Below are 56,460 nucleotides of genomic sequence, written 5' to 3'. Positions count from 1 at the left end.
CCTCGAGGAGGGCGATACGGATTTCCCGGGCCGCTGCGTCGATGTCAGCCTCGGACAGCCGGCCTTTGCCGCGCAGGCCCTTGAAAGTATTCGCCAAGCGGTCGGAGAGCGTATCGAACACGGTGGTCGCGATTCCTCGGGTCGGGGGCGTTGTGGTCGTCCCCCAGGGTATCCGCCCGCGCCGTCCGTCCGGCCCGGCGGGCGGGTTTCCCTCGTACGGCGGGGGTCCGGGAGGTGTTGCGGACCCCCGCCGCCTCAGGACAGGGCGGCGGTCACCGAGGCCGCCAGGGCGGCCGCCGCCGGGGGGTCAAGGGGCTTTCCCTCCGGGGTGGTCACGTACAGCGTGTCCACCGCGTTGGCGCCCAGGGTGGAGACGTGGGCGCTGCGCACCCTGACGCCCGCCGACTCCAGGGCACGGCCGATCCGGTGCAGCAGGCCGACGGCGTCGGGCGCCCGCACCTCCAGCACCGTGGCCAGCGAGGAGACGTCCGGGACGACCGTGACCCGGGGCGGCGGCGGGACGACCCCGCGGCGGCGCGGGTAGGCCGCCTCGCGGTCGGCCAGCTTCGCCGGGACGTCCAGCGAGCCGTCCAGGGCGCGCACCAGGTCGGTGCGCAGCCGGGCGGCCTCGGGCAGCGCCCCGTACTCGGCCGCCACCCGCCAGCGCAGCACCAGGACCTCGCCGAGGCGGTCCGGAAGCTCCACGGAGCGCAGGTCGGCGGCCCGTACGGTGAGCCGGTGCAGGGCCAGCACCCCGGCGGCGGCGGGCAGGACCCCCGGCTGGTCGGGCACCGCCAGCACCAGTTCCACGCCGACCGCGTCCTCCTCCTGGCGGGCCTGGAGCGCCAGCACCGGCTCGCGGGTGCGCAGTGCCTCCACCGCCAGGCGTTCCTGCTCGGCGCTCGGGATCTCCGGTTCCCGCTCGGCGGGGGCGGCGCCGCGCAGGACGGCGGCGACGCGTGCGACGAGGTCGGCGACGAGGGAGCCGCGCCACGCGCTCCACGCGGCGGGCCCGGTGGCCAGGGCGTCCGCCTCGGTCAGGGCGTGCAGTATCTCCAGCGTGCCGACCGAGCCGACGGCCTCGGCGACCGATCGGACGGTGGCCGGGTCGTCCAGGTCGCGCCGGGTCGCGGTGTCGATCAGCAGCAGGTGGTGTCGTACGAGCGCGCCCAGCACGGCGACGTCCCGGGCGTCGAAGCCCACGCGTACGGCGACGTCCCGGGCGATGGTCTCCCCGGCCACCGAGTGGTCGCCCGGCCAGCCCTTGCCGATGTCGTGCAGCAGTGCGGCCATCAGCAGCAGGTCGGGGCGGCCCACACGGCGGGTGAGGGCCGCGGCCCGTACGGCCGTCTCGATCAGGTGCCGGTCGACGGTCCAGGTGTGGACGGGGTTGCGCTGCGGGCGGCAGCGCACCCGCTCCCAGTCGGGCAGCAGCCGGGTGATCAGCCCTTCGGCCTCCATGGCCTCCCAGACGGGCACGGTCGGCTCCCCCGCGCCCAGGAGCGTGAGCAGCTGTTCCCGGGCCTCGGCCGGCCAGGGCACCGGCAGCGCCTTCCCCTGCTGCGAGAGCCGGCGCACGGCGTGCGGCGAGACGGGCAGTCCCGCCTGCGCGGCGGCGGCGGCCAGCCGCAGGGCCAGTACGGGGTCCCGGTCCGGGCGGGCGGCCAGCGCCAGGACGGCCTCCCCGTCGGACTCGACGACGCCTTCTGCCAGGGGGGCCCGGGTGGCGGCGGGGGCGCCTCGGCCGCCCAGCAGCCCGCGCAGCCTGGGCCGGGCGGCGCGGGCCCGCAGGACCCGCCCGACCTCCCGCCAGGTCACGTCGCCGGCGTACGCGACCACGCGCGCGGCCTCGTAGACCTCGCGCAGCAGGGCGTCGGCGTCGAGCAGCCCGAGCCGCGCCGCGACCTGGTCCTGCTCCTGGAGCGAGAGCCGGTCGGTGGCCCGGCCGGTGACCAGGTGGAGGGCGTCACGCGCGTCCAGGAGCCGCCGCCGGGCGTCGGCGAGGCCTTCGCGCGGGGCGTCCGCCAGCCAGGAGGCGGCGACCGCGCGCAGCGCGGTGGCGTCCCGGAGGCCGCCTCGGGCCTCCTTGAGGTCGGGTTCGAGCAGGAAGCGGAGTTCCCCGGCCCGCTCGGCCCGCTCGCGGCACAGGGAGTGCAGCTCGGGCAGCCGTTTCGGCGCCTGGTTGCGCCAGTCGGCCAGTACGGAGGTCCGCAGGCCGGCGAGGAGCCCCGCGTCACCCGCGACGGTCCTGGCGTCCAGCAGGCCCAGGTGCACCTTCAGGTCCTCGGCGGCCGTCCTGCGGGCCTCGCCGGGGGTGCGTACCGAGTGGTCGAGGGCCACGCCGAGGTCCCACACCGGGTACCAGAGGCGGTCGGCCAGCGCGCCGAGCGCCCGGGGCTCGGCCTTGCCGTCGTGCAGCAGCAGGAGGTCGAGGTCGCTGCGGGGGGAGAGTTCGGCCCTGCCGTAGCCGCCCACGGCGACGAGGGTGGCGCCGCGGACGCCCGTCTCCCGTGCGGCGGTGGCGAAGAGGGCGTTCAGCCATTCGTCGGTCAGCCCGGCCAGGGCGGAACGCCGCGAGGGCCCGGACCGCGACTCCTCCTGGAGGAGTCGCAGCCGGGCCGCGGCGTATCCGCTGGGTCCCGAGTCGGCCGTGTGGTCCGTGGTGTGTTCGACGCTCGTCACCCAGGAGCTCCCGTCGCTAGAGCGCGTCCGCGCCGCGTTCGCCGGTGCGGACCCGGACGACCGAGTCCACGGGGACGCTCCACACCTTGCCGTCGCCGATCTTGCCCGTGGACGCCGCGCTGACGACGACCCGGATGAGCTCCTCGGCGTCGGAGTCCTCGACCAGCACCTCGATGCGGATCTTGGGAACGAGGTCGACCTGGTACTCGGCTCCCCGGTAGACCTCGGTGTGGCCGCGCTGGCGGCCGTAGCCGCTGGCCTCGCTGACCGTGAGGCCCTGCACTCCGAAGGCCTGGAGTGCTTCCTTGATCTCGTCCAGCTTGTGCGGCTTGACGATCGCGGTGATCAGCTTCATGCGTCAACCTTCTTGCTCGCGGCGGAGGGGGTCGGGGCGGCGGTGTTCCGCGCGGCGGCTCCGCCACCGGCTCCGCTGAAGTCGTATGCGGTCTCGGCGTGTTCGATCTGGTCGATGCCGGCGACCTCGTCGTCCTCGGGGACCCGCATCCCGATGGTCTTGTCGAGGAGGAAGGCGAGCACCGCGGATGCCACCAGAGAGTAGGCCAGGACGGAGAAGACGCCGATCGCCTGCTTGCCGAGCTGCTCCAGGCCGCCGCCGTAGAAGAGGCCTGCGACGTCGGACTGGACCCCGCCGGTGGCGAAGAGGCCGACCAGCAGGGAGCCGGCGACACCGCCGACGAGGTGGACGCCGACGACGTCGAGGGAGTCGTCGTAGCCGAACTTGTACTTGAGGCCCACCGCCATGGCGCACAGCAGACCGGCGATGGCTCCGACGGCGATCGCACCGAGGGGGCTGACGGCACCGCCCGCAGGGGTGATGGCGACGAGGCCGGCGACCGCGCCGGAGGCGGCGCCGAGCGTGGTGAAGGAGCCGTGGCGCAGCTTCTCGTAGGCGAGCCAGGCCAGCATGGCGGCGGCGGTGGCGACCTGGGTGTTGACGAACATGACCGCGCCGACGCCGTCGTCGTTGCCGAGCCAGGAGCCCGCGTTGAATCCGAACCACCCGAACCAGAGGAGACCGGCGCCGAGCATCACGAGGGGGAGGCTGTGGGGGCGCATCGGGTCCTTCTTGAAGCCGACGCGCTTGCCGATGACCAGGATCACGCCGAGGGCGGCGGCGCCCGCGTTGATGTGGACGGCGGTGCCGCCGGCGAAGTCGATGACGCCCATCTCGAAGAGCCAGCCGCCTGCGCCCCAGACCCAGTGGGCGACGGGGAAGTAGACGACGGTGACCCACAGTGCGGTGAACAGCACCCAGGCGCTGAACTTCACTCGGTCGGCGAGGGCGCCGCTGATCAGGGCCGGGGTGATGACGGCGAACATCAGCTGGAAGACTGCGAAGACGTATACCGGGATGGTGTAGCCGTCCCAGAGCTCCGTGATCCCGATGCCGCTGAGACCCACGTAGTCGGAGTTCCAGCCGATGAGGGACCCGGAGTCGGTGCCGAAGGCGAGGCTGAAGCCGTAGAGGACCCAGAGGATCGTGACGATCCCGAGGCTGATGAAGCTCATCATCAGCATGTTGAGACTGCTCTTGACGCGGACCATGCCTCCGTAGAAGAAGGCGAGTCCCGGGGTCATCAGCATGACCAGGGCGGAGCAGATGAGCATGAACCCGGTGTTCGCGGCAGACAGCGTCGGGGCGTCTGCAGCGAGGGTCGTGATGGCTGATGCCATCGGCGTCTCCTCGTCGTCGGTACGTTCGCGTGCGGGCGATCGTGAAAACCTGAGCGGCGGCAGAAGGAACTGGCCGGTTATTGGCCATGAGATTCGCGCAGGCCGGTTTCCGGCGGCGCCGCCCGATGTTTCGCGGCCGTGACGAAGAGGTCTGTGCTGTTACGCAGCGATGAACACGGCAACCGTCCATTCAGCCACCACGACGGCGAGCAACCCCTTCCGCGGGAGCGGCGCCGCTTCGGGCGCAAAGGGTGTGACCGGCCGCGGCGGTGACCCGGACGTCCTGGCTGGGGGAGCCTGATCGGGCTTCACGGGGTGACTGCCGCGGCCGGAGCCTGGGGGCCGCTCGGGCCGTCAGACGGCCTCCGCCGCTTCGGGGAGCCGTGAGGCGAGGTGGTCGGTGAGCCGGACCACCTCGGCGACGTCGCCGTATTCACGGGCGGCGCTGTCGACGGTCTTGCGCAGGCGCGTGTTCACCCGTTCGGAGCGCACCCTTCCCGCCACGTCGAGGGCCTGGTCGACGAAGGAGGCGGCCTGCTCGGGCTCGCGCTGGAGCAGGTGGACGGTGGCCATGCCGATGAGGTTGAGGGCGTAGGAGCGCTGGTGCTCCTGGTCCTTCTCGAAGAGCTCGACGGCCCTTTCCATGACGGGTTCGGCGAGGGAGGCGTACATGGGGCTGCGTCCGGCGACGTAGGCCAGGTCCCGGTAGGAGTGGGAGTTCTCGCCGTTCAGCTCGGCCTCGGAGAAGAAGCGGATCCAGTCGGGTTCCGGCTCGTCCGCGAAGCCGACGTCGCCGAAGGTGTCCTCGGCCATCCGCACGGCCCGCTTGCAGCGGCTGGGCTGGCCCATGTTGGCGTACGCGCGGGCCTCCATCGCATACAGCATGGCCTGGGTGCGCGGGCCGGCGCAGTCGCGGCTGCCGTACTGCGCCAGGTGGATGAGTTCGAGGGCGTCCTCGGGCCGGCCCAGGTGGATCATCTGGCGGCTCATCCCGGAGAGGATGTACGAGCCGAGCGGCTTGTCCCCGGCTTCCTTCGCTGCGTGCAGCGCGAGGACGAAGTACTTCTGCGCGGTCGGGTGCAGGCCGATGTCGTAGCTCATCCAGCCGGCCAGCTCGGCCAGCTCCGCGGCGACCTTGAAGAGGCGCTTCATGACCGGGGCGGGGTGGTTCTCCTGGAGCAGGTCGGTGACCTCGTGGAGCTGGCCCACGACGGCCTTGCGGCGCAGGCCGCCGCCGCACTGGGCGTCCCACTGCCGGAACATGACGGTGGTGGCGTCGAGGAGGTCGAGCTCCGGCTCGGAGAGCCGGGGCGGGCGGTGGCCGCCGAGGGCCCCCGTCGGCCCCGCCCCGCGCGGCCCCGGGTCGGCGGCCGGGGCCGGGACGAGCCAGCGCTGCATGGGCTCGATGAGGGCGGGGCCGGCGGAGAGCGCGAGGGAGGTCCCGAGGAAGCCCCGGCGGGCCAGCATCAGGTCGCTGCGGGAGAACTCGCCGAGCAGTTCGACGGTCTGCGGGCCCGCCCAGGGCAGATCGACCCCGGAGACGGAGGGGGTCTGGTGGGCGGTGCGCAGGCCGAGCTGCTCGATGGCGACGACGGAGCCGAAGCGCTCGGAGAACAGCTCGGACAGGATGCGCGGAACGGGCTCGCGGGGCTGTTCGCCGTCCAGCCAGCGGCGCACCCGTGAGGTGTCCGTGCTGATGTGGTGGGCGCCCATCTGCCGGGCCCGGCGGTTGACCTGGCGGGCGAGCTCGCCCTTCGACCAGCCGCTGCGGACGAACCACGACGTCAGCTGGTCGTTGCGCGCAGCAGCACCGTCCATCGTTCCGCTTGCGCCATTGCCGCTCACTGGAACGCCCCCATCCGCTCAGCCTCTTCCTTACGAAACCCTGGCCGGGACGCCGAGCGTCACCACGGACCTTCACAGGTCCTTCACGCATTGCCTCCGGCATACCCACGCACGGGTCCGCCTCAGGGTTCGTGTACCGAAAGTAATCCTACGATCACCCCTGCGGCGAGGTCGTTTCCAGAAACGCCACCATTCGCCACCCCTTCGAATGAACGCGCCACCGGCCAGGCGCGATTCACTTGACACGAAGGTGAAACGGACTGGTCGGACTGGAGTGCGCCCGGGGCGCGCGCGGCGAGGAGTGCGCCGGGCGGGCGGCCTGGGGCACTCCCCCGGCGGCCGCGGCGGACGTCCTCGCGGCCCCGCGGCGGTCTCCGGCGGCGTCCTCACCACCGGCGTCGTAACCACCGGCGCGTCCGACCCGTTGGAGGGGGCATGGGCATGGGCATGGGCTTCACGATCGGCGGCAGCCGCGGCACCAAGGAGTTCCGTTCCGGTACCCGGCGCCGCGGCCGGACCTCGGAGTGCACGACGGTGGCGGAGTACACCGGGTTGTGGGGCTGGGACGTGGTCCCCGGGGCGCGCGCCGCAGCGCCCTCCCGCGACTGCTCCTGCGGGGACGGCCGGTGCGCCGCAGCCGGGGCGCACCCTCTGGCCTTCGCGCCCACGGTCCCGGCCGGCGCCACCCTGGACGAGGTCACCGAGGCCTGGGGGGACTACCCCGGCGCGGCGGTCCTGCTCCCGGTGGGCCGCGCCTTCGACGTCATCGAGGTCTCCGAGGAGGCCGGGCGCCGCGCGCTGGTGCGGCTGGAGCGGATGGGCCTGCCGCTCGGCCCGGTCATCGTCACCGGCGAGGGCCGGGCGCAGTTCTTCGTGGCCCCCGGCGCGGCGGCGGAGCTGCCGCAGCTGCTGTACCGGATGGGCTGGGACGACGCCGACCTGGACCTGCGCGCCCTGGGCCCCGGGGCCTTCGTGACGGCCCCGCCCTCCGACCGGGCCGGCCTCGGCCAGGCCTGCTGGCTGCGCCCGCCCGCCCTCGACTCGGCCGGGGGTCCGCCGCAGGCGCGGCTGCTGCTGGGCACCCTGGCGTACATCTGCCACCGGTTCCGCCGCTGAGGGTCCCCGGACGCGCCGGTGCCCCCGCGTTCCGGACGGAAGGCGGGGGCACCGGTGTGCGCGCGGGAGCCGGGGCTCAGTCGCCGATCAGGGCGTCCACGAACGCCTCGGGCTCGAACGGGGCCAGGTCGTCCGCGCCCTCGCCGAGGCCGACGAGCTTGACCGGGACGCCCAGCTCGCGCTGGACTGCGACGACGATGCCGCCCTTGGCCGTGCCGTCGAGCTTGGTCAGCACGATGCCGGTGATGTCCACGACCTCGGCGAAGACGCGCGCCTGGGTCAGGCCGTTCTGCCCGGTGGTGGCGTCCAGGACCAGCAGGATCTCGTCCAGCGGGCCGTGCTTCTCGACGACGCGCTTGACCTTGCCGAGTTCGTCCATGAGGCCGGTCTTGGTGTGCAGCCGGCCGGCGGTGTCGATGAGCACGACATCGGCGCCCTCGGCGATGCCCTCCTTGACGGCGTCGTAGGCGATCGACGCCGGGTCGCCGCCCTCGGGGCCGCGCACGGTGCGGGCGCCGACGCGCTCGCCCCAGGTCTGCAGCTGGTCGGCGGCGGCGGCGCGGAAGGTGTCGGCCGCGCCGAGCACCACGCTGCGGCCGTCGGCCACGAGCACCCGGGCGAGCTTGCCGGTGGTGGTCGTCTTGCCGGTGCCGTTGACCCCGACAACCATGATCACGCCGGGGGTGTCCTCGCCGCTCTCCGTCTTCACAGCGCGGTCGAAGTCGGTGCCGACCAGGGTCAGCAGCTCCTCCTTGAGCAGGGCGCGCAGGTCCGCCGGGGTGCGGGTGCCGAGGACCTTGACCCGCTCGCGGAGCCGCTCGACGAGCTCCTGGGTGGGCACGACGCCGACGTCGGCGATGAGGAGGGTCTCCTCGATCTCCTCCCAGGTGTCCTCGTCGAGGTGCTCGCGCGAGAGCAGTGTGAGCAGCCCCTTGCCGAGGGAGTTCTGCGACCGGGCGAGGCGGGCGCGCAGCCGGACCAGGCGGCCGGCGGTGGGCTCGGGCACCTCGATCTCGGGCGCGGCCGGGGCCTCCGGCTCGGCTGCCGGCGCTTCGACGGGAGCCTCGGCCTCCGGGAGTCCGACCTCCTCGATCGTGCGGCGCGGCTCTTCCGCCGTCTCTACGGCGTCCTCCCCCACCTGCGGCTCGGCAGGCGGGGCAGTGATGGTCGGCGTGCTCGGCGGTGCCGGGGGAGGCAGCTGCTTCTTCTTGCGGCTGCTGACCACGAGCCCGCTGATCGCGCCGACCGCGACCAGGGCGATGACTACAGCAAGGATGAGGATGTCCATAACCCCACCAGTATCGGCCACGGCCACCTCGGAGCCGGGAACCCGGGCGCTCGGACCGGGATGCAAGCCTCTGTTTGTCGTTTTAACAGCACATCTACGATGATGGGCGACTTCCTCTCACACCTCCCAGGGAGCACCCGCATGCCTGCCGAGCCCGCCGACGGCGGAAACGAAACCGCGCTGGAGACCCGCGGTCTGGAGCCCGTCCCGGACGGCGAGCGCGGCGGCCGGGTCCGCGAGCTGGTCCCCACCTGGGTCGCCGCCAACATCAGCGTGCTGCTGCTGACCATGGGCGCGGGTCTGGTGATCTTCAACCGGCTCAACATCTGGCAGGTGCTCGTCGTCGCCGTGGCGGCGCCGGTCGTGTCGTACGGGATCGTGGGCCTGATCTCGATCGCGGGCAAGCGCGGCGGGGCGCCCGGCATGGCCCTCTCGCGGGCCGTCTTCGGACAGCGCGGCAACCTCTTCCCGGGCGCCCTGATCTGGGTGGCCCGCTGGGGCTGGGAGACCATCAACGCGGTGAGCGGCGCCTACGCCGTGCTGACCGTGCTGGACCTGCTCTTCGGGATCGAGAGCAGCACGCTTCTCATCGTGGTCACCCTGCTGTTCTTCGTGGGCTGCACCTTCGTGGTCTCGGGCCTCGGCATCAGCGCCCTGCGGGTGTGCTCGAAGTGGTCGACGTACCTCTTCGGCGCCTTCAGCGTGCTCGTCCTCGGCCACCTGATCTTCACCACCGACTGGTCGGCCGTGCTCGGCAAGCCGGCCGGCTCCACCGCGATGATGGTCGCGGGCATCGGCACCATCGCGGCCGGCGGCATCAGCTGGGTGCCCTCGGCCCCCGACTTCACCCGCTATCTGCCGCGCACCGCCTCCTCCAAGGGCATGGTCGGCGCGACGATCGGCGGCGCCGGCATCGTCGTGCTCCCGATGGTGCTGATGGGCGCGGTCATGGCCGTCGGCACCCCGGACCTGGCCACCGCCCAGGACCCGGTCTCCTTCATCGGCGAGCTGCTGCCCACCTGGATCGCGGTGCCGTACCTGCTGATCGCGCTCGTCGGGATGCTGCTGATCAACTCGATGTCCATGTACTCGGCCGGTTTCACCGCGCAGACCCTCGGCATCAAGGTCCCGCGCGCCTGGGCGGTCAGCGTCAACGCGGCCATCAGCCTGGTCTTCGGTTTCCTGCTGATGGTGGTCGCCACCAGCTTCTTCGGCTCGTTCATCTCCTTCCTGACCCTGCTGGCCGTGGCCTTCTCGGCGTGGATCGGCGTCTTCGGCGTGGACATGCTGCGCCGCACGAGCTACGACGGACCCGCACTGCTGGACACCACGCGGACCAGCGCCTACTGGTACACGGGCGGCTTCGCCTGGCAGGCCATGACGGCGTGGGCGGTCGCCCTGGTGGCGGGCCTGCTGTTCACCGAGGTGGACTGGTTCGGCGGGCCGCTCGCCACCACCTGGATCGGGCGGAACGGCCTCGGCTGGGTGGTCGGCATCGCGACGTCCGGCGTGCTGTACGCCGTACTGCCGCGCACGGTGCCCGCCGCTGCGGCCCCCGCGCAGGAGCGGGAGCCCGAGCCCGCCGGATCCCTGTCCAACTGACGCCACGTCAGCTAACGTCCCCCTTCGCCAGCCCGCCCCATCCGGCGAAGGGGGACTTCTCCATGCCCATCACCGTGGCCCGGTTCAATCTCGTCGACCCGGACGGCACGCCCGAGTCCCTCTCCGCCCGCTACAAGGCGGCGCTGGAGATGGCCCGCTACGCGGACGACCGCGGGATCGACACCGTCCAGACGGAGGAGCACCACGGCACGGACAACAACTGGCTGCCCTCCCCCTTCGCCTTCGCGGGCGCGGTCTTCGGCGCGACCCGCAGGATCGCCGTCACCGTCTCGGCGATCATCGGCCCGCTGTACGACCCGCTGAAGGCAGCCGAGGACATCGCCGTCCTGGACCTGCTGAGCGGCGGGCGCCTGGTCACCGTCGCAGGGATCGGCTACCGGCCCGAGGAGTACGAGCAGCACGGCGTGGAGTGGGGCCGGCGCGGCCGGCTCCAGGACGAGCTGCTGGAGACCCTGCTGAAGGCCTGGACCGGCGAGCCGTTCGAGTTCCGCGGCCGCACGGTGCGGGTCACCCCGACACCCTTCACCCGGCCGCACCCGCTGCTGCTGGTGGGCGGCAGCTCGGAGGCGGCCGCACGGCGCGCCGCCCGGCTCGGGCTGCCCTTCTTCCCGAGCGCGCACCTGCCGGAGCTGGAGGCGTACTACACGGCGCGGCTGGCGGAGTACGGCACGGAGGGCTTCTGCATGATGCCGGCGGCCGAGACCCCGCTGCTGCACATCGCGGAGGACCCGGACCGGGTGTGGGCCGAGCACGGTGGGCACTTCCTGCACGAGGCGGGCACGTACGCGTCCTGGCAGTCCAAGGACATCCGCAGCGCCGTACGGTCGTCCGCCCGCTCGGTGGCGGAGCTGCGCGAGGAGGGCGTCTACCGGGTCCTGACCCCGGACGAGGCGGTCGCGTACGGCCGGGGCGCGGGCGAGGCGGGGAACCTGGTGCTGCACCCGCTGTGCGGCGGGATGCCGCTGGACGAGGGCTGGCGCAGCCTGCACCTGCTGTGCGAACAGGTACTGCCCCGGCTCAAGGGCTGAGCCGGGGCAGTACCGAGGAGAAGGGGTGGTGGCGGGGGATGGTCACCCCATCTCCTCCAGCGCCTTGCCCTTGGTCTCCGGCACCCACTTGAGGACGAACGGGATCGAGAGCAGTGCGAAGACGGTGTAGATCACGTAGGCACCGGACAGGCTCCAGTCCGAGAGCGACGGGAACGAGACGGTGATGACCCAGTTGGCGATCCACTGGGCCGAGGCGGCGACGCCGAGCGCCGCGGCACGGATGCGGTTGGGGAACATCTCGCCGAGCAGCACCCAGACCACCACGCCCCAGGACAGGGCGAAGAAGAGCACGAAGGTGTGCGCGGCGACCAGGGCCACCGCGGCCTGGGCGTCGGGCAGGGTGATGTCGTCGCCGGTGCCGGAGGTGAAGGAGAAAGCCCACGCGCAGAGGCCGAGGGAGATGGCCATGCCCGCCGAGCCGATGAGGGCGAGCGGCTTGCGGCCGATCCGGTCGACGAAGATCATCGCGATTACGGTGCCGACGATGTTGATGATCGACGTGGTGAAGGAGTAGAGGAACGAGCTGGACGGGTCGATGCCCACGGACTGCCACAGCGAGGAGCTGTAATAGAAGATCACGTTGATGCCGACGAGCTGCTGGAAGACCGAGAGGCCGATGCCGATCCAGACGATGGGCAGGAAGCCGAAGCGCCCGCCGAGCAGGTCCTTGAAGGTGGACTTGTGCTCGGAGTGCATCGCGTGCTCGATCTCGCGGACGCGCCCGTCCAGGTCGATCTTGGAGCCCTCGACCTCGGCCAGCACCTTCTTGGCCTCGGCGGTGCGGCCGACGGACACCAGGAAGCGCGGGGACTCCGGGATGACGAAGGAAAGCAGCCCGTAGAGCACGGCCGGGACGACCATGACGCCCAGCATCCACTGCCAGGCCTCCAGACCGCCGATCTCGCCGCGCTGGTCTCCGTCGGCGAGGTTGAGGATGCCCCAGTTCACGAGCTGGGAGACGGCGATGCCGATGACGATGGCGGCCTGCTGGAAGGAGGCGAGCCGGCCGCGGTAGGCCGGCGGGGACACCTCGGCGATGTAGGCGGGACCGATGACGGAGGCCATGCCGATGCCGAAGCCGCCGATCACGCGCCACATGGCGAGGTCCCAGAGGGCGAAGGGCAGGGCCGAGCCGATGGCGCTGGCGGTGAAGAGGACGGCCGCGATCTGCATGCAGCGGATTCGGCCGATCCGGTCGGCGAGCCGACCCGCGGTGGCGGCGCCGATGGCGCAGCCGATCAGCGCGGCGGCGATCACCTGGGCGAGTGCCTCCGAACCGACGTCGAAGCGCTCGCGGATGGCGACGACGGCGCCGTTGATGACGGAGCTGTCGTACCCGAAGAGGAAGCCGCCCATGGCAGCGGCCGCGGTGATGAAGATGACGTGGCCGAGGTGGTCGGGCTGGGGCGAGGATCCGCCGCCGGACGCCGGGGTCTGCGCAGTGCTGCTGGTCAAGGTGTGCTCCGTGGGGGTGTTTCGTCCGTCCTTACAGTGGCGCACAGGTCAAGATCGGGCACCACCCGAAGGCGGGGGACAGCGGAGCGAGCCTATGCGTTCAGTTTCTGAAGTCAATACCTGGGATGAAGTCCGCGTGAGGCGCAGAGCGGACTCAGTGGATTCACTTCTTGAACTACATGGGCGTCAGCGCAGCCGCTGACTGATGACCTTGGAGACCCCGTCGCCCTGCATGGAGACGCCGTAGAGCGCGTCCGCGACCTCCATCGTCCGCTTCTGGTGGGTGATCACGATCAGCTGTGAGCTCTCCTGGAGTTCCTCCATGATCCGGATCAGCCGCTGCAGGTTGGTGTCGTCGAGCGCGGCCTCGACCTCGTCCATCACGTAGAACGGGCTGGGGCGCGCCTTGAAGATCGACACCAGCAGTGCCACGGCCGTCAGCGAGCGCTCGCCGCCGGAGAGCAACGACAGGCGCTTGACCTTCTTGCCCGGTGGGCGGGCCTCCACGTCCACCCCGGTCGTCAGCATGTTGTCCGGGTCCGTCAGGACCAACCTGCCCTCGCCACCCGGGAACAAGCGCGAGAACACTCCCTCGAATTCTCGGGCGGTGTCCCGGTAGGCCTCGGTGAACACCTGCTCGACGCGCTCGTCGACCTCCTTCACCACTTGAAGGAGGTCGGCCCTGGTCTTGCGGAGATCCTCCAGCTGCTCGCTGAGGAACTTGTGGCGCTCTTCCAGCGCCGCGAACTCCTCCAGGGCCAGCGGATTGACCTTGCCGAGCTGCTGGTACGCCCGTTCGGCCGCCTTGAACCGCTTCTCCTGCTGGGCCCGGACGAAGGGGCCCGGCCGGTTGCGCGGGTGCTCGGGGTCCTGCGGGAGCTCCTCGCCCTCGGCCGCCGGGGACGGGGGCACCGGCTGGTCGGGGCCGTACTCGGCCACGAGCGCGCGGGGCTCCGTGCCGAACTCCTCCAGCGCCCTGGCTTCCAGGGCCTCGATGCGCAGCCGCTGCTCGGCGCCGAGCACCTCGCCGCGGTGGACGGAGTCGGTGAGCTTGTCGAGCTCGCCCTTCAGGTCGCGGCCGTTGTTTCGCGCGTCGGCGAGTTCACGCTCGCGCAGCCCCTTGGCCCGCTCGGCCAGGGTGCGTTCCTCGTCGGCCCTGCGGAGGGAGACCTCCACGTGGGCGAGGAGCTGACGGGCCCCGTCGGCCACCGCGCGGGCCACTTCCGCCTCGTGGCGCCGGCGTGCGCGGCGGCGTTCGGCGCGGGCCCGGGCCTCCCGCTCCGCACGGGCCGCCCGGTCGAGGGAATCGGCCCGTCCGGCCAGCCCCCTGACCCGCTCCTCGTGGGTGCGCAGCTGGAGCCGGGCCTCCATCTCGGTCTGGCGGGCGTTGGCCCCGTCGGCCGCCAGCCGGTCCCGGCGGGAGCTGTCCGGTTCCTCCTCCACCGGCATCTCCTCGGCGACGGCGAGCCGCTCCGCGCACTCCTCCACCTCGGCCAGCGCCTGTTCCAGGGCGTCCTGGGCCCTGGCCGCGGCGGCGGCGCCGCGCTCGGCCTCGCCGGCCGCGCCCTTCGCCTGCCCGGCGAGCCGTCCGAGCTGCTGGGCGACCCCGGCCCGGGCCTGCTCTGCGGTGCGCCGCCGCTCGGCGAGCTCCTCGACCAGGGCGGCCGCGTCCTGGCGCCGGGACTGCGCGGCGGCCAGCGCGGCGGCGAGCTCCTCGCACCGCACGCCCAACCGGGTCAGCTCCGCGGCTGCCTCGTCGACGGCGGCCTGCACCTCGATCAGGCTGGGCGCACCGGCGGAACCGCCCTGCGCGAGGTGCGCGCCGAGGACGTCGCCCTCGACGGTCACGGCAACGGCGTCGGGGCGCTGCGCGACGAGCGCCTCGGCCTCGTCGAGCGTGCCGACGACGACGTGGTCGCGCAGCACCCACGCCAACGCCCGCCGCACCTCGTCGTCCCCGGACACCAGTGCCGCAGCCGGGACGGGCAGGGCCGGCCCGTCCGGGGCGGGGGCCGGGTGGGGCACGCCTGCCCCCGCCCCGCCGTGCCCGGTGGACGCGACACCCGGCGCGTCCACGGCAGCCGCTGCCCGGCCCGCGAGGTCGGTACCGGCCGAGGCGGCGGGCGCGGGTCCCGCGCTGCCGCCGGGCAGGACCACACCCGTCGAAACGGCCCCGGGCCCGGTACCGTCGCCCGGCAGGCCGGGACCCGCAGGGCCCGGCGAGGCGCCGGGCCCGGCGGTGCGAGCCCGGTGGGGGAGCTCCACGGCAGGGACCGACGCCGCAGCCCGGCCCGTGCGGGCTGCCTCCGTCCGGGCGGCCGCACCCCCTTGCTGCGCGATCCGGGCGGACGGGGCAGCGTCCGTCGCCGGCTCCGGGCCCGAGCCCCGGCCCGGCCCGGCATCGTCCGCCGCAGCGGCCCCGGGCGCCCGCCTCGGAACCGCGTCCGCGGCGCGCCCCTCCACCACCGCGTCCGGCACGGGCGCCGACCCGTCGGCAGGGCCCGGCCGGAGCGGCACGGCCTGGACGCCCTCGGCCCCGGCCCCGGCCCCGGCATCCTGGCCCGGCAGGGGCGCCGGCCCGCCCGGACCGGGGAGAGCGCCGCGGGCGGGGGCCGCGGGCCCGGGGGCCCCGACCTGGCCCGGCAGCACAGCCGCACCGACCGCCTCCGCTCTCCCGCCCGGAAGGGCTGTCGGCGGGGTGATCAGGAGCGTGGCGCGGCCCGCGTCCGCGTCGCGCAGGTGGCGGATGGCCCCCGCCGCCGCCGACGGGGAGGCCACCGCCAGCGCGTCCGCCGCCGAGCCGAGCGCAGCGGCCACGGCGGCCTCGTACCCGGGCGTCACCGACAGCCGCTCCGCCGCCGGGCCGAGTACGCCCGCCAGCCGCTCGCGGGCCGCGAGCAGCGCCCCCGTACCGTCCTTGCGGCGCAGCCCCAGCGCCAGCGCGTCCCGGCGGGCCGACACCGCCGCCCGCGAGCGCTCCGCCGTCGCCAGCGCCTCCCGCGCGCTGCCGAGCGCGGCCTCGGCCTCCTTCAGCTCCGCCCGCGCGGCCTCGTGGTCCGTCTGCGCCGACAGGTCGTCGAGCCCGCCGACCTCCTCCGCCAGCGCCTCGTACTCCGCCTGCGCGGCCTCGGCCCGGCTCCGGGCCTGGTCCCGCGCCAGGGCGAGCCGGTCGATCTCGGCCTGGGCCGCTCCGGCCCGGGATCGGGCCGCGCCGAGCCGCCCGGTCAGCCGGGCCAGCCCCTCGCGGCGATCGGCGATGGCCCGTGCCGCGTCCCGCAGGCGCCGTTCCTCCTCGGCCAGCTCCCGCTCCAGCTCCGCACGGTGCCCGGTGGTGTCCTCCAGGGCCCGCGAGGCGGCCTCCAGCGCGGCCGTCAGCTCCGCCTCCTGTTCGCGGATCCGCTCGGCCTCCCGCTCCATGTCCTCGGGGTCGCGGCCCCTGCGCTCCTCCTCGACGGGCGCCGTGGCGCTCTTGACCCGCGCGTCGGCCAGGGACGCGGTGCCCCGGACCCGTTCGGCGAGCTGCGACAGCTCGTACCAGGTCTGCTGCGCCCGCCGGAGCCGCGGGGTGAGCTCCCGCACCGCCTCCTCCAGCTCGGCCTCGCGCCGCAGCGCGCCGGCCAGCTGGGCCTCGGCGGCCTCCTTGCGCTCCTTGAGCGCGGCCTCGTCCGCGATCTCCGCGTCGAGCGCGCGCCGCAGGGCGACCAGGTCGTCGGCGAGCAGGCGCAGGCGGGCGTCGCGCAGGTCGGCCTGGATCACGGCCGCCCGCCGGGCGACGGCCGCCTGGCGCCCCAGGGGCTTGAGCTGTCTGCGCAGTTCGTCGCCGAGGTCCTGCACGCGGGCGAGGTTGGCCTGCATCGCGTCGAGCTTCCGCAGCGCCTTCTCCTTGCGCTTGCGGTGCTTCAGTACGCCGGCCGCCTCCTCGATGAAGGCGCGCCGGCCCATGGGGTCGGCGTGCAGGACGGAGTCCAGCTGGCCCTGCCCGACGATGACGTGCATCTCACGGCCGATGCCGGAGTCGGAGAGCAGCTCCTGGATGTCGAGCAGACGGCAGGTGTCACCGTTGATCTGGTACTCGCTGCTGCCGCCGCGGAACATGATCCGGGTGATGGTGACTTCGGCGTAGTCGATGGGCAGGGCGCCGTCGGAGTTGTCGATCGTCAGGGAGACCTCGGCGCGCCCGAGCGGCGGGCGGCCGGTGGTCCCGGCGAAGATGACGTCCTCCATCTTCCCGCCGCGCAGGGACTTTGCCCCCTGTTCGCCCATGACCCAGGACAGCGCGTCGACGACGTTGGACTTGCCGGAGCCGTTCGGACCCACGACGCAGGTGATGCCGGGTTCGAAGCGCAGGGTGGTGGCGGAGGCGAAGGACTTGAAGCCACGCAGGGTCAGGGACTTGAGGTGCACGCCGCCGGACTCTACCTTTCACGTTCGGTTTCACCCATGAAGGTGCTGGGCACGACTGACGTCAAAGGCATCAGGACCCCCACCCGGCCCTGTGGTCCCTGATGCGGAGTCCAAAGCAAGAAGGGACGCCGGAGCGTCCCTTGCAGATCATGCGGGCTGGATTCGAGCGACGAGTGAGCGGGATCAGGTGAGCGCAGGCTCCGCCTGGGGTACGTCGATGTCGATGCTGTCCAGCAGCGAGTCTCCGTCGTGCTGAGCGGCGGCCGCGTTCAGCGCGTCATTTTCGGACTGAATCCGTACGAGCTCGGACTCGAGGTCCTGGACGCGCTGCTGAAGCCGTCGCATCTCGGCGAGGAGTCGCGGGTCGGAGCCGCCGACGTAACCGAGAAGCGCCTTTGCCATGATGGATGGTCCTCCACATTGAGTGACCGACCGAAGCGGTGTGGGTCGTGAGGGAATCGCACCCGCGGATGTCCGGCAGCGACTGTCAGTCACTGCGCTTACTACTGCCAGCACTGCCAAACAGCTCAGGTGCGCGGGGCTTCCAGCGTCTCACCAAAAAGTTTGACGGTCAACACGATCACGCCCCGTATCGGCGGGCAGCCCGGCCCTCGCAAGGGGCGTGGAGATCATCCTCATCTCCGAGCCTTCCACGGATCGTCCGCGGCGGCAACGCGTCGACGACGAATGCCCAGTTCCGACCGGGTCCGGACCCTCGGAGATGTGATGAGTGCATGATCAGTCGATCGCTCACCGCATCCCGAAACCGTCGTAGCCACCGCGCGGTGTGCCCCAGATCTCTGTCACACCGTCCACCCGGCCGGGCGTGTCGGAGGACCGCAGCCAGTCCAGCAGCCGGTGGCAATTCTCACGTTGACCTTCGGCCACGACCTGCACCCGCCCGTCGTCGAGGTTGAGCGCGAAGCCGACCATCCCGCCGATCTCCATGGCGTTCTCCCTGGTGAACCAGCGGAAGCCCACTCCCTGCACACGACCGCGCACCCAGGCGGTCAGACGGACGTCTTCGTTCATGCGTGAACGCTAACCGGGCGCGAACTTTCCGGTCACATCGCCCCAGGGCCCCATGGCGTACAGTCGCGCACCGATGAACTCACCCATTTGGGTGAGTAAGGGACGATCTTGATCCGGTCAGGAAGGCACGCCACCGATGGGACGCCACGGACTCCACGCCGCGCCGCGCCGCAGCGGCAAGCACGGCACCGCCCTGCGCACCGGCCTGCTGGGGGTCTCGGTGGCCGTCGCCCTGGGCACAGCGGCCGTCACGACCGGCATGGTGCCGGTCGGCGCCTCCTTCCCCTATGTGGGCGTCAGCGCCACGGAGCCCACTGCCGCGGAGGCCGGGGCGGCCAAAGCCATACCCGGTCCCGACTCCGGTTCCATGATCGACCGGCAGGGCGGCCTCGCGAGCCTGTCCGGCCGCGGATCGGCGACGAGCGGCGCACCCACCCCCTCCGCGACGACCCCGCCGGCCTCGCCCTCCCCGGCGGCCTCGGCCTCACCCTCCGCGACCGCCTCGGCCTCCCCGTCGAGCTCCCCGCCTGCGTCGGCTGCGCCGGCCCCCGCCGCGTCCACCCCGCCCAAGGCGGCCCCCGGCACCACGCCGCCGAGCACGGCGCGCCGGACCCCGCCCGCACCGGCCCCCTCCCCCGAGGCTTCGAAGAAGACCCAGGCCCCGGCACCCTCCGCGTCGGCGCCCGCCCCCACCGCCACCGCGCCCAGGCCGCGCCTCGACACCCACTCCGCGCAGGAGGCGGCCGTCGTCACCCTGGTCAACCAGGAGCGCGCCCGGGCGGGCTGCGGCCCGGTCCGCGCCAACCCGCCGCTCGCCGCGCTGGCCGGAGCATTCAGCCAGGACATGGCCACTCGCGGCTTCTTCGGCCACGACGACCCCGAAGGCAACACCCCCTGGGACCGTGCCGCGAAGGCCGGCCTCTCGGGTCTCGGAGGCGAGAACATAGCCCGCGGCCAGGGCGACGCGGAGTCCGTGATGAAGGCCTGGATGAACAGCCCGGGTCACAAGGCGAACATCCTCAACTGCGAGTTCCGCACCCTGGGCGTCGGCGCCCACTTCGCCGCCGGCGGCCCCTGGTGGACGCAGGACTTCGGTTTCTGACATCACCCCGCCGACGGGGTCGCCGGACGGCGCGCCCCGCAGGATCGGGTCGGGTCAGCCGGACACGGCCGCCAGGGCCGCGCGGCCCGCGACGACGACGCGGGTGTGCTCGGCCACGCGGCGGCCCAGGTGCTCCGCCGTCGCGATGTCGGCCTTGTGGACCGCGTCCGCACCCTCGTCGGAGTTGGACTGGGCGGCCGCGCCGGAGAAGAAGCCCAGGCGGTTGAGGTCGTTCTCGGAGGCAGTGCTGGAGTTCCAGCCGGGCTTCAGGCCCAGGTTGACCCAGTTCATGCCGTGCTGCGCGGCCAGCACCTGGAAGAACTGCAGCGTGTGCAGCTTGTCGCCGCTCTTCGATGCGGAGTTGGTGAAGCCCGCCGCCACCTTGTCCTGCCAGGCGTCGCCGAACCAGCGCTTCGAGGAGGCCTCGGCGAAGACGTGGAAGGCGCCCGAGGCCGTGCCCATGTACGTCGGGGAGCCGAAGACGATCGCGTCGGAGGCGTCGAGCAGCTCCCACTGCGTGTCGTCGATCTCGTCGACCTTGATCAGGTGGACGGTCGCCCCGGCGTCGACGGCGCCGCTGCGGACCGCTTCGGCGACGACGGCCGTGTGGCCGTAGCCGGAGTGGTAGGCGATCGAGACGACAGGGGTGTGCGTGATACCGGACAAGGCTGTATCTCCCTCGGGAAGGCTCTCGTCGCAGCACGGGGCCGTGCCGCGACGAGAAGAAGAGAATCACTAACTTTTCGAAAGCGCAAGCTCTGAGTTAGCGCTGCCTGCGGGTACTCTTGTTCTATGGAGACCCCTGCCCGTACCGAAGCCGAAGCCGAGCACGGCGAGCTGCCGTTCGACGTGTTCGCCCGCTCCTGCCCGTCCCGGGAGACGCTGGAACACGTCACCGGCCGCTGGGGAAGCCTCACCGTGGGCGCCCTGCGCGAGGGGCCGGTCCGCTTCAACGAGCTGCGCCGCCGGGTGGACGGCGTGAGCGAGAAGATGCTGTCGCAGACCCTGCACGCGCTGGAGCGCGACGGGATCGTCCACCGCGAGGCGCAGCCGACCAACCCCCCGCGCGTGGACTACGAACTCACCCCCCTCGGGGTCGAGGTGGCGGACCGGCTCCTCGCGCTGATCCACCACCTGGAGGGGAGCATGCCGGCGGTGCTCTCCGCCCGGGACTCCTACGACGCGACCCGCGGCGGCCGCTGACAGCGCGGGCAGAAGTAGCTCGACCTGTTCATCCACGGCCGCCGGCGCATCGGGGTGCCGCAGCGCCGGCAGGGCTCGTCCTCGCGCCCGTAGGCGTCGAGCGAACGGTCGAAGTACCCCGACTCCCCGTTGACATTGACGTACAGACTGTCGAAGCTCGTGCCGCCCACGGCGAGGGCCGCGTTCATGACGTCCCGGACATGGCCGAGGAGTTCCGCGCTCCGGGGGCGCGTGAGGTTGGCCGTCGGGCGCTCGTAGTGCAGTTTCGAGCGCCACAGCGCCTCGTCCGCGTAGATGTTGCCGACCCCGCTGATCAGTGACTGGTCCAGCAGGGCCCGCTTGACGGTGGTCCGCTTGGCGCGCAGCGCGAGGTGGTAGGCCGCCTCGTCGAACAGCGGGTCCAGGGGGTCGCGCGCGATGTGCGCGATGACGTCGGGCAGGCCGTCGGCGCTGTCGGCGGCGGTCTCGTGCAGCGAGAGCCCGCCGAAGGTCCGCTGGTCCACGAAGCGCAGCTCCGTCCCGGCGTCGTCCCCGAAGCGCACCCGGATCCGCAGGTGCTTCTCGTCGGGGGCGTCCTCGGGCTGCACGAGCAGCTGCCCGCTCATGCCCAGGTGGCCGAGCACCGACAGGTCCCGCTCCGCCAGGGGCAGCCACAGGTATTTCCCGCGCCGTTGCGGCACCCCGAGGGTCTCCCCCCGCAGCCGTGCCGCGAAGTCGGCGGCCCCGCCCGGATGGCGCCTCACCGCGCGTGGGTGCAGGACCTCGACGGCCTCGACGGTCCGTCCGGCGACCCAGCGTTCCAGCCCCCGCCGCACGACTTCGACTTCGGGCAGCTCGGGCACGGGAAACCTCCGGTGGGTGCGGATCTGGGCGCTGCCGCGAGCGTACCGGCCTCCCGAAAACGGCAACGCCCGCCCCTGCGTGCAGGGGCGGGCGTCATGCGTACCCGAAGGAAGGTCAGGCGTCCGGCACTGGATCGGCGGACGTCGGCACCCCGCCGTCCGCGGCCTCGGCCGAAGCCGGGACCTCTGCCGGAGCGGCGGCTGCTGCCGCCGCGATCCGCTCGTCCGCCGCGGCGCGGATCCCGCGCCATGCGGACTCCGCGGCCTGCTGTTCCGCTTCCTTCTTGCTGCGGCCGGTGCCGGTGCCGTACGAGACACCACCGACGCGGGCGGCAGCAGTGAAGGTCTTCTCGTGGTCCGGACCGGTCTCGGTGACCAGGTATTCCGGTACGCCAAGACCTTCCGCGGCCGTGAGCTCCTGGAGACTGGTCTTCCAGTCCAGGCCGGCCCCGAGGTTCGAGGACTTCTCGATCAGCGGGTCGAAGAGCCGGTGGACCAGCTCCGAGGCCGCGTCGAGGCCCTGGTCGAGGTAGACCGCGCCGATGACCGCTTCAAGGGTGTCGGCGAGGATGGAGGCCTTGTCCCGGCCGCCCGTGCCCTCTTCGCCCCGGCCGAGCCGGATGAAGGAGCCCAGGTCGAGGCCGCGCCCGACCTCCGCCAGTGCACGCGAGTTGACCACCGCGGCCCGAAGCTTGGCCAGCTGGCCTTCGGGGAGGTCCGGGTGGGTCGTGTACAGCGTGTCCGTGACCACCAGGCCCAGCACGGAGTCCCCGAGGAACTCCAGGCGTTCGTTGGTGGGCAGACCGCCGTTCTCGTACGCGTACGAGCGGTGGGTCAGCGCACGCACCAGAAGGGCGGACTCGAGTCGGTACCCGAGCCGCCCTTCCAGAAGCGTGTGGGACGAGGCCGCGTTGTTACTGTCTGCCTGCTTCTCAGCGTTGGACAGCTCAGACATTGCGCCTCTCACCAGCCGCTCAGACCTCGAGGACCTGGCGCTTGTTGTAGGTGCCGCAGCTCGGGCACGCGATGTGCTGGAGCTTCGGCTCCTGGCAACGCTCACACGAAACCAGGGTGGGGACCGCAGCCTTCCACTGCGACCGGCGGTGGCGCGTGTTGCTGCGCGACATCTTCCGCTTCGGAACAGCCACGGCTACTTCTCCTGCTTCTCGGCGGCGCTCTGAACGTCGTCAGATGCAGTGCCGCTCATGTTGTCCTTCTCGCCGTCCTGATCGGTAACGACGAGTTCCTGCAAAGCCGCCCAACGGATGTCGACGGCGTCGTGGTGGTGGTCCGGGTCGTCGTTGAGGCTGACCCCGCAATCGGGGCACAGCCCGAGACAGTCCTCCCGGCACACCGGCTGCATCGGCAGTGCGAGCACCACCGCGTCCCGCAGCACGGGTTCGAGGTCGAACAATCCGTCCTCGAGGAAGAGCGTGTCCTCGTCGTCCTCGGCGTCGTCGGCCGGCTCCGCTTTGGCGCGGCCCCGGTCGTCGGCGTCAGGGTACGAGAACATCTCCTGGAAGTCCGCCTTGAGCTCACGCTCGACGGCCTCCAGACACCTTACGCACTCCCCCGTCGCCGATGCACGGACGGTGCCTGTGACAAGCACCCCTTCCATGACCGACTCGAGGCGGAGGTTGAGCTTCACCGGGGCGCCTTCCGGCACTCCGATCACATCGGCCAGACCGAGGTCCGCCGGTGCGTCGATCTCACGGGACAGCCGCTGCATGGCACCAGGACGCCGACCCAGCTCGTGCGTGTCGAACACGAGGGGGTTGCGGTGGTCGAGGCGGGTGTTCAGGGCTGTTCCTGCTTTCACGGATCGCTGAAGATCAAAAATTCCGCCGCTCACGGGCAGCATGGATCGCGACGCATACGCGCGACCGAACAGCCAGGATACCCGGAGCGGCGCCCTGCGCCCAATCCGGTGTCAGCGGCCCTGTTCGTACTGACGCAGCTGGTCCAGGTTGATCATGCTCGTGTCGAAGAAGCTGGTCTCGTCCAGCGAGGGCTGCTGGGCCTGCTGGGCCTGCTGGGGGGGCTGCGGCTGCTGGTAGGCGGCGTACGGGTCGGGCTGCTGCTGGTAGGCCGAGTACGCGTCCGGCTGCTGCTGATAGCCGCCGTACGGGTCCTGGTAGGAGTACGCGTCCTGCTGCTGGGCCGCGGGCTGCTGGTAGGCGTACGAGTCGTACAGGGGCTCCGGCTGGGCGGGGACCGGCGCCGGGACGTGCGCGGGCTCCGGCTCCGCCAGGCCCGCAAGGAAGTCCGAGTCGCTCGCCGAGCGCGAGGACTGGCCCGCCGCCGCGTCCTGGGCCGCCATGTGCACGCCGAGGTCGTCCGTCGGGACCCGGCCGAGCAGCTTCTGGCGGCCGCGGCCCACGGCCTCCAGCGTCTTGGAGAGCACCGCCTCGAAGGTCGCGAGCTTGGTGTCCACGTACGCGTCCGCCTGCTGCCGCTGCGTCTCGGGGTCGTGGCTGCGCTCGGGCGCGTCCGCGTCCGGGTAGCCGTCCTCGTCCAGGCCGGGGCCGCGGCCCAGCAGCTTCTCCCGGCCCCGGTCCACCGAGCCGATCGTCTTGGTCAGCACGACCTCGAAATTCGCGAGCTTGCTGTCGACGTAGTCGTCGGCCTCGGCCCGGATCTGCTCGGCCTCCCGGCGGGCCTCCTCCAGGATCCGGTCCGCCTCGGCCTGGGAGCGCCGCGCGATCTCGGTGTCGGCGATCAGCGAACCGCGCTGGTTGTGGGCCGCATCGATGATCCGCTCCGCCTCCCGGCGGGCGTCCTCGACCATCTGCTCCCGGCCGCCGAGGAGCTCCTGGGCCTGCGCGAGCGAGCCCGGGAGCGCCTGGCGGACCTCTTCGAGCCGGGCGAGCAGCTCGGCGCGGTTGATCACGCAGGAGGCCGACATCGGCATGGACCGGGCGCCGCCGACGGCCGCGACGATCTCGTCGAGCTTCTTCTGCACGTCCATGGGGGCTCGCACTCTCTCGGCCTCAGGCGGTTCCTGAGACGGACGGGACGACTGTACGGCCAGCGGGCGCGCCGCCGACACCGGCTGACGGCCCGTCAGCCGGTCAGCGTTCGCGCAGCCGCTCGAGGAGCGCCGCGTGCACGTGCGCCGGCAGCAGGTGGGCGACGTCGCCGCCCCAGGCCGCGACTTCCTTGACCAGCGAGGAGGACAGGAAGCTGTAGGAGGGGATGGTCGGGACGAACAGCGTCTCGACGCCCGACAGGCCCAGGTTCATCTGGGCCATCTGGAGTTCGTAGTCGAAGTCGCTGACCGCGCGCAGGCCCTTGACGATGGCCGGGATGTCCCGCTGCTTGCAGAAGTCGACGAGGAGCCCGCGGAAGGCCTCCACCTGGACGTTGCCGTAGTCCGCCGTCGCCTCGCGGATCAGCTCGATCCGCTCCTCGACGGTGAACAGGCCCCGCTTCGACTCGTTGATCCCCACGGCGACGTGCACGACGTCGTACAGCCGGGAGGCGCGTCCGATGATGTCGAGGTGTCCGTTGTGGATGGGATCGAAGGACCCCGGACAGACGGCGCGGCGCAACTGAACTCCCTCGTTCATGAGTCTTCGCGGGTGAAGGCGGCGCGGCCGTACCAAAGGGTGCCCTCGCCGTACTTGCGAGACCGGAGCGGCTCGAAGCCCTCGGGCCACGGGAAGGCGCCGCTCCTGGTGCTGCGCTCCACGGTGACGAGCGCGTCGTCCGTGATCCAGCCATTGGACCGGAGTGTGAGGAGGATCTCGCGCAGGTCCGCGCTGTCCACGGCGTACGGCGGGTCCAGGAAGACGACGTCGTACGGGTCCCCGCCCGGGCGGGCCGCCACGATCTGCTCGGCCTTGCCGGCCCGGAACTCGGCGCCGGGCAGGCCCAGCGTCCTGATGTTGTCCCGGATCGCCTTGGCTGCCTTGGGGTCCGCCTCGACCAGGAGGGCGTGGTCCGCGCCCCGGGAGAGGGCCTCCAGGCCGACGGCGCCGGAGCCGCCGTACAGGTCGAGCACCCGGGCACCCTCGACCCCGTGCAGCGACTCCCAGGTGGAGAAGAGGCCTTCGCGCATCCGGTCCGAGGTCGGCCGGGTGCCGGTGCCGGGGGGCACGGCCAGCCGTCGCCCGCCGGCGCTGCCGGCGATCACGCGGGTCATCTGGGGTCCTTCGGTACGACGGTAGGGGGCGCACGGCGGTCTGCCGTGGCACTCCAACGATAGGTCGTGCCGCTCAGCCCTTCTCCAGGTACTGCTCGCGCTCGGTGTCGAGCAGGGCGTCCAGCGCGGTCCGCAGGCCCGGCAGCCGCTCCAGCGCCGGGTCCTCGGCCACCACGCGGGTGGCCTCCTCCCGGGCCTGGGCGATGACCTCCTCGTCGTCGATGACGGCGAGCATGCGCAGCGAGGAGCGCACCCCCGACTGGGCCTGGCCCAGCACGTCGCCCTCGCGCCGCTGTTCCAGGTCGATCCTGGAGAGCTCGAAGCCGTCGAGGGTGGCGGCGACGGCGGCGAGCCGGGCCCGGGCGGGGCTGGCCTCGTGCATCTCGCTGACCAGCAGGCACAGGCCGGGGGCGGAACCGCGGCCGACGCGGCCGCGCAGCTGGTGGAGCTGGGAGACGCCGAACCGGTCCGCGTCCATGATCACCATGACGGTGGAGTTGGGGACGTTCACACCGACCTCGATGACGGTGGTGGCGACCAGCACCTGCACCTCGCCGGCCGCGAAGCGGCGCATGACGTCGTCCTTGTCGGCGGGGTCCATCCGGCCGTGCAGCACCTCGACGCCCAGCCCGGCCAGCGGTCCGCGGCGCAGCTCCTCGGCGATCTCCAGGACCGCGAGCGGCGGCCGCCTGTCGGCGTCGTCCGCCGCCTGCTTCTTCTTGGGATCGTCCTCACCGTCGCCGATGCGCGGGCAGACCACGTACGCCTGGTGGCCCTTCTCCACCTCCTCGCGGACCCGCTCCCAGGCCCGGGCGAGGAAGTGCGGCTTGTCCTTGGCGGGCACCACGTGGGTGGCGATCGGCGAGCGCCCGGCGGGCAGCTGGTCCAGGACGGAGGTCTCCAGGTCGCCGAAGACGGTCATGGCGACGGTGCGCGGGATCGGGGTGGCCGTCATCACCAGCAGGTGCGGCGGCTGCTTGCCCTTGGAGCGGAGCGCGTCGCGCTGCTCCACACCGAAGCGGTGCTGCTCGTCGACCACGACCAGGCCGAGGTCGTGGAACTGCACCTTGTCCTCGATCAGGGCGTGCGTGCCGATGACGATCCCGGCCTCGCCGGTGACGAGGTCGAGCAGGGCCTGGCGGCGTGCCGGCATCCCCATCGACCCGGTGAGCAGCACGACCTTGGTGCCCTGGCCGGAACCGCCGAGCATGCCGCCCTCGGCAAGTTCGCCCATCATCTCGACGATGGAGCGGTGGTGCTGCTGGGCGAGCACCTCGGTGGGCGCGAGCATCGCCGCCTGCCCGCCGGAGTCGACGACGGCCAGCATCGCCCGAAGAGCCACCATTGTCTTCCCGCTTCCGACCTCGCCCTGGAGGAGGCGGTGCATCGGGTGGCTGGTGGCGAGGTCGTCGAAGATCTCCTTCGAGACCTTCTGCTGGCCCTCGGTGAGGGTGAAGGGCAGTTTGGCGTCGAAGGCGTCGAGCAGGCCGCCGGGGGCGGGCCGGCGCGGGACGGCCGGCAGCTGGGAGTCGGCGTGGCGGCGACGGGCCAGCGCGACCTGGAGGACGAAGGCCTCGTCCCACTTCAGGCGCTGCCGGGCGTCCTCGATGTCGGCCTTGGCGGCCGGCCGGTGGATCTTCAGCAGGGCCTCGGTGAGCGGGACCAGCCCGCGGCCCTCGCGCAGGGCCGGCGGCAGTGGGTCCACCGCCTCGTGGGCGCTGGGCAGTACGGCGTCCACGCATTTGGCGATCTTCCAGGACTCCAGCTTCGCGCAGGCCGGGTAGATCGGGATCAGCTGGTTCGCGAAGGCGGTGGCGGCGTCCCGGTCGGAGGCGTCCGCGCCGAGCGGCTCGTACGCGGGGTGCGCGAGCTGGAGCTTGTGGTTGAACCTGGAGACCTTGCCCGCGAACATCGCGCGGCTGCCGGGGAGCAGTTCCTTGTGCGGCTTGTGGACCCCGGCGCCGAAGAACACCAGCTGGAGGCGGCCGCTGCCGTCGGTGATGGTCACCTCCAGCCGCTTGCCCCGGCCCCCGTTGAAGGTGAGGACGCGGGCGTCGGCGACCTGCGCGACGACGGTCACGTGCTCGTCGATCTGGTCGGCGAGCTCGGCCAGCGAGGTCAGCTCACCGCGTTCGGCGTACCGCCTCGGGTAGTGGTGGAGCAGGTCCAGGGCCGTGTGCAGGCCGAGCTGCTCGGCCAGCACCTTGGCGGTGGCGGGACCGAGCGTCTTCTTGAGGTCTTCGTCGAGCGCGGGCACGTGTTCCATTGCACACCATGGCGCTGACAAGCCGGCTATTCCACCCCGATGAGGAGCGGCGCCGAGTACCGGCCGCCCCGGTAGGTGACGGTGTCCACGGCCAGGTGGCCGGACTGCACGTGGGCCTGGAGGCGTTCGGCGACGGCGTCGGGCACCTCGGGGCCGAGGACCAGGGTGACCAGTTCGCCGCCGGAGCCCAGCATCCGGTCCAGCACGGCCTCGGCGGTCTCGGCCAGGCCCGCGCCGATCACGGCGACGTCGCCGTCGATGAGGCCGAGCACGTCGCCGGCCTGGCAGATGCCCGCCGAGGTGAAGGACTGGCGTTCGGCGACGGCGAGTTCCCCGTGGCGGGTGGCGCCGGCGGCCGCGGTCATGGCCACCACGTCCTCGTCGAAGCTGCCGTCAGGGTCGTGCACGGCGAGCGCGGCCAGGCCCTGCACGGCGGAGCGGGTGGGGATCACGGCGACCCGCACGCCCTCGGCGCGGGCCTGTTCGGCGGCCGTGGCCGCCGCCGCGCGCAGTTCCGTGCCGCCCGGCAGGAACACCACCTCGCGGGCGTGGGCGCGCCGGACGGCGTCGAGGAGCTCGGCGGTGGCCGGGACCTCCCCCGGACGCACGAGCACGGTCGTCGCGCCGGCCTCGGCGCACAGGCCCGCCAGTCCCTCACCGGGGACCACGGCGACCACGGCCCGCTGGGCGCGCTCGCCGCGGCCGCGGCGGCGCTCGTCGCCGAAGTGCGTGATCCGTATCCGGTACGGCCGACCGGCGACGACCCCCGCCTCCACTGCCGCGCCGGGGTCGTCGACATGGACGTGGACGCTCCACAGGCCGTCGCCGCCGACCACGACCAGGGAGTCGCCGAGGCCGTCGAGCTGTGCGCGCAGTTCCGCGACGGCCGCCTCCGATGCCTCCAGCAGGTAGATGACCTCGTACGCGGGCCCGTCCTCGGGGTGCTCGCACGGGTCGTCCGGCTGCGGTGCGGGCGCCGCGGTCCGGCGGGCCACGGGTTCGGCGGCCGGCTCCTGGCCGGACAGGGCCTGCCAGAGGGCGCCGAGTACGGCGACCAGCCCGCAGCCGCCGGCGTCGACCACCCCGGCGCGGCCCAGCGCGGCCAGCTGCCCGGGGGTCTCGGCGAGTGCGGCGCGGGCTGCGTCGTAGGCGGCGCGGGCCACGTCGGTCGCCGTGCCGGCGGCCGCCGAGGCCGCTTCGCCGGCCCGCGCGGCGGCGCCCGCGACGGTGAGCATGGTGCCCTCCACCGGATGCGCGACGGCCGCGTACGCCTCCTCCGCGGCCCGGGTGAGCGCGTGGGCCAGCTGCCCGCCGGGGCCGGTCCGCCCGCCTGCGGGCGCGGCGCCGAGTACGTCTGCCACCCCGCGCAGCAGCTGCGCGAGGATCGTCCCGGAGTTACCGCGGGCGCCGACGAGCGCGCCGTGCGCCCAGGCCCGTACCGCCTCGGACAGGGAAGTCGGTGCCACGGCGGCGTGGGCGGCGTTCTCGAAGGTCGCGGCCAGCGCGCGGTCGGCCGACTCGGCGGTGAGGTAGAGATTGGTGCCGGTGTCCGCGTCGGCGACCGGGTACACGTTGATCGCGTCGATGTCCTCGCGGGCCCGGCCCAGCGCGGCCAGGGCGAGCGAGCTCCAGGTGCGCACGGCTTCGGCGTCGAGCTCGTCGGCGGGCTGCGGCTGCGGCTCGTGCGGCACCGGGCGTTCCTCCTTGTGCGGGCCAGGGTTCACCGCAGGGTAACGAAGGACCGCGCCTCGGGGGTCCGGACCGCGGGACGGGGTCGTCGGCCGCCATGGTAGTTTTCTTGGACGGGCGCAGTCGTTGTATGCTGCTCCGGTTGCCCGATGAGAGTCGGGTCTTTTCCCCGGCAAACCACTTCAGACCTCTGATTCCGGTGCGCCGGATTCACTGTAATTGCATCTGAAGTCTTTGGAGTGACCTGTGGCTGCCAACTGCGACGTTTGCGCCAAGGGGCCGAGCTTCGGCAACAACATCTCCCACTCGCACCGCCGCACCTCGCGTCGCTGGAACCCGAACATCCAGCGCGTTCGTGCCGTGGTCAATGGGACGCCGAAGCGCCTCAACGCCTGCACCTCGTGCATCAAGGCCGGCAAGGTCTCGCGCTGACGCCCGTCGTAGCGCAGCCCCTTCCGGTTGCCAAGAAGGCCGGTCCACCTCTGGTGGACCGGCCTTTTGCCTTGTCCGGGCGGGTTCAGCGCAGCCGCCAGGCGTGATCCACCGGGCCGATGCCCCCGCCGAGTGCGAAACCGGCGGCGATGCCGCCCGTCACGTACTCCTTGGCGGCCGTGACGGCCTCGGGGACCGCCAGGCCCTTGGCCAGTCCTGCCGCGATGGCGCTGGCGAGGGTGCAGCCCGTTCCGTGGGTGTGGCGGTTGGAGTGGCGCGGGGCGCGCAGCCACCGCTCCCCCGTGCCGTCGGTGAGCAGGTCCACCGCTTCGCCGCCGTGTGCCGCGAGGTGCCCGCCCTTGATCAGCGCCCAGCGGGGCCCGTGGCCGAGGATCGCGTCGGCGGCCCGGCGCATGTCGTCCTCGCTCTCCACGACGAGGCCGGTGAGCTGGGCGACCTCGTCCAGGTTGGGTGTGGCCACGGTGGCCCGCGGCAGCAGCTCCGTGCGTACGGCGTCCAGCGCCGAGGCCGCGAGCAGGGCGTCCCCGTGCTTGGAGACTCCGACGGGGTCCACGACGGCCGGGGCCGCGGTGTCGGCCAGCAGCGCGGCCACGGTCTCCACCAGGACGGCGGACGAGAGCATGCCGGTCTTCACGGCGTGCACCCCCATGTCGTCCACGACGGCCCGGTACTGGGCCGTGACGGCCTCGGCGGGCAGCTCCCAGGCTCCCCGTACCCCGAGTGAGTTCTGCGCGGTCACGGCGGTCACCACGCTCATGCCGTGGACGCCGAGCGCCAGCATGGTCTTGAGGTCGGCCTGGATGCCCGCGCCGCCGCCGGAGTCCGATCCGGCGACGGTCAGGCACAGCGGCGGCGCCGCGTTCACGGCGCGCCGTCCTGGGCGGCCGGGTCGGCCCCGAAGTGGTCCCAGCCTCCGGTGCTTGTCCAGGGCGCGCCGTCGACGGTCACCTGGGGCAGCGCGGAGCGGTTGAGGACCTCGCCGATGACCTTCCAGCGGGCGGGCAGCTTCACGTCGGGCGGGAAGGTCGCCACGATCGCGTGGTCCTCTCCCCCGGTGAGCACCCACTGGAGCGGGTCGACGCCGACGGCCTGCCCGATGTCGTGCATCTGGGTCGGGATGTCGACGGCGGCCGAGCGCAGGTCGATCCGTACCTTGCTGGCCTCGGCGATGTGCCCGAGGTCGGCGATCAGGCCGTCGCTGACGTCGGTCATGGCGCTGGCGCCGAGCCCGGCGGCCGCGGGGCCGGCGTGGTAGGGCGGCTCGGGGCGCCGGTGGGCCTCCACGAACGCCCGCGGGGAGCGGAAGCCGCGCGAGAGCACGGCGAAGCCCGCCGCGGACCAGCCGAGCCAGCCGGTGACGGCGACGACGTCGCCGGGCTGGGCTCCGGAGCGCAGGACGGGCTCGTGGTTGCGCAGGTCGCCGAGGGCGGTGATGGAGACGGTGATGGTGTCCCCGCGGACCACGTCCCCGCCGACCACGGCCGCGCCGGCGACCTGGCACTCGTCGCGGATGCCGTCCATGAGCTCGGTGGGCCAGGTGACCGGGAGTTCGGCGGGTACGACGAGGCCGAGGAGCAGCGCGGTCGGCACCGCTCCCATGGCCGCGATGTCCGCCAGGTTCTGCGCGGCGGCCTTGCGGCCCACGTCGTAGGCCGTGGACCAGTCGCGCCGGAAGTGGCGGCCCTCCAGCAGGATGTCGGTGCTCGCCACGACCCGCCGGTCGGGGGCCGACACCACGGCGGCGTCGTCGCCGGGTCCGAGCCGGACCGCCGGGGTGGTGGTGAGCCGTGAGGTGAGCTCCCTGATCAGCCCGAACTCCCCCAGCTCGCCGACAGTGCCCTTCATCGCTGTGCCCCTTCTTGCCCAGTCCGCTTGCGGTCGCGAGCCGTCACAGCTCTGGGTACCGTCAACAGATACGTCAACTTCTGCTCTCCGTACGCCCCGCTGTGCGTGGCGCCGGGCCCGCAGGTCTCCCCGTGGCGCACGGCGACGCGGTACCGTGGCGTCCCTTCTTCCCCCGGCCCTGTCCATCGTGTGGGGTCCACCCGAAGATTAGGGGAAATGATCCTCGTGGCCGCCCTGGAGGTTCCGTGGTACAGGCGTACATCCTTATCCAGACCGAGGTGGGCAAGGCGTCGTTCGTCGCCGAGTCCATCGGCAAGATCCCGGGGGTGATCCAGGCCGAGGACGTGACGGGCCCCTACGACGTGATCGTGCGCGCCCAGGCCGACACCGTGGACGAGCTCGGCCGCATGGTCGTGGCCAAGGTCCAGCAGGTGGAGGGGATCACCCGCACCCTGACCTGCCCGGTGGTCCATCTGTAGCCCCCGTCTACTCTTGGCCGGTGATGTCCCTCCACCGCCGGCCCGTCCGTGTCCTGGCCATGCCCGTCGCCCTGGCCGTGTCCGCCCTGGCGGCATGCTCCCCGGGCGCTTCCGAGGCCCGGGTGGAACCGCCGCCCGCGCCGCCGGCCGACGTCGCGGGCTGGTGTGCGGCACTGCACAAGGAACTCCCGGAGACGGTGGCCGGCCTGGCGCGGACCCGGACCGAACCGGAGTCCGACCTGACCGCCTCGTGGGGCGGCTCGGCGATCGTACTGCGGTGCGGGATCGCCAAGCCCCCCAAGATGCTGGATCCGAAGCAGGAGGGCGTCCATGTGAACGGCGTGGCCTGGCTGCTGGAGAAGCTCGGCGACGACGGTTTCCGTTTCACCACCGGGCTGCGGCTGGCGTACACGGAGGTCCGGGTCGACAAGGAGCATGCCACGGACGCGGGCATGCTCGTCGGTCTGTCCACGGCGATCGCCGCGACCGTGCCCGAGGGCGTCTCCTCCTACTGAACTCCGGCACACCGCCGCCCGCCGGCCGCCCCTCCACGGGGCGGCCGGCGGGCGGCGGCTGTAGTGCCTGCTAGCGCAGCCCCGTGGAGCGGCGCAGGGCGGCCTGGATCAGGCGGTCCACCAGCTCCGGGTACGCGATACCGGACTTCTCCCACATCAGCGGATACATCGAGATCGGCGTGAAACCGGGCATCGTGTTGATCTCGTTGATGACGAAGTCGCCGTCCTCGGTGAGGAAGAAGTCGGCGCGCACGAGGCCCTCGCAGGACGCGGCCTCGAAGGCCTCGATCGCGAGCCGCTGCACCTCGGCGGTCTGCTCCGGGGTGAGCGGGGCGGGCACGATCCCGGAGGCGGAGTCGATGTACTTCGCCTCGAAGTCGTAGAAGTCGTGGCTGGACACCGGCGGGATCTCGGCGGGCACGCTCGCCCGCGGCCCGTCCTCGAACTCCAGGACGCCGCACTCGATCTCGCGGCCGCGCAGCAGCGCCTCGACGATGATCTTCGGGTCGTGGCGGCGGGCCTCCTTGACGGCGGCCTCCAGGCCGGAGGCGTCGTCGACCTTGGTGATGCCGATGGAGGAGCCGGCCCGGGCGGGCTTCACGAAGAGCGGCCAGCCGTGCTCGGCGGCGAAGTCCAGGATCCTGGCCGTGGCGGCGTCCCGGTCGGCGTCCCACTCACGGGGGCGGATGGTCACGTACGGGCCGACGCTCAGCCCGAAGGACGTGAACACCCGCTTCATGTAGTCCTTGTCCTGCCCGACGGCCGAGGCGAGGACGCCCGAGCCGACGTAGGGGATGCCGGAGAGCTCCAGGAGGCCCTGGAGGGTGCCGTCCTCGCCGTAGGGGCCGTGCAGCACGGGGAAGACGACGTCGACCTCGCCCAGGGCCTTCGGGACGGCGCCCGGCTCGGTGTAGACGACCTGGCGGCTGGCCGGGTCGACCGAGAGGACGACGGCGCCGTCCTCGGACTCGGCGAGCTCCTCGACGCTCGGAAGCCTGCGGTCTGCGATGGCCATCCGCGCGGGCTCGTCGGCGGTCAGCGCCCATCGGCCGTCCGTGGTGATGCCGATGGGCAGCACCTCGTACTTGGACCGGTCGATGGAGCGCAGGACGGCGCCCGCCGTGACGACCGAGATGGCGTGTTCCGAGCTGCGGCCGCCGAACACGACGGCCACGCGGGGCTTGCGGCCCTGCTGCTCAGGGGTCTGGGGGAGGTTCTCGCTGCTCATATCGGCATGAGAGTACCCGCTCAAGCGTCCGGAAAGGAGTTAGCGACGTTCCGGTTTGGCGCTGCGGCCCATCAGCTCCTTCAGGGCCACGAGGGTGGGCTTGCCGTGGTGGACGATGTCCACGACGGTCTCGGTGATCGGCATGTCCACTCCGTGGCGGCCCGCCAGATCGGCCACCGACTGGCAGGACTTGACTCCCTCGGCGGTCTGCTTGGTGACCGCGATGGTCTCCTCGAGGGTCATCCCGCGGCCGAGGTTGGTGCCGAAGGTGTGGTTCCGGGAGAGCGGCGAGGAGCAGGTGGCGACCAGGTCGCCGAGGCCCGCGAGGCCGGAGAAGGTGAGCGGGTCGGCGCCCATGGCCACGCCCAGGCGGGTCGCTTCGGCCAGCCCGCGGGTGATGAGCGAGCCCTTGGTGTTGTCGCCGAGGCCCATGCCGTCCGCGATGCCGACGGCGAGGCCGATGACGTTCTTGACGGCGCCGCCGAGCTCGCAGCCGATGACGTCGGTGCTCGTGTACGGGCGGAAGTACGCGGTGTGGCAGGCGGCCTGCAGGCGCCGGGCCACGGCCTCGTCCACGCAGGCGACGACGGAGGCGGCGGGCTGGCGGGCGGCGATCTCGGCGGCCAGGTTGGGGCCGGTGACGACGGCGATGCGCTCGGCGGGGACCTTGGCCACCTCCTCGATGACCTCGCTCATCCGCTTCGCGGTGCCGAGTTCGATGCCCTTCATCAGGGAGACGAGCACCGTGTCGGGGGCCAGCAGCGGGGCCCAGGCGGCGAGGTTGTCGCGCAGGGTCTGGGAGGGGACGGCCAGGACGGTGAAGTCGGCGCCGGCGGCAGCCCGGGCCGGGTCGCCCGTGGCCCGGATGTTCGCGGGGAGTTCGACGCCGGGGAAGTAGTCCGGGTTGGTCCGGCCGGTGTTGATGGCGTCGACGACCTCGGTGCGGCGGCCCCACAGGGTCACCTCGCAGCCGGCGTCGGCGAGCACGATGGCGAAGGCCGTGCCCCAGGAGCCTGTTCCGAAGACGGTCGCCTTCACGGGACGTGTCACTTCATGCCCTCCCCTGCGGCCTTGCGCCGCTGTTCCGCCCTGGCGTTGCGATGGTCGTACGGCTGCTCGGGCGCGATCTCCCCCCGCACCTCCTCCAGGAGGCCGGTGATGGCCGCCATGATGACCGCGGTGGCCTCCTTGAGGACGTCCGGGGTGGGCTCCCGGTCGTAGAAGGCCGAGAGGTCCACGGGCGGTCCGGCGAGGACCTGGAGGGTCTTGCGCGGGAACAGGCGGACCTTGTTCTCCTTGGCGTAGGGCGGCATCGCGAGGTTCGCGCCCCACTGGGCCACCGGAATGACGGGCGCCCTGGTGATCAGCGCGACCCGGGCGGCGCCGGTCTTGCCGGCCATCGGCCACATGTCGGGGTCGCGGGTGAGGGTGCCCTCGGGGTAAAAGGCGACGCATTCACCGCGCTCGATGGCATCGACGGCGGCCCGGAATGCGTCCAGGGCGTTGGTGCTCTCCCGGTAGACGGGGATCTGCCCGCTGCCGCGCAGGATCGACCCGACAATGGGGACCCTGAAGAGGGCGGCCTTGGCGAGCAACCGGGGCACCCGGCCGGTGTTGTACTGGAAGTGCGCGTAGGAGAGCGGGTCCAGGTACGAGTTGTGATTGACGGCGGTGATAAAGCCGCCCTCGGCCGGAATGTGCTCCATTCCCCGCCAGTCCCGCTTGAAGAGCACTACCAGCGGCGGTTTTGCGATGACCGCCGCCAGGCGGTACCAGAAGCCGATTCTGCGGCGGGACACTCGGACACCTTCCTCTAGGACCGGTGCGCGGCTGGGGCACCTCGTCGTCGGCCGGACAAGTGTCGCCCCGGGCCCGGTCTCTGTCGAGAACACCGTACGCCCCGCTCACGCCGCCGGGCTCCCGGGCTGCCCGGGCGGGGGCGACAATGGGCCGACACATGACCCGGCCCTGACCTGACCTCGGCCCGGGGAGGGGCCGGAGCGTACCGGAGGGAAGGGGTCCGTCACGAACGCCGTCTGGAGTCTGGTGGTCCCGCTGAAGCCTCTGTCGGTGGCCAAGAGCCGTCTCGCGGCAGCCGTGGGGGCCGCCCGTCCCGGGCTCGCCCTGGCCTTCGCGCAGGACACCGTCGCAGGGGCGCTGGCCTGCGCGGCGGTCGCGGATGTGGTGGTGGTCACGGACGATGCCGCGGCCGGTGCGGAACTGGCCAGGCTGGGGGCTCGGATCGTCCCGGACGCCCCGGCGGCCGGGCTCAACGCGGCGCTGTCCCACGGAGCGCGGGCGGCGCGGGAGCGGCGGCCCGGCGCCGCGGTGGCGGCGATGAACGCCGACCTGCCGGCGCTGCGGCCCCCCGAATTGCTACGCGTGCTCGAAAACGCCTCGGTATTTCCGCGGGCATTTCTGGCGGATGCGGCCGGAATCGGGACGACTCTGCTTTCCGCCGCACCGGACGTGGAATTGGCGCCTTCCTTCGGGGGTCCGTCGCGGGCCAGGCATTCCGCCTCGGGGGCCGTCGAAATCGCGCTGCCGGACGTCGACAGCGTGCGGCGGGACGTGGACACGGCTGCGGACCTGCGGACGGCTCTCGCCCTCGGTGTGGGGCGTCATACGGCCCGATACAGTGCGGGTATGCAGGCGACCGCGTACACGTACGACTCCCAGACCCGCAGCGGCAGCGTGCTGCTGGACGACGGCACCCCGGTGTCCTTCGAGGCCCCGGCGTTCGACGCGGGCGGCCTGCGGCTGCTGCGTCCCGGTCAGCGGGTCCGCATCGAGACGGACGGCAAGGGCGCGGACCTGCGGATCACCCTGATCACGCTCCAGACCTTCTGAACCGGTCCGCCGCGTTCGTCCGCGGGGCGTCCGGCTGCCCCGGAACGCACCGCGGGCCGGCTTCCCCGAGGGGGAAGCCGGCCCGGCGTGTGTGACTCGTGCCCCTACTTCTTGCGGGCGGTGGTCTTCTTCGCGGTGGCCTTGCGGGTCGCCGTCTTCTTGGCCGGCGCCTTCGTCGCTGCGGTGGCCTTCTTGGCCGCCGGGGCGGTCTTCTTCGCGGCGGCGGTGGTCTTCTTGGCCGCGGTCGTGGTCTTGGCGGTGCCGGCCTTCTTGGCGGCGGTCGTCGCCTTCTTCGCCGTGGCGGTGCTCTTCACCGCCGCCTTCTTGGCGGTCGCGGTGGTCTTCTTCGCCGCGGTCTTCTTTGCGACCGTGGTCTTTGCCGCCGCCTTCTTGGCGGTGGTGGCCTTCTTCGCGGCGGCCTTCTTGACCGTGGCGGAGGCACCTCCGGTGAGGCTGCCCTTCGGCGCCTTCTTCACCGAGACCTCGCCGCCCTTGGGCAGCTTCTTGGTGCCGCTGACCAGGTCCTTGAAGCCCTGGCCGGCGCGGAATCGGGGCACAGAGGTCTTCTTGACCCGGACGCGCTCACCCGTCTGCGGGTTGCGGGCGTAACGGGCCGGACGGTCGACCTTCTCGAACGAGCCGAAGCCCGTGACCGAGACCCGGTCTCCCGCGACGGTAGCGCGGACGATGGCGTCCAGTACCGCGTCGACAGCGTCCGCGGCCTGCTGGCGGCCGCCCAGCTTGTCGGCAATCGCTTCTACGAGCTGCGCCTTGTTCACGTCTTCCCCTTCGGAGACTTCGCCAGAACGAATGTGTTCAAGCTTATTTCGCACGTTAGGCGGATATATACCGCAAATCAAACACGAAACGGGCTAATCACCCTAGTGCCGCAACGCCGGAGGCGGTTACGGAGTTCCTTCGCATCAGTCGCCTTCAGGGAATCGACCCTCGTCGAGGTCCTTCATCAACCTGTCCAGGCGCCTTGCCGCATCGGCGAGATCGTGCTTCGCCGCGGCTGTGACGACCAACAGCTTCCGGGACAGCGCCATCCTTACGCCCTCCGGGACTTGCAGTGAGCGCACCCGTGTGTGTGCTTCTTTCAGCCGGTCCGCGACGAGTTCGTAGAGCTCGAGTTGACTGTCGCGTTCCATGCACAGATTGTGCCATCTGGGGCGAGTTGTCGCCTCACGGGGCCTCAACAAACGGCTGTGCCCCCCGCCGGAAGGCGGGGGGCACAGTGTTGTCGTCGTGATCACCCGGGGGTGAATAAGCGCTGATCAGGCAGGAATCAAGCCTGAATCGTGCGCGGCTTGAAGGCCGGGCGGGCGCTTTCGTAGGTGGCGATGTCCGCTTCGTTCTGAAGGGTGAGCGAGATGTCGTCCAGGCCTTCCAGCAGACGCCAGCGGGCGTTGTCGTCCAGTTCGAACTCGGCCACGACGCCTTCCGCGCGCACCTGGCGGTCGACCAGGTCGACCGTGATCTCGGCGGTGGGGTCGGCCTCGGTCAGCTCCCACAGCCGGTCGACGGTCTCCTGCGGGAGGACGACGGTCAGCAGGCCGTTCTTCAGCGAGTTCCCGCGGAAGATGTCGGCGAAGCGGGAGGAGATGACCGCCTTGAACCCGAAGTTCTGCAGGGCCCAGACGGCGTGCTCGCGCGAGGATCCGGTGCCGAAGTCGGGGCCGGCGACGAGCACGGTCGCGCCGGCGCGCTCCGGGCGGTTCGTGACGAACTCCGGGTCCTTGCGCCAGGCCTCGAAGAGCCCGTCCTCGAAGCCGTCGCGGGTGATCTTCTTGAGCCAGTGGGCCGGGATGATCTGGTCGGTGTCGACGTTGCTGCGGCGCAGCGGGACGGCCCGGCCGGTGTGGACGGTGAAGGCTTCCATGGTTCAGACTCCGGCGGTCGCGTCGGCGGCGGACAGGTCGGCGGGCGAGGCCAGATGGCCCAGCACCGCAGTGGCGGCGGCCACCTGCGGGGAGACCAGGTGGGTGCGCCCGCCCTTGCCCTGCCGGCCCTCGAAGTTGCGGTTGGAGGTGGACGCGGAGCGTTCACCGGGCGCCAGTTGGTCGGGGTTCATGCCGAGGCACATCGAACAGCCCGCGTGCCGCCACTCGGCCCCGGCCTCCTTGAAGACCTTGTCCAGGCCCTCTTCCACGGCCTGGAGGGCGACGCGGACCGAGCCCGGGACGACGAGCATGCGTACGCCGTCGGCGACTTTGCGGCCCTCGATGATCCCGGCGACGGCGCGCAGGTCCTCGATGCGGCCGTTGGTGCAGGAGCCTACGAAGACGGTGTCGACCTTGATGTCGCGCAGCGGCTGCCCGGCGGTCAACCCCATGTACTCCAGGGCCTTTTCGGCCGCGAGGCGCTCCGAAGCGTCCTCGTACGAAGCCGGGTCGGGGACGTCGGCCGACAGCGGCGCGCCCTGGCCCGGGTTGGTGCCCCAGGTGACGAACGGGGACAGCGCGGCGCCGTCGATGACGACCTCGGCGTCGAAGACCGCGTCCTCGTCGGTGCGCAGGGTCTTCCAGTAGGCGACGGCCGCGTCCCAGTCCTCGCCCACGGGGGCGTGGTCACGGCCCTGGAGGTAGTCGAACGTCGTCTGGTCGGGGGCGATCATGCCCGCCCGGGCGCCCGCCTCGATCGACATGTTGCAGATGGTCATGCGGGCTTCCATCGAGAGTCGCTCGACGGCCTCGCCGCGGTACTCCAGGATGTAGCCCTGGCCCCCGCCGGTACCGATCTTGGCGATGATCGCCAGGATCAGGTCCTTCGCGGTGACACCCTCGGCCAGCTCGCCGGTGACCGTGATCGCCATCGTCTTCGGGCGGGCCAGCGGCAGGGTCTGGGTGGCCAGCACGTGCTCGACCTGGCTGGTGCCGATGCCGAAGGCCAGCGCGCCGAAGGCGCCGTGCGTGGAGGTGTGCGAGTCACCGCAGACGACGGTGGTGCCGGGCTGGGTCAGGCCCAGCTGCGGTCCCACGACGTGGACGACGCCCTGCTCGACGTCGCCCAGCGAGTGCAGGCGTACGCCGAACTCGGCGCAGTTCGCCCGCAGCGTCTCCAGCTGGGCGCGGGAGACCGGGTCCGCGATCGGCTTGTCGATGTCGAGGGTGGGGGTGTTGTGGTCCTCGGTCGCGATGGTGAGGTCGAGGCGTCGGACCTTGCGGCCGGCCTGGCGCAGGCCTTCGAAGGCCTGCGGGCTGGTCACCTCGTGCAGCAGGTGCAGATCGATGAAGAGGAGGTCGGGCTCGCCTTCGGCGCGCCGGACGACATGGTCGTCCCAGACCTTCTCCGCGAGTGTCCTACCCATCGCTTTCCCTCCGGCCGGCGGGTTGTGCCGGCGCTTCATAGAGATCTGTGCCGCCGGCCGCCCGTACCCCACGTCCCGGACGACGGCGCTCGGACCCAGTGGTTCGTGGACCCGCACATACAGACTCGCTGGTTCTTGGAAAAATTGAACTTGCGTTTCACAGTGTGAGACGCGAATATCGTTTCATGGACAACTCTAGCGGCGTCGGCGTTCTCGACAAGGCAGCTCTGGTATTGAGCGCTCTGGAGTCCGGTCCGGCCACCCTCGCCGGGCTGGTCGCGGCGACAGGGCTCGCACGACCCACGGCACATCGCCTTGCCGTGGCACTGGAACACCACCGGATGGTGGCGAGGGACATGCAGGGCCGGTTCATCCTCGGTCCGCGGCTGGCGGAGCTCGCCGCCGCGGCCGGCGAGGACCGCCTGCTGGCCACGGCGGGACCGGTACTCACCCACCTCCGTGACGTGACGGGCGAGAGCGCGCAGCTCTACCGCCGTCAGGGAGACATGCGCATCTGCGTGGCGGCGGCGGAGCGGCTGTCCGGCCTTCGGGACACCGTCCCGGTGGGCTCGACCCTGCCGATGAAGGCCGGCTCGGCCGCACAGATCCTGATGGCCTGGGAGGAGCCCGAGCGGCTCCACCGCGGCCTCCAGGGCGCGCGCTTCACGGCGACGGCACTCTCGGGCGTACGGCGCCGCGGCTGGGCTCAGTCGATCGGCGAGCGGGAGCCCGGCGTGGCGTCCGTGTCGGCACCGGTGCGCGGGCCGTCGAACCGCGTGGTGGCCTCCGTGTCGGTCTCCGGGCCGATCGAGCGGCTGACCCGCCACCCGGGCCGGATGCACGCCCAGGCCGTCATCGACGCGGCCGCCCGGCTCACGGAGGCGCTGCGCCGCTCCGGCTGACGCCCCGATCTTCCATCCCGTTCACCCCCGGGCCCGGGGGCGCGTTCGACGCCGCACACGTCCGAACACGCGCCTTCGGGCCCGCACTTGTCCCCGCGGCCGGGGCCGGGACACAGCGAAGAGGCCCTCCGCGATGAACGCGGAGGGCCTCTTCCGTGCGTACCCCCGACCGGATTCGAACCGGCGCTACCGCCTTGAGAGGGCGGCGTGCTAGGCCGCTACACAACGGGGGCTTGCTTGTACTGCGCTGGGCTACCAGGACTCGAACCTAGAACAAAGGAACCAGAAACCTTCGTGTTGCCAATTACACCATAGCCCAATGTGGTCTATACCAGACCAGTACCCCCGACCGGATTCGAACCGGCGCTACCGCCTTGAGAGGGCGGCGTGCTAGGCCGCTACACAACGGGGGCCCTAGCGATCCTGCATCAAGACGTCCGGGAGCTACCCAAAAGGAGATCTTGCGGGAAGGATCTGTACCCCCGACCGGATTCGAACCGGCGCTACCGCCTTGAGAGGGCGGCGTGCTAGGCCGCTACACAACGGGGGCAAAGCACTGCGTCACTACTGCACTGCGCTGGGGTACCAGGACTCGAACCTAGAATAAGGGAACCAGAAACCCTCGTGTTGCCAATTACACTATACCCCACCGAAAGTCAACCCCTGGGGGATTTTTCTTTCGAGTGGCGCCTCCGTCCGGCCTTTCGGCCCGCTCCGGCGGCGCAGAAAGAACATTACCGGATGCCTGACCGTGCTCCAAAACGGGTATCCCGCGCCAGCAGCTCCGGCAGCCGGTCGAGGCCTTCGATCCGGTGCGCCCCCTCGGGCCCGGGCCCCCGGCCGCCGTCCCGGTCGATCCAGACGGCCAGCAGCCCCGCGTCGCGGGCCCCGCGCGCGTCGATCTCCGGCTGGTCCCCCACGTACGCCACTTCCCCGGGCTGCAGTCCGAGCGCCTCGCACGCGGCGAGGAACGCCTCCGCCTGGGGTTTGCTGACCCCGAGCTCGACGGCGCAGACCAGCACCTCGAAGCGTTCGCGCAGGCCGAGGTGGCGCAGTTTGGGGTCCTGGTTGGACGTGGAGGAGTTGGAGAGCACCCCGTGCCGGTAGTCGGCCGCAAGGGCGTCGAGCGCCGGCACGACGTCCGGGAAGACGGTCCAGGCGGCCTTGTAGTGCTCGACGTAACTGTCGAACCAGGCGTCGGCCTCCGCCGCGGTCATGCCGGGCTCCTCGAGGAACTCCCGGACCCGCTCCTGGCGCTGCCCCTGGAAGGTCCCCACGCCCGCGGCGAAGTTGGCCCAGTGGCGGTCGGTGATCTCCCGCCAGCGCGCGAGCGCCTGCGCGGGGGTCCCGTACCGCTCGGCCAGCCGGACGGCCTCCAGCTGCGCCGCGAGACCGGCCGCGTCGGCCCCCGTGTAGTCGAAGAGGGTGTCGTCGATGTCCCACAGCACGGCGCGGATCGGCATGGGCCCGAGCCTACGCCGCGGGCCCGTGCGAGGTGGGCACGATGAGGAAGTCCGTCACGGAAACAGCCGACCCGGCCCTCGGCGTCCCTCCCGGTCCGGGCCGGGGGCAGGCGGTTCCCGCGTCCACGCCCGTGCCCGTGAGGACCCGTGCGGGCGGCGCCCTGCGGGGCGCCGGGCCGGAGCAGGCCGGCGATGGCCGCCTCGGCGCGATGGGCGGCCGGGGTCCACGGTCACGGCGAACGGCTCCGCCTCGCCCGACCCGAGGGGGACGAACGGGTACCAGGCGGCCGTCCGGCATGTGGGCGGGGTGACGCCCCTGAGGGCGACCGGGGCGGGCGGCTGCGTCATCCCGCCCTCGTGGGCGAAGGCGGAACCCGGCGTGAAGGGTCAGGCGCAGTCGGGCGGCGTCATGGGCGCGGCGGATCCTCCGCGGTGCGGGGGAAGGCGGGTGATCGCTGCGGCCGCAGCCTGGACGGTGCCGCCGGCAACGCCGCAGGGGGCGGCGGCCCGGAGTTCGGGCGCCGCCCCCTGCGGGACGTACGGGGTACTGCCCCGGGTCAGCCGGCCAGCTTGGCCAGCGCCGCGTCGATGCGGGCCAGCGAGCGCTCCTTGCCCAGGATCTCCAGGGACTCGAAGAGCGGCAGACCGACCGTGCGGCCGGTGACGGCCACGCGGACGGGGGCCTGGGCCTTGCCGAGCTTGAGGCCGTGGGCCTCGCCGGCGGTCAGGACGGCCTGCTTGAGGGACTCGGGGTCCGACCAGTCGGCGTCGGCCAGCTTCTCGCGGGCGGTGGTCAGCAGGGCCGCCGGCTCGCCCTTCATCGCCTTGTCCCAGGAGGCCTGGTCCTCGACGGGCTCCTTGCGGAACAGGAAGTCGACGTTGGCGGTGATCTCCGACAGGACGCCCACACGCGTCTGGGCGTACGGCGCGATGCGCTCCCAGGCCTCGGCGTCGAAGTCCTCCGGCGCCCAGTTGGCGTGCGGGGCCTGCAGCCAGGGGGCGCAGCGGTCCGCGAAGACCTTCGGGTCGAGCAGGCGGATGTGGTCGCCGTTGATCGACTCGGCCTTCTTCAGGTCGAAGCGCGCCGGGTTGGCGTTGACGCCGTCGATGTCGAACTTCTGGACCATCTCCTCGATCGAGAAGACGTCCTGGTCCTTGGAGAAGGACCAGCCGAGGAGCGAGAGGTAGTTCAGCAGGCCCTCGGGGAGGAAGCCGCGCTCGCGGTAGAGGTTGAGCGAGGCCTCGGGGTCGCGCTTGGAGAGCTTCTTGTTGCCCTCGCCCATCACGTACGGCAGGTGGCCGAAGGCGGGGGTGCCCTTGGCGACGCCCAGCTCGATCAGCGCCCTGTACAGGGCGATCTGGCGCGGGGTCGACGAGAGGAGGTCCTCGCCGCGCAGGACGTGCGTGATCTCCATCAGCGCGTCGTCCACCGGGTTGACCAGGGTGTAGAGCGGGGCGCCGTTGGCCCGGACGATGCCGAAGTCCGGCACGTTGTCCGGAGTGAAGGTCAGCTCGCCGCGCACCAGGTCGGTGAAGGTGATGGGCTCGTCGGGCATCCGGAAGCGGACGATCGCGGGACGGTGCTCGCCCTGGTACGCCTCGATCTGCACGGTGGTGAGCTCACGGCAGTGGCCGTCGTAGCCGGAGGGCTTGCCGGCCGCGCGGGCGGCGGCGCGGCGCGCGTCGAGCTCCTCGGTGCTGCAGTAGCAGTGGTAGGCGTAGCCGCCGTCCAGCAGCTTCCGTGCGACGTCCTTGTAGATGTCCATGCGCTCGGACTGGCGGTACGGGGCGTGCGGGCCGCCGACCTCGGGGCCCTCGTCCCAGGTGAAGCCCAGCCACCGCAGCGAGTCGAGCAGCTGGTCGTAGGACTCCTCGGAGTCGCGGGCCGCGTCGGTGTCCTCGATGCGGAAGACGAACGTACCGCCGTGGTGGCGCGCGAACGCCCAGTTGAAGAGGGCGGTGCGGACCAGGCCCACGTGGGGGTTGCCGGTCGGGGAGGGACAGAAACGTACGCGGACTGGTCCGTTAACCACGCTTGATCACCTTGTTGGTGAGAGTGCCGATGCCTTCGATGGTGACGGCGACCTCGTCGCCGACGTTGAGGGGGCCGACTCCGGCCGGGGTCCCCGTGAGGATGACGTCGCCGGGGAGCAGCGTCATGGCCTCGGTGATGTGGACGACCAGGTCCTCGATGGAGCGGACCATGTCACTGGTGCGGCCCAGCTGGCGCTGCCGGCCGTTGACCGTGCACTGGATGGTCAGGTCGCGCGGGTCGAGGTCGGTCTCGATCCAGGGGCCGAGGGGGCAGGAGCTGTCGAAGCCCTTGGCCCGCGCCCACTGCTTCTCCCGCTGCTGGACGTCGCGCGCGGTGACGTCGTTGGCGCAGGTGTAGCCGAGGATGACGTCCTTGACGCGCTCCCTGGGGACCTCTCGGCACATGCGGCCGATGACCACGGCGAGCTCCGCCTCGTGGTGGAGGTCCTGGGAGAAGGAGGGGTAGGTGATCGGGTCACCCGGGCCGACCACCGAGGTGGACGGCTTGAAGAAGGTGATGGGGGTGTCCGGGACCTCGTTGCCGAGCTCCGCCGCGTGCTCCGCGTAGTTGCGGCCGATGGCCACGACCTTGTTCGGGAGCACGGGCGGCAGGAGCCGGACCTTGCTCAGCGGGACCTTGGTGCCCGAGAGCTCGAAGTCCGCGAACGGGATGCCCTTGATGATGTCGAGCACGAGCGACGCTTCGTTGCCGGGGGCGGCGTCGCCCTCGACCGCGCCGAACGCGACATTGCCGTCGATCGAGAACCTGGCGATGCGCACGTGTTGCGTCTGCCCCTCTTGTGTTTCCGCTGGCTGGAGTCTGCGTCCCCAGGCTAACGCGGCGGGCAGCGGCGCTTCACGTTCCGTGCGGGGCGGCTTACTGCGCGGCGGCGGCGACCGGCGCGTCCATGAGGACCGTGCGCCGGGGGTTGGCGGTCTGCGTCGGCAGCTCGACGGCGTGCTCCGGGGTGGCCGGGGCCGCCTGCAGCTCCTCGGCGTCCTTGAGGTGCGCGAGGGTGGTGCGGCGGGGGTTGGCTATGTTGCGGAACATCGTCGTCGTCTTCATCGGAGTTCGGGGCCCTCGGTTCGGTCTGTGGATGGCGGCCGGCGCACGCACCAGCCCTTGCGCCAACCCTTTAAGGGGCAAGGCTAAACATCTGAATCCCCCGCCGAACCGGGAAGTAATGGCCACGGCTATGTGAGTTTGCTCACCCGTGAGCGGACATTACTTCCATAACGGACAGTCAACGAGACCCGCCGAAACGGACATTGCGCCACTGAATGCGCCATTCCGCTCCTGATCATCGCGACTGGGACACCTTGCCAGCCATGTCGTTTGGATGGCGTAAGTCCGATTTCAACCCAATGCGGTCGCACATGGCGTAGCGCTTCTGTCACAAGCCGTGACCGACTTTCCTGGGGAACCCGCGCACCTTGTTGGAGATCCGCCACTGTGCTGGAATTCGCGGGACCGCCGCGGGACTCAGTCCGGCGCGCAGGTGGCGCGACACAGCGCCGAGCGGCGGACGGAAAGGGAGACGCGCCGGTCACCGACGACCACCATGGGGCCGAAAGTGCCCCACGACTCGACACCGTTCCGCCGGTCGCCCGGCGGGACGCCTGGTCCAGAGGTTGCGACGCTAGTGCAGGGACGATTCAAGAGGGATGGCAGCGCTGCGGCGGAGCAGGAGCCGCGCGGCGGGACCGACCGTGGCTCCTCGCCCCAGCACGCCCAGAACCGCGGGCCGGCTGTCGAGGGCGCAGGCCCCGACGCCTCCGCCGCGGTGAGGGCCAAGGGCCGCGTGAAGTCCGTGAAGGCCAGGTCCAAGGACAAGGACAAGGCCGGGTCGACCGAGCAGGACGCGGCGATACCGAAGGCCCCCAGTGGGCCCGGCTCTCGCCTCGCCATGCAGAACTGGCGCATCAGCACGCGACTCGTGTCGCTGCTGACCCTGCCGGTCGTCGCCGCCACCACGCTCGGTGGCTTCCGCATCAACGACTCGCTCAACGACATCGCGCAGCTCGAGCACATGCAGCTGCTGACGACGATGACGCGACAGGCCACCAACCTGGCCGCCATGCTCCAGGAGGAGCGCGACCTCTCCGCGGGTCCGCTCACGCTGTCGCAGGGCAGGAGCAACAGCAGTGTCGACGGCGCCCGCGCGCAGACCGACACCGCCGCCAAGGCCTTCGCCGCCGCGACCGACAAGGTCGACAGCACGGGCGAGAAGGACGACACCCTCAAGTCGATCCGCAACAACGTGCTGCAGATCGGCCGTCAGCTCACGAACATCGAGACGATCCGCAGCAAGGCGTACGTCAACGGCGCCCAGCAGACCGTCAGCGAGTACAACGCGATGATCGTCTCGCTGCTCTCGCTCTCCCAGGACATGGCGCAGGCCACCTCCAACCCGGAGATGATCAAGCGTACGCGTGCTCTGGCCGCGTTCTCCGCCGCCAAGGAGTACGCCTCCATCCAGCGCGCGATCATCGCCGCCTCGCTGCCCGAGACCTCGGACAAGCAGGGCAAGCTGCAGGAGAACGACCGTCTCTACGCCCTCTCCGCCCAGAAGGGCGAGCAGCAGGCGAAGACGACCTTCGAGCTCGTCTACCAGGGCCGCACCGAGGAACTCCTCGCGGGTCTGGGCGACAGCAACTCCGAGATCTCCAGCGCCGACCACTACGCACGCCGCGTGCTGGCCAGCCAGGACGCCTTCCTTCGCGAGAAGAACCGGTCCTGGCTGGACTGGTACGACGCGGACGGCACCAAGCTCCAGGCGATGAAGGTCATCGAGCTGACCCTGCTCGAGGAGATGGAGCAGAAGGCCCGCGAGCTGAAGAACGAGGCCCAGCAGGACGCCATCATCAACGGTGCGCTGATCCTCCTCGTCCTCGGTGTCTCCCTCGTCGGCGCCTTCGTCATGGCCCGCTCGATGATCCGCTCGCTGCGCCGCCTGCAGGACACCGCGACGCGCGTCGCCCAGGACCGTCTGCCCGAGCTCGTCAAGCAGCTCTCCGAGTCCGACCCGCAGGACGTGGACACGTCCGTGGAGTCGGTCGGCGTGCACACCCGGGACGAGATCGGCCAGGTGGCCGCGGCGTTCGACGACGTGCACCGCGAGGCCGTCCGCCTCGCCGCCGAGCAGGCCCTTCTGCGAGGCAACGTCAACGCGATGTTCACCAACCTCTCGCGCCGCTCGCAGGGCCTCATCCAGCGTCAGCTCTCGCTCATCTCCGAGCTGGAGTCGCGCGAGGCCGATCCGGACCAGCTGTCCTCCCTCTTCAAGCTCGACCACCTCGCGACCCGCATGCGCCGTAACGGCGAGAACCTCCTCGTCCTCGCGGGCGAGGAGCCGGGCCGCCGGTGGACCCGCCCCGTCCCGCTCGTCGACGTGCTCCGCGCCGCCGCGTCCGAGGTGGAGCAGTACGAGCGCGTCGAGCTGGCCTCGGTGCCCGGTACCGACGTCGCCGGCCGCGTCGTCAACGACCTCGTGCACGTGCTCGCCGAGCTCCTGGAGAACGCCACCTCGTTCTCCTCCCCGCAGACCAAGGTCAAGGTCACCGGTCACGCGCTGCCCGACGGCCGTGTGCTCGTCGAGATCCACGACACCGGTATCGGTCTCTCTCCGGAGGACCTCGCCGCGATCAACGAGCGACTCGCGTCGCCGCCCACCGTGGACGTCTCCGTCTCCCGGCGCATGGGTCTGTTCGTGGTCGGCCGCCTGTCCCTGCGACACGGCATCCGCATCCAGCTGCGCCCCTCCGACTCGGGTGGTACGACGGCCCTCGTCATGCTCCCGGTGGACGTCGCCCAGGGCGGCAAGAAGCCGGGCCCGACGCCGGGTCAGGGCGGTCCGGGCGGTGCCCAGGGCGGCCCCGGTGCCCAGGCCTCCGTGCCCGGTCCGGGCGGACGCCCCACCGTGGGCGCGGCCCCGCAGCGCGGCCAGGTCGGCGGTGGCCAGCGCACGGCCCTGCCGGGTCGCGACGGCGGTGCCGGTCAGCAGCGTCCACAGGGCGGCCGGCCCCCGCAGCAGGGCGGTCCCGGTTCTCCCGGCGCCCGTCCGCAGCAGGGGCAGACCACCGCGGGACAGGGCCAGGGTGCCTTCGGCGCCGGCAGCCCCCTGCCGGCGCGCGGTCCGGTCCCCAGTGTCGGCTTCGGCAGCGGCTCCGGGGCCCGTCCGGCTTCCACCGGTGCCTCCGGCTTCCAGCAGGGCAACGGCTTCGAGCGTCCGCAGCCGCAGCAGCCCCAGGCCCAGCCCCAGCAGGCTCAGCAGCAGCCGACCGGTCCCGCGGCTCCGGCCCAGGGCGGGCAGCGGCCGCAGCTGCCGCCGCGCGGCGGCGCCGGTGCCCGTCCGGAGCTGCCCAGCCCGCAGACCACCAGCTGGGGCTCCGACCAGGCCCGCGGCCACGACGAGCTCTCGGGCCCCGGCTCGACGGCCGAGTTCGCGCGCCCGGACTTCAACGCGCCGATGCCCCAGGGCGACGGCGCCGGCAGCACCACCGGCCAGTTCGAACGTCCGGACGTACGGGGCCCCATCGACCCGTCCAGCACCGGCCAGTTCGAGCGCCCGGGCTACCAGCCGCAGCGGCCGGGCGGCCCCGGTGTCGGCGGGTTCGCCCGCCAGCCGCAGGCCCCGCAGCAGCACATGCAGCCGCAGGCTCCGCAGCAGGGCGGCGAGTACGCACCCGTACCGCCCGCGCGGCCGGAGGCTCCGCGGCTTCCGCAGGCCCACCGGCCCGAGGCGCTGCCGCCGGCCCAGAGCTCCGGTGACGCCCGCAGCCCGATCTTCGACACGCTGGAGTCGAACTGGTTCCGCGAGGAGGGGCAGCAGCCCCCCGCGCAGGTCCCGGCCGTACCCCAGCAGCCGCAGCAGTCCGCTCCGTCGGCCCCGCAGCAGCACCAGCTGCCGCAGCGCGGCCAGGAGCACGCGGCCGAGCCCGCCCAGGCGACGACCGGCAGCATGCCGACCGTCAGCTGGAAGTCCTCGCCGAACGACGAGCTGATGCGCCAGGCCGAGCGCGTGCGCCAGCCCGCCGCCGGCGGCATCACGACGTCGGGGCTGCCCCGCCGGGTCCCGCGGGCGAACCTCGTGGCCGGCACCGCGCAGCAGCAGTCCGACGCACAGGCGGGTCCGCAGGTCTCGCGGGCGCCGGACGACGTCCGCGGCCGTCTGACCAACCTCCGACGCGGTATCCAGCAGGGCCGTCAGGCTGGCAACAACAGCCAGACGACCGGCAGTTACCACATCGACCCCACTTACCAGCAGGAGCGATAGTTGAGTTCGATGAGCCAGGCGGCACAGAACCTGAACTGGTTGATCACCAACTTCGTGGACAACACCCCCGGGGTGTCGCACACGGTGGTGGTCTCCGCCGACGGCCTTCTTCTGGCGATGTCCGACGGATTTCCGCGCGACCGCGCCGATCAGCTGGCGGCCGTGGCCTCCGGACTGACCTCGCTGACCGCCGGTGCCTCCCGCATCTTCGAGGGCGGCGCCGTCAACCAGACCGTGGTCGAGATGGACCGGGGATTCCTGTTCCTCATGTCCGTCTCCGACGGATCCTCGCTGGCCGTCCTGGCGCACCCGGAGTGCGACATCGGCCTCGTGGGCTACGAGATGGCTCTTCTGGTGGATCGCGCGGGCAGTGTCCTCACCCCGGACCTGCGCGCCGAACTGCAGGGAAGCCTGCTCGGCTGACTTCCCCTCTCCCGGCCGGACGGTACTACCGGCCGGGAGACCGGGGCCCCCGCCCCGGAATCCAGTACCACCGCCAGGCCGTCATACCGTTCCCCCCACCGGCCGCCCCGTCAGACGGCACGCTGACCACTGCTGTCCAGCCCGGAGGATCCATGACCCCGCCCCCCGCCTACCCCGATGCGTACGGAGATTCGTACTCGGAAGGCGATCAGCCGCTGGTGCGTCCCTATGCGATGACCGGCGGCCGGACCCGGCCCCGCTACCAGCTCGCCATCGAGGCGCTGGTCAGCACCACCGCCGATCCGATGCACCTGTCCGGCCTGCTCCCGGAGCACCAGCGCATCTGCACCCTGTGCCGCGAGGTCAAGTCGGTCGCCGAGGTCTCCGCGCTGCTGTCCATGCCGCTCGGTGTGGCACGCATCCTCGTCGCCGACCTGGCCGAGGCCGGCATGGTGGCCATCCACCAGCCGGGCAATGGAGAGGCCGGCGGCACGCCGGATGTAACGCTGCTCGAAAGGGTGCTCAGTGGCCTTCGGAACATCTAGCGGAGCGGCTCCCCGCTCCACCACCTCCGCGAAGATCGTGGTGGCGGGCGGCTTCGGCGTGGGCAAGACCACGTTCGTCGGAGCCGTGTCCGAGATCAACCCGCTGCGCACCGAAGCCGTCATGACCAGCGCCTCCGCCGGTATTGACGACCTCACGCACACCGGTGACAAGACGACCACCACGGTCGCGATGGACTTCGGCCGCATCACGCTCGACCAGGACCTGATCCTGTACCTCTTCGGTACGCCGGGCCAGGACCGCTTCTGGTTCATGTGGGACGACCTGGTCCGCGGCGCGATCGGTGCGATCGTGCTCGTCGACACGCGCCGTCTCGCCGACTGCTTCCCCGCGGTCGACTACTTCGAGAACAGCGGCCTGCCCTTCGTCGTGGCGCTCAACGGCTTCGAGGGACACCAGCCGTACACGCCGGAGGAGGTGCGCGAGGCGCTGCAGATCGGCCCCGGCGCCCCCATCATCACCACGGACGCCCGCCACCGCGCGGACGCCAAGAGCGCGCTCATCACGCTCGTCGAGCACGCCCTCATGGCGCGGCTCAAGTAGCGGGGCGGCTTCAACTGCCGTACGGGAGGGGCGGGCTGTGTCGTATGACACGGCCCGCCCCTGTCGTTCATAACGTTTCGACAGAGAATTGAAGCGATATGGCAACGGGATGCGTTCGGCCGGTGCCGCTGCGCTCACAACCACACCGGCTTTTGCCGCAGGACGCTCTTTATGTCCGGTTTATGTGAGGCATAAGTCTCCAGGACCCACGGATTTCAACTGTTTGGAACAGGGCCGTCAACCGTGCTGGAATTCAACGAACTAGCTAGTAGCACCGCCGAGAGGTTGTTGGTCGAGTGAGGCGAAGCAACGCAAGCCCCGCGGATGAACCCGCGCGCGGCAACTTCACCCCGCCGCCGCGAGCGGCCACGTCGCCCGCCGACGTGCCCGTGGAACCGCCTGTGAAGAGCGGGAGCACCAGCAGGTTCTCTCCCCGCAACTGGCGCGTGCCGACCCGTCTGAACGCCATCCTGCTCGTGCCGGCCCTCGTGGGTCTGGTCATGGGCGGGTTCCAGGTGAAGGGCTCCGTCGACACGTGGAACGAGGCCAAGGACGCCGAGCAGATAGCCCGGGTCGTCCAGGCCGCCTCGGAATACAGCCAGGCACTGCTCAACGAGCGTGACCTGACCGCCGAGCCGCTCCTGAACGGCCTGACCAAGGACGACAAGGTCACCAAGGCCTACGCGGCCACCACCGCGGCCAAGGAGAAGTTCGACAAGGCCGTCCAGGACCTGCCCGAGAACCAGGGCATGGAGCGGCGTCTGGAGCTCTTCCGCGCGGAGGAGCCCAAACTGACGGACGTCCGCCAGACGGCTTACCAGGCCGGGATCGAGAGCCCCAAGAAGAACCCGCCCACTTCGTTCGGCCCCATCCCGACCGAAGAGGGCTACGTAACCGTCCAGCACTACCTCATGCAGTTCGCCAACGAGCTCGGTCTCGGCACCGGCAACGTGACCTCGTACGGCCGCATGGTCTACGCGATCCAGCTCGCCAAGGCGGCGAACTCGCTCCAGCGCTCCGTCGGCACGCACCTGCTCGTACGCCCGAGCAACGACGAGAACACCCGCAAGGCCCAGCTCGTCGCCTTCTCGTCCTACGCCTACCTCGAGGAAATCGCCATCGGCGAGTACGTCGCGGCAGGTACCGAGGAGGACGTCAACCGTCTGAAGACGGTCATGGCGAAGAAGTCCGAAGAGGGCGCCGCCAAGCTCGCCGAGGCCAAGGCCGCCGCCGAACAGGCCGGCACCCCCTTCAAGAGCCCGCCCGTCTCGCCGATCAACAAGTCGATCCTGACCGGCATGACCGAGGCCATCGCCAGCGGCGAGCCCAAGAAGAAGGTCATCGACGGCGGCACCACGCCGGCGGCGTGGCAGTTCGCCGCCACGTCCAAGTTCGACGGCTACGACGAGGTCGAGAAGGAACTCCTCGAGAAGGCCGTCAACGACGCCGTCGCGGTCTCCGACGACGCCCGCACCGACGCCATCACCAACGGCGCCATCGTGGTCGTGGCCCTGCTCGCCGCCTTCATCCTGGCCGGCATGATGGCCCGCCAGATGGGCCGTGCGATGGGCCGCCTGCGCACCGCCGCCTTCGACATCGCCGAGCAGCGCCTGCCGTCGCTCGTCGACCAGCTCTCGCGCACCGACCCGGGCAAGGTCGACACCCGTGTCCACCCGATCCCGATCGACTCCCAGGACGAGATCGGCGAGGTCGCCCGCGCCTTCGACCAGGTCCACCGGGAAGCGGTCCGGCTCGCCGCCGAGCAGGCGCTCCTGCGAGGGAACGTCAACGCGATCTTCACGAACCTGTCGATGCGCAACCAGTCGCTGATCGAGGGCCAGCTGACCCTCATCACCGACCTGGAGAACAACGAGGCCGACCCGGACCAGCTGGAGAACCTCTTCCGCCTGGACCACCTGGCCACCCGTATGCGCCGCAACGGCGAGAACCTCCTCATCCTCGCGGGTGAGGAGCCGGGCCGCCGCTGGGACCAGCCGGTGCCCCTCGTGGACGTGCTGCGCGCCGCCTCCTCCGAGGTGGAGCAGTACGAGCGCATCGAGCTCTCCGGTGTCTCCGAGGCCGAGATCCACGGCCAGGCCGTGACCGACCTCGTGCACCTACTCGCCGAGCTGCTGGAGAACGCCACCACGTTCTCCTCCCCGCAGACCAAGGTCCGCGTCAACGCCACGCGTCTGCCCGACGGCCGCGTGATGGTCGAGATCCACGACAAGGGCATCGGCCTCACCGCCGAGGACTTCGCGGACATCAACCACAAGCTCGCCAACCCGCCGACCGTGGACGCCGCGATCTCGCAGCGCATGGGTCTGTTCGTGGTCGGCCGGCTGGCGGACCGCCACAACATCCGCGTCCAGCTGCGCCCCTCGGGCGAGGCGGCGGGCACCACCTCGCTGATCATGCTTCCCGACGCCATCACGCACGGTGGCGGTGGCGAGGGCATCCCGGACGACGACTTCACGGTCTCGCAGATCATTCCGGAGCAGAAGGCCCAGCAGGCCGCCCCGATGCGCACGGCCGCGGAGCTCGGCTTCGACGACTCGCGCTACGAGCAGGGCGGCGACGGGCGCGGCATCGACCCCGTCGGGCGTTCGCTCGGCCGCGAGGAGCGCCGTGCCGCGCTGGAGGCCCAGGTCGGCTTCCCGCAGGAGCAGCAGGGCTACGCCGACCAGGGCGGCCAGGACTATCCGGAACCTCAGCCTGAGCACGGCTACCAGCCGTACCAGGGCTACGAGCAGCAGTCCGAGCAGGGTTACGAACCCGCGTACGACGGACAGGGCACGCAGCAGGGGTACGAGGCGTACCCGCAGCAGGACTACGCCTATACGGAAGACGGCTACCCGGACCAGCAGTCGAGCACTCAGAGCTACGACGGAGGCTACGAAGCCCAGTCGGGGCAGGCCGAGTGGCCCGAACAGAACACGTATCCGGCTGCCTACCAGCAGGATTACGGGACTGAATCGGAATCGCAGGCCGTCCCCGAACCGGCCGCGGAGCGCGTAGGCTTCGACCGTCCGGGCGCCGCTGCCGACACCGGTCACGAAATGACCGGAGCGGGCCTGCCGCGACGCGGCAGCCAGCAGCAGTGGCAGTCGGCACAGCAGGAAGCGGAGTCCTCCGGGTCCCTCTTCGAGCAGCGGCCGCAGCGTCAGCGGCAGGCCGCGGCGCCGGAGCAGGACCAGGACGGTGGCACGGCGTGGCGCTCGGGCAACGACGAGCGCTGGCAGCAGGCCGCCAAACTCCGTGAGCCGAAGGCGGGCGGGGTCACCCCGTCCGGTCTCCCTCGGCGCGTGCCCAAGGCCAACCTGGTCGAGGGCGCAGCGGAGACGACCCCGCAGGGCGGCCCCCAGGTCTCCCGCGCTCCGGAGGACGTCCGCGGCAGGTTGAGCAACCTGCGGCGAGGTGTCCAGCAGGGACGCAGCGCGGGTACTGAGCAGTCAAGTAACAGCTATGACCAGGAGCGTTAGTGTGAGCCCGATGAGCCAGGCGGCACAGAACCTGAACTGGTTGATCACCAATTTCGTGGACAACACCCCCGGGGTGTCGCACACGGTGGTGGTCTCCGCCGACGGCCTTCTTCTGGCGATGTCCGACGGATTTCCGCGCGACCGCGCCGATCAGCTGGCGGCCGTGGCCTCCGGACTGACCTCGCTGACCGCCGGTGCCTCCCGCATCTTCGAGGGCGGCGCCGTCAATCAGACCGTGGTCGAGATGGACCGGGGATTCCTGTTCCTCATGTCCGTCTCCGACGGATCGTCCCTCGCGGTGCTGGCGCACCCGGAGTGCGACATCGGCCTCGTGGGCTACGAGATGGCTCTTCTGGTGGATCGCGCGGGCAGTGTCCTGACCCCGGACCTGCGCGCCGAACTGCAGGGAAGCCTTCTCAACTAGCAAACAGGCAGTGCGTTTCGCGCCATCGCACCGTAGGGTGCGGTGGCGCGGTTCCACAGGGAGTACTGCGTTCTTGGAGTCGGAGGAGGAGACGTGACAACACCCGGAGGACATCCTTATGGCGGCTCGCAGCAGCCGCAGGGTGGGCACGACCAGAACCGCTTCAACTTCCCCTCCGCACCAAGCCGGCCCGTGCCGGAGCAGAACCACTACCAGCAGTACGGGCAGCCCCAGCAGCCCCCTATGCCCCCGCAGGCGCCTCCGCGCGCCGCTCGGCAGCCGGCCCCCAAGGCCCACAACCCGCTGGTGCGCCCGTACGCGATGACCGGCGGCCGTACTCGGCCGCGCTACCAGCTCGCCATCGAGGCGCTGGTCAGTACCACGGCGGATCCCGCGCGCCTGCAAGGGCAGTTGCCCGAGCACCAGCGCATCTGCCGCCTGTGCCAGGAGATCAAATCCGTCGCGGAGATCTCGGCACTTCTCTCCATTCCTCTTGGTGTCGCCCGCATCCTCGTAGCCGACCTGGCGGAGGCGGGCCTTGTCGCCATTCACCAGCCCGGCGGCGACGAGTCTGCCGGTGGCCAGCCAGACGTGACACTGCTCGAAAGGGTGCTCAGTGGACTTCGCAAGCTCTAACGGCGGAGCGGCTCCCCGCTCCACCACCTCCGCGAAGATCGTGGTGGCGGGCGGCTTCGGCGTGGGCAAGACCACGTTCGTCGGAGCCGTGTCCGAGATCAACCCGCTGCGCACCGAAGCCGTCATGACGTCCGCGAGCGCGGGCATCGACGACCTCACCCACACCGGTGACAAGACGACCACCACGGTCGCCATGGACTTCGGCCGCATCACGCTCGACCAGGACCTGATCCTGTATCTCTTCGGTACGCCGGGCCAGGACCGCTTCTGGTTCATGTGGGACGACCTCGTCCGCGGCGCCATCGGCGCCGTCGTGCTCGTCGACACGCGCCGTCTCGCCGACTGCTTCCCCGCCGTCGACTACTTCGAGAACAGCGGCCTGCCCTTCGTCATCGCCCTCAACGGCTTCGACGGGCACCAGCCCTACACGCCGGAGGAAGTCCGCGAGGCCCTGCAGATCGGCCCGGACGCCCCCATCATCACCACGGACGCCCGCCACCGCGCGGACGCCAAGAGCGCGCTCATCACGCTCGTCGAGCACGCCCTCATGGCGCGCCTGCGGTAGGAACCGCCGCATCCGACAGGCCCCCGCGTCCAC

At 71.6% G+C, this 56,460-nt stretch carries 50 protein-coding genes, 5 tRNA genes and 1 pseudogene (1 of these 56 cut by a window edge); 18 read left to right on the top strand and 38 right to left on the bottom strand.

Annotation, left to right across the window (positions count from 1 at the left end):
- The 5 genes from ffh to nsdA all read right to left on the bottom strand — a co-directional run.
- Nucleotides 1–121, bottom strand: partial view of a signal recognition particle protein gene (gene ffh, locus ACZ6JS_RS03200; protein ID WP_469295377.1) — the start only. It extends 1,451 nt beyond the left edge of the window; 121 of the gene's 1,572 nt are visible here — the first part of the coding sequence; it begins with the start codon at nt 119–121; the stop codon falls past the left edge of the window.
- A 134-nt stretch (nt 122–255) separates the two neighbouring features.
- Complete coding sequence (locus tag ACZ6JS_RS03195; protein WP_469295375.1) at nt 256–2,682, bottom strand: [protein-PII] uridylyltransferase; 2,427 nt, start codon at nt 2,680–2,682, stop codon at nt 256–258.
- 16 nt (nt 2,683–2,698) lie between these two features.
- Nucleotides 2,699–3,037 (bottom strand): P-II family nitrogen regulator, encoded by a 339-nt coding sequence (locus ACZ6JS_RS03190; protein WP_030844530.1) that lies wholly within the window; start codon nt 3,035–3,037, stop codon nt 2,699–2,701.
- The gene (locus ACZ6JS_RS03185) at nt 3,034–4,377 is read right to left on the bottom strand and encodes an ammonium transporter (RefSeq protein WP_469295373.1); all 1,344 of its coding nucleotides are present in this window, start codon (nt 4,375–4,377) and stop codon (nt 3,034–3,036) included. The genes ACZ6JS_RS03190 and ACZ6JS_RS03185 overlap by 4 nt, the downstream gene beginning before the upstream one ends.
- A 354-nt stretch (nt 4,378–4,731) precedes the next feature.
- On the bottom strand, nt 4,732–6,195 hold the full coding sequence (gene nsdA, locus ACZ6JS_RS03180; RefSeq protein WP_469295371.1) for a transcriptional repressor NsdA: 1,464 nt from the start codon (nt 6,193–6,195) through the stop codon (nt 4,732–4,734).
- A gap of 474 nt (nt 6,196–6,669) precedes the next feature.
- Here nsdA and ACZ6JS_RS03175 point away from each other — a divergent pair, with 474 nt between their 5' ends.
- A complete protein-coding gene (locus tag ACZ6JS_RS03175) occupies nt 6,670–7,338 on the top strand; it encodes a bifunctional DNA primase/polymerase (protein WP_469295559.1) in 669 nt (222 codons plus the stop codon).
- 76 nt (nt 7,339–7,414) lie between these two features.
- On the opposite strand, the gene ftsY is transcribed toward ACZ6JS_RS03175, so the two are convergent.
- Complete coding sequence (gene ftsY / locus ACZ6JS_RS03170; RefSeq protein WP_469295369.1) at nt 7,415–8,626, bottom strand: signal recognition particle-docking protein FtsY; 1,212 nt, start codon at nt 8,624–8,626, stop codon at nt 7,415–7,417.
- 141 nt (nt 8,627–8,767) lie between these two features.
- On the opposite strand from ftsY, the gene ACZ6JS_RS03165 reads away from it, so the two are divergent.
- Together ACZ6JS_RS03165 and ACZ6JS_RS03160 are read left to right on the top strand one after the other, a co-directional pair.
- Entirely contained in the window at nt 8,768–10,228 is a 1,461-nt protein-coding gene (locus tag ACZ6JS_RS03165; protein ID WP_469295367.1) for a purine-cytosine permease family protein, read from the top strand.
- Between the two features lie 62 nt (nt 10,229–10,290).
- Nucleotides 10,291–11,277 carry an LLM class flavin-dependent oxidoreductase gene (locus ACZ6JS_RS03160; RefSeq protein ID WP_469295366.1) on the top strand — a complete coding sequence of 329 codons (987 nt, stop codon included), beginning with the start codon at nt 10,291–10,293 and terminating at the stop codon, nt 11,275–11,277.
- Between the two features lie 42 nt (nt 11,278–11,319).
- Here the strand turns inward: ACZ6JS_RS03160 and ACZ6JS_RS03155 are convergent, their stop codons facing one another.
- The 4 genes from ACZ6JS_RS03155 to ACZ6JS_RS03140 form a co-directional block, all read right to left on the bottom strand.
- Nucleotides 11,320–12,753, bottom strand: coding sequence for a sugar porter family MFS transporter (locus ACZ6JS_RS03155; RefSeq protein WP_469295365.1), 1,434 nt, complete (start codon nt 12,751–12,753; stop codon nt 11,320–11,322).
- A 186-nt stretch (nt 12,754–12,939) separates the two neighbouring features.
- Nucleotides 12,940–17,157, bottom strand: a complete 4,218-nt coding sequence (locus ACZ6JS_RS03150; protein ID WP_469295364.1) for an AAA family ATPase — start codon at nt 17,155–17,157, stop codon at nt 12,940–12,942.
- A gap of 183 nt (nt 17,158–17,340) precedes the next feature.
- Entirely contained in the window at nt 17,341–17,559 is a 219-nt protein-coding gene (locus ACZ6JS_RS03145) for a hypothetical protein (protein ID WP_030032603.1), read from the bottom strand.
- Between the two features lie 348 nt (nt 17,560–17,907).
- Nucleotides 17,908–18,189 carry an acylphosphatase gene (locus ACZ6JS_RS03140; RefSeq protein WP_030844553.1) on the bottom strand — a complete coding sequence of 94 codons (282 nt, stop codon included), beginning with the start codon at nt 18,187–18,189 and terminating at the stop codon, nt 17,908–17,910.
- A gap of 136 nt (nt 18,190–18,325) precedes the next feature.
- Between ACZ6JS_RS03140 and ACZ6JS_RS03135 the strand changes: the two genes are divergently transcribed.
- Nucleotides 18,326–19,291, top strand: coding sequence for a CAP domain-containing protein (locus tag ACZ6JS_RS03135; protein ID WP_469295363.1), 966 nt, complete (start codon nt 18,326–18,328; stop codon nt 19,289–19,291).
- Nucleotides 19,292–19,345: 54 nt separating this feature from the next.
- On the opposite strand, the gene ACZ6JS_RS03130 is transcribed toward ACZ6JS_RS03135, so the two are convergent.
- A complete protein-coding gene (locus tag ACZ6JS_RS03130) occupies nt 19,346–19,948 on the bottom strand; it encodes a flavodoxin family protein (protein ID WP_469295558.1) in 603 nt (200 codons plus the stop codon).
- Nucleotides 19,949–20,083: 135 nt separating this feature from the next.
- On the opposite strand from ACZ6JS_RS03130, the gene ACZ6JS_RS03125 reads away from it, so the two are divergent.
- Complete coding sequence (locus ACZ6JS_RS03125; RefSeq protein ID WP_469295361.1) at nt 20,084–20,494, top strand: winged helix-turn-helix transcriptional regulator; 411 nt, start codon at nt 20,084–20,086, stop codon at nt 20,492–20,494.
- Here the strand turns inward: ACZ6JS_RS03125 and mutM are convergent.
- The 9 genes from mutM to ACZ6JS_RS03080 form a co-directional block, all read right to left on the bottom strand.
- Nucleotides 20,467–21,336 (bottom strand): bifunctional DNA-formamidopyrimidine glycosylase/DNA-(apurinic or apyrimidinic site) lyase, encoded by an 870-nt coding sequence (gene mutM, locus ACZ6JS_RS03120; RefSeq protein ID WP_469295360.1) that lies wholly within the window; start codon nt 21,334–21,336, stop codon nt 20,467–20,469. The two genes, ACZ6JS_RS03125 and mutM, sit on opposite strands and share 28 nt — an antisense overlap.
- Before the next feature lie 115 nt (nt 21,337–21,451).
- Nucleotides 21,452–22,291, bottom strand: a complete 840-nt coding sequence (gene rnc / locus ACZ6JS_RS03115) for a ribonuclease III (RefSeq protein WP_469295358.1) — start codon at nt 22,289–22,291, stop codon at nt 21,452–21,454.
- 19 nt (nt 22,292–22,310) lie between these two features.
- Nucleotides 22,311–22,484 (bottom strand): 50S ribosomal protein L32, encoded by a 174-nt coding sequence (gene rpmF / locus ACZ6JS_RS03110; RefSeq protein WP_003965982.1) that lies wholly within the window; start codon nt 22,482–22,484, stop codon nt 22,311–22,313.
- A gap of 2 nt (nt 22,485–22,486) precedes the next feature.
- Complete coding sequence (locus tag ACZ6JS_RS03105; protein WP_469295357.1) at nt 22,487–23,188, bottom strand: YceD family protein; 702 nt, start codon at nt 23,186–23,188, stop codon at nt 22,487–22,489.
- Nucleotides 23,189–23,266: 78 nt separating this feature from the next.
- On the bottom strand, nt 23,267–24,304 hold the full coding sequence (locus ACZ6JS_RS03100) for an ATP synthase F0 subunit B (protein WP_469295356.1): 1,038 nt from the start codon (nt 24,302–24,304) through the stop codon (nt 23,267–23,269).
- 103 nt (nt 24,305–24,407) lie between these two features.
- Nucleotides 24,408–24,887 (bottom strand): pantetheine-phosphate adenylyltransferase, encoded by a 480-nt coding sequence (gene coaD / locus ACZ6JS_RS03095; RefSeq protein ID WP_030847041.1) that lies wholly within the window; start codon nt 24,885–24,887, stop codon nt 24,408–24,410.
- A gap of 14 nt (nt 24,888–24,901) precedes the next feature.
- Nucleotides 24,902–25,480 carry a 16S rRNA (guanine(966)-N(2))-methyltransferase RsmD gene (rsmD, locus tag ACZ6JS_RS03090; RefSeq protein ID WP_469295355.1) on the bottom strand — a complete coding sequence of 193 codons (579 nt, stop codon included), beginning with the start codon at nt 25,478–25,480 and terminating at the stop codon, nt 24,902–24,904.
- Nucleotides 25,481–25,553: 73 nt separating this feature from the next.
- Complete coding sequence (gene recG, locus ACZ6JS_RS03085; protein ID WP_469295353.1) at nt 25,554–27,746, bottom strand: ATP-dependent DNA helicase RecG; 2,193 nt, start codon at nt 27,744–27,746, stop codon at nt 25,554–25,556.
- Nucleotides 27,747–27,772: 26 nt separating this feature from the next.
- A complete protein-coding gene (locus ACZ6JS_RS03080) occupies nt 27,773–29,437 on the bottom strand; it encodes a DAK2 domain-containing protein (RefSeq protein WP_469295352.1) in 1,665 nt (554 codons plus the stop codon).
- 244 nt (nt 29,438–29,681) lie between these two features.
- On the opposite strand from ACZ6JS_RS03080, the gene rpmB reads away from it, so the two are divergent.
- On the top strand, nt 29,682–29,867 hold the full coding sequence (gene rpmB, locus ACZ6JS_RS03075) for a 50S ribosomal protein L28 (RefSeq protein ID WP_007266795.1): 186 nt from the start codon (nt 29,682–29,684) through the stop codon (nt 29,865–29,867).
- 85 nt (nt 29,868–29,952) lie between these two features.
- Here the strand turns inward: rpmB and thiD are convergent, their stop codons facing one another.
- On the bottom strand, nt 29,953–30,753 hold the full coding sequence (gene thiD, locus ACZ6JS_RS03070; RefSeq protein WP_469295350.1) for a bifunctional hydroxymethylpyrimidine kinase/phosphomethylpyrimidine kinase: 801 nt from the start codon (nt 30,751–30,753) through the stop codon (nt 29,953–29,955).
- Nucleotides 30,750–31,733 (bottom strand): thiamine-phosphate kinase, encoded by a 984-nt coding sequence (locus ACZ6JS_RS03065; RefSeq protein ID WP_469295348.1) that lies wholly within the window; start codon nt 31,731–31,733, stop codon nt 30,750–30,752. Before ACZ6JS_RS03065 ends, thiD begins: the two co-directional genes overlap by 4 nt.
- A 245-nt stretch (nt 31,734–31,978) precedes the next feature.
- Here ACZ6JS_RS03065 and ACZ6JS_RS03060 point away from each other — a divergent pair, with 245 nt between their 5' ends.
- Nucleotides 31,979–32,212: an Lrp/AsnC family transcriptional regulator gene (locus ACZ6JS_RS03060; RefSeq protein ID WP_114054348.1), complete on the top strand. Its 234-nt coding sequence runs from the start codon at nt 31,979–31,981 to the stop codon at nt 32,210–32,212.
- A gap of 23 nt (nt 32,213–32,235) precedes the next feature.
- Nucleotides 32,236–32,727: a DUF3515 family protein gene (locus ACZ6JS_RS03055; protein WP_469295556.1), complete on the top strand. Its 492-nt coding sequence runs from the start codon at nt 32,236–32,238 to the stop codon at nt 32,725–32,727.
- 70 nt (nt 32,728–32,797) lie between these two features.
- Here ACZ6JS_RS03055 and ACZ6JS_RS03050 read toward each other — a convergent pair whose 3' ends face one another.
- The 3 genes from ACZ6JS_RS03050 to ACZ6JS_RS03040 are packed head-to-tail and all read right to left on the bottom strand — an operon-like array spanning nt 32,798 to nt 35,754.
- Entirely contained in the window at nt 32,798–33,955 is a 1,158-nt protein-coding gene (locus ACZ6JS_RS03050) for a D-alanine--D-alanine ligase family protein (RefSeq protein ID WP_469295346.1), read from the bottom strand.
- A gap of 39 nt (nt 33,956–33,994) precedes the next feature.
- Entirely contained in the window at nt 33,995–35,005 is a 1,011-nt protein-coding gene (locus tag ACZ6JS_RS03045; protein ID WP_469295345.1) for an NAD(P)H-dependent glycerol-3-phosphate dehydrogenase, read from the bottom strand.
- The gene (locus ACZ6JS_RS03040) at nt 35,002–35,754 is read right to left on the bottom strand and encodes a lysophospholipid acyltransferase family protein (RefSeq protein ID WP_469295344.1); all 753 of its coding nucleotides are present in this window, start codon (nt 35,752–35,754) and stop codon (nt 35,002–35,004) included. Before ACZ6JS_RS03040 ends, ACZ6JS_RS03045 begins: the two co-directional genes overlap by 4 nt.
- A gap of 244 nt (nt 35,755–35,998) precedes the next feature.
- On the opposite strand from ACZ6JS_RS03040, the pseudogene cofC reads away from it, so the two are divergent.
- Nucleotides 35,999–36,601 (top strand): annotated as a pseudogene (gene cofC, locus ACZ6JS_RS03035) (2-phospho-L-lactate guanylyltransferase); the annotation flags it as partial.
- Nucleotides 36,602–36,909: 308 nt separating this feature from the next.
- Here the strand turns inward: cofC and ACZ6JS_RS03030 are convergent.
- The 4 genes from ACZ6JS_RS03030 to leuC form a co-directional block, all read right to left on the bottom strand.
- A complete protein-coding gene (locus ACZ6JS_RS03030; protein ID WP_469295343.1) occupies nt 36,910–37,584 on the bottom strand; it encodes an HU family DNA-binding protein in 675 nt (224 codons plus the stop codon).
- A 144-nt stretch (nt 37,585–37,728) separates the two neighbouring features.
- Nucleotides 37,729–37,956: an SCO5555 family protein gene (locus ACZ6JS_RS03025; protein ID WP_030009267.1), complete on the bottom strand. Its 228-nt coding sequence runs from the start codon at nt 37,954–37,956 to the stop codon at nt 37,729–37,731.
- A gap of 137 nt (nt 37,957–38,093) precedes the next feature.
- Nucleotides 38,094–38,687 (bottom strand): 3-isopropylmalate dehydratase small subunit, encoded by a 594-nt coding sequence (gene leuD / locus ACZ6JS_RS03020; protein WP_030847006.1) that lies wholly within the window; start codon nt 38,685–38,687, stop codon nt 38,094–38,096.
- A 3-nt stretch (nt 38,688–38,690) separates the two neighbouring features.
- Nucleotides 38,691–40,115 carry a 3-isopropylmalate dehydratase large subunit gene (gene leuC / locus ACZ6JS_RS03015; RefSeq protein WP_469295342.1) on the bottom strand — a complete coding sequence of 475 codons (1,425 nt, stop codon included), beginning with the start codon at nt 40,113–40,115 and terminating at the stop codon, nt 38,691–38,693.
- Between the two features lie 185 nt (nt 40,116–40,300).
- On the opposite strand from leuC, the gene ndgR reads away from it, so the two are divergent.
- Entirely contained in the window at nt 40,301–41,017 is a 717-nt protein-coding gene (gene ndgR, locus ACZ6JS_RS03010) for an IclR family transcriptional regulator NdgR (RefSeq protein ID WP_007266782.1), read from the top strand.
- A gap of 160 nt (nt 41,018–41,177) precedes the next feature.
- On the opposite strand, the gene ACZ6JS_RS03005 is transcribed toward ndgR, so the two are convergent.
- The 9 genes from ACZ6JS_RS03005 to ACZ6JS_RS02965 form a co-directional block, all read right to left on the bottom strand.
- A tRNA-Glu gene (locus tag ACZ6JS_RS03005) sits at nt 41,178–41,250 on the bottom strand.
- Nucleotides 41,251–41,264: 14 nt separating this feature from the next.
- Nucleotides 41,265–41,336, bottom strand: a tRNA-Gln gene (locus ACZ6JS_RS03000).
- Between the two features lie 21 nt (nt 41,337–41,357).
- Nucleotides 41,358–41,430, bottom strand: a tRNA-Glu gene (locus ACZ6JS_RS02995).
- Between the two features lie 64 nt (nt 41,431–41,494).
- Nucleotides 41,495–41,567: transfer RNA gene (locus ACZ6JS_RS02990), tRNA-Glu, on the bottom strand.
- 27 nt (nt 41,568–41,594) lie between these two features.
- A tRNA-Gln gene (locus tag ACZ6JS_RS02985) sits at nt 41,595–41,666 on the bottom strand.
- 85 nt (nt 41,667–41,751) lie between these two features.
- Nucleotides 41,752–42,480, bottom strand: coding sequence for an HAD family hydrolase (locus ACZ6JS_RS02980; protein ID WP_469295341.1), 729 nt, complete (start codon nt 42,478–42,480; stop codon nt 41,752–41,754).
- Nucleotides 42,481–43,037: 557 nt separating this feature from the next.
- The gene (gene gltX / locus ACZ6JS_RS02975; protein WP_469295339.1) at nt 43,038–44,513 is read right to left on the bottom strand and encodes a glutamate--tRNA ligase; all 1,476 of its coding nucleotides are present in this window, start codon (nt 44,511–44,513) and stop codon (nt 43,038–43,040) included.
- Entirely contained in the window at nt 44,506–45,294 is a 789-nt protein-coding gene (locus ACZ6JS_RS02970) for a fumarylacetoacetate hydrolase family protein (RefSeq protein WP_469295338.1), read from the bottom strand. The genes gltX and ACZ6JS_RS02970 overlap by 8 nt, the downstream gene beginning before the upstream one ends.
- Before the next feature lie 97 nt (nt 45,295–45,391).
- Entirely contained in the window at nt 45,392–45,580 is a 189-nt protein-coding gene (locus ACZ6JS_RS02965; RefSeq protein ID WP_030029864.1) for a hypothetical protein, read from the bottom strand.
- A gap of 577 nt (nt 45,581–46,157) precedes the next feature.
- On the opposite strand from ACZ6JS_RS02965, the gene ACZ6JS_RS02960 reads away from it, so the two are divergent.
- From ACZ6JS_RS02960 to ACZ6JS_RS02925, 8 genes are all read left to right on the top strand, one after another.
- The gene (locus tag ACZ6JS_RS02960; protein ID WP_469295337.1) at nt 46,158–49,790 is read left to right on the top strand and encodes a sensor histidine kinase; all 3,633 of its coding nucleotides are present in this window, start codon (nt 46,158–46,160) and stop codon (nt 49,788–49,790) included.
- A gap of 9 nt (nt 49,791–49,799) precedes the next feature.
- Entirely contained in the window at nt 49,800–50,213 is a 414-nt protein-coding gene (locus tag ACZ6JS_RS02955; RefSeq protein ID WP_030846990.1) for a roadblock/LC7 domain-containing protein, read from the top strand.
- Nucleotides 50,214–50,365: 152 nt separating this feature from the next.
- Nucleotides 50,366–50,758 carry a DUF742 domain-containing protein gene (locus tag ACZ6JS_RS02950; protein ID WP_030037344.1) on the top strand — a complete coding sequence of 131 codons (393 nt, stop codon included), beginning with the start codon at nt 50,366–50,368 and terminating at the stop codon, nt 50,756–50,758.
- Nucleotides 50,739–51,320, top strand: coding sequence for a GTP-binding protein (locus ACZ6JS_RS02945; RefSeq protein WP_046776286.1), 582 nt, complete (start codon nt 50,739–50,741; stop codon nt 51,318–51,320). The genes ACZ6JS_RS02950 and ACZ6JS_RS02945 overlap by 20 nt, the downstream gene beginning before the upstream one ends.
- A 296-nt stretch (nt 51,321–51,616) precedes the next feature.
- Nucleotides 51,617–54,802, top strand: a complete 3,186-nt coding sequence (locus ACZ6JS_RS02940) for a sensor histidine kinase (protein WP_469295336.1) — start codon at nt 51,617–51,619, stop codon at nt 54,800–54,802.
- Nucleotides 54,803–54,812: 10 nt separating this feature from the next.
- Nucleotides 54,813–55,226: a roadblock/LC7 domain-containing protein gene (locus ACZ6JS_RS02935; RefSeq protein WP_030037347.1), complete on the top strand. Its 414-nt coding sequence runs from the start codon at nt 54,813–54,815 to the stop codon at nt 55,224–55,226.
- A gap of 93 nt (nt 55,227–55,319) precedes the next feature.
- Complete coding sequence (locus tag ACZ6JS_RS02930) at nt 55,320–55,862, top strand: DUF742 domain-containing protein (RefSeq protein WP_469295335.1); 543 nt, start codon at nt 55,320–55,322, stop codon at nt 55,860–55,862.
- The gene (locus tag ACZ6JS_RS02925) at nt 55,843–56,427 is read left to right on the top strand and encodes a GTP-binding protein (protein WP_007266770.1); all 585 of its coding nucleotides are present in this window, start codon (nt 55,843–55,845) and stop codon (nt 56,425–56,427) included. Before ACZ6JS_RS02930 ends, ACZ6JS_RS02925 begins: the two co-directional genes overlap by 20 nt.
- The last annotated feature ends 33 nt before the right edge of the window (nt 56,428–56,460 follow it).

The organism is Streptomyces sp. NPDC046349 (assembly GCF_055587885.1).
Note: the sequence above shows the minus strand (reverse complement) of the source record. Positions and strands in the feature narration are given on the sequence as shown.

What these genes read in the sequence shown, in the direction of transcription:
- ACZ6JS_RS03190 (WP_030844530.1), bottom strand. Translation starts at nt 3,037, where the DNA reads ATGAAGCTGATCACCGCGATCGTCAAGCCGCACAAGCTGGACGAGATC.
- ACZ6JS_RS03185 (WP_469295373.1), bottom strand. Translation starts at nt 4,377, where the DNA reads ATGGCATCAGCCATCACGACCCTCGCTGCAGACGCCCCGACGCTGTCT.
- nsdA (WP_469295371.1), bottom strand. Translation starts at nt 6,195, where the DNA reads ATGGACGGTGCTGCTGCGCGCAACGACCAGCTGACGTCGTGGTTCGTC.
- ACZ6JS_RS03175 (WP_469295559.1), top strand. Translation starts at nt 6,670, where the DNA reads ATGGGCTTCACGATCGGCGGCAGCCGCGGCACCAAGGAGTTCCGTTCC.
- ftsY (WP_469295369.1), bottom strand. Translation starts at nt 8,626, where the DNA reads ATGGACATCCTCATCCTTGCTGTAGTCATCGCCCTGGTCGCGGTCGGC.
- ACZ6JS_RS03165 (WP_469295367.1), top strand. Translation starts at nt 8,768, where the DNA reads ATGCCTGCCGAGCCCGCCGACGGCGGAAACGAAACCGCGCTGGAGACC.
- ACZ6JS_RS03160 (WP_469295366.1), top strand. Translation starts at nt 10,291, where the DNA reads ATGCCCATCACCGTGGCCCGGTTCAATCTCGTCGACCCGGACGGCACG.
- ACZ6JS_RS03145 (WP_030032603.1), bottom strand. Translation starts at nt 17,559, where the DNA reads ATGGCAAAGGCGCTTCTCGGTTACGTCGGCGGCTCCGACCCGCGACTC.
- ACZ6JS_RS03140 (WP_030844553.1), bottom strand. Translation starts at nt 18,189, where the DNA reads ATGAACGAAGACGTCCGTCTGACCGCCTGGGTGCGCGGTCGTGTGCAG.
- ACZ6JS_RS03135 (WP_469295363.1), top strand. Translation starts at nt 18,326, where the DNA reads ATGGGACGCCACGGACTCCACGCCGCGCCGCGCCGCAGCGGCAAGCAC.
- ACZ6JS_RS03125 (WP_469295361.1), top strand. Translation starts at nt 20,084, where the DNA reads ATGGAGACCCCTGCCCGTACCGAAGCCGAAGCCGAGCACGGCGAGCTG.
- rnc (WP_469295358.1), bottom strand. Translation starts at nt 22,291, where the DNA reads ATGTCTGAGCTGTCCAACGCTGAGAAGCAGGCAGACAGTAACAACGCG.
- ACZ6JS_RS03100 (WP_469295356.1), bottom strand. Translation starts at nt 24,304, where the DNA reads ATGGACGTGCAGAAGAAGCTCGACGAGATCGTCGCGGCCGTCGGCGGC.
- rsmD (WP_469295355.1), bottom strand. Translation starts at nt 25,480, where the DNA reads ATGACCCGCGTGATCGCCGGCAGCGCCGGCGGGCGACGGCTGGCCGTG.
- recG (WP_469295353.1), bottom strand. Translation starts at nt 27,746, where the DNA reads ATGGAACACGTGCCCGCGCTCGACGAAGACCTCAAGAAGACGCTCGGT.
- ACZ6JS_RS03065 (WP_469295348.1), bottom strand. Translation starts at nt 31,733, where the DNA reads ATGAAGGGCACTGTCGGCGAGCTGGGGGAGTTCGGGCTGATCAGGGAG.
- ACZ6JS_RS03055 (WP_469295556.1), top strand. Translation starts at nt 32,236, where the DNA reads ATGTCCCTCCACCGCCGGCCCGTCCGTGTCCTGGCCATGCCCGTCGCC.
- ACZ6JS_RS03050 (WP_469295346.1), bottom strand. Translation starts at nt 33,955, where the DNA reads ATGAGCAGCGAGAACCTCCCCCAGACCCCTGAGCAGCAGGGCCGCAAG.
- ACZ6JS_RS03025 (WP_030009267.1), bottom strand. Translation starts at nt 37,956, where the DNA reads ATGGAACGCGACAGTCAACTCGAGCTCTACGAACTCGTCGCGGACCGG.
- leuD (WP_030847006.1), bottom strand. Translation starts at nt 38,687, where the DNA reads ATGGAAGCCTTCACCGTCCACACCGGCCGGGCCGTCCCGCTGCGCCGC.
- leuC (WP_469295342.1), bottom strand. Translation starts at nt 40,115, where the DNA reads ATGGGTAGGACACTCGCGGAGAAGGTCTGGGACGACCATGTCGTCCGG.
- ndgR (WP_007266782.1), top strand. Translation starts at nt 40,301, where the DNA reads ATGGACAACTCTAGCGGCGTCGGCGTTCTCGACAAGGCAGCTCTGGTA.
- ACZ6JS_RS02980 (WP_469295341.1), bottom strand. Translation starts at nt 42,480, where the DNA reads ATGCCGATCCGCGCCGTGCTGTGGGACATCGACGACACCCTCTTCGAC.
- ACZ6JS_RS02965 (WP_030029864.1), bottom strand. Translation starts at nt 45,580, where the DNA reads ATGAAGACGACGACGATGTTCCGCAACATAGCCAACCCCCGCCGCACC.
- ACZ6JS_RS02955 (WP_030846990.1), top strand. Translation starts at nt 49,800, where the DNA reads ATGAGCCAGGCGGCACAGAACCTGAACTGGTTGATCACCAACTTCGTG.
- ACZ6JS_RS02950 (WP_030037344.1), top strand. Translation starts at nt 50,366, where the DNA reads ATGACCCCGCCCCCCGCCTACCCCGATGCGTACGGAGATTCGTACTCG.
- ACZ6JS_RS02935 (WP_030037347.1), top strand. Translation starts at nt 54,813, where the DNA reads ATGAGCCAGGCGGCACAGAACCTGAACTGGTTGATCACCAATTTCGTG.